This is a genomic window from Acinetobacter sp. LT1, from assembly GCF_059800965.1.
This window is the reverse complement of the sequence record NZ_JBBAXE010000001.1, coordinates 230,687-288,357: the sequence shown is the minus strand read 5'-3', so window position 1 is coordinate 288,357 and position 57,671 is coordinate 230,687. Positions and strand designations below refer to the sequence as shown.

Below are 57,671 nucleotides of genomic sequence, written 5' to 3'. Positions count from 1 at the left end.
TTCGAGACAGTTAAAACAAGATGATCAAGATGGCTGATTTTCATGTGTTACTCACTATTATTTGGTGGGGTTAATAGTCAGACAGAGATTCGCTTTCTAAATGAAATGCACTGTTTTCTTTAGGCGTTTGAGCTACCTGATCATAATCAAGTTGCTGGAATGGACCAGTCTTTAAGCCTGAAATCGTAATTGCCATTTCTTTTCGAAAATAAGGGATTTGATACATCCACGGAAAAACTAGATCTCTTAAACCTCCAGCCCACCAATGATCAGATTGATAAAGTGGTGTTAATAAGCGACTAAGAAATTGATAAAACTGGGTGGATGAACGGCGAAGCTGGTGGTAGTGCTGCCAGAGCAGGGACCAATCAATACTCTGGTTCTTTTGAGCATGTTGTAATGATTGAGAGAAAGCCCAAGCATCCAATAATGCCATATTTGCACCTTGACCTAACTGTGGACTCATCGCATGAGCTGCATCTCCAATTACTCCAACTCGACCCTGACCAAATTGAGTCAGGACCACATCGCGGTAGTTTGCAGATAGCCATTTAGGCTGAGTTTGACTGTTATACAAAATTTCTTTCAGCCATTCTGCAACTTTGGGCCAACGTTCTGAGACTTGCTTTAACCAAGCTTGTTTAGCCTGCTCATCTTGTAAAAAGCTTTGTAGTTGTGGTGTAGGTAGACTCCAAAAAACACTTGAAAGGCGCTGTTGAGGTTCAGTTGGAATCGCTCCTGTAGGAAGAATTCCCATCATAATTTTCGAGCGATCATAAAATTGATGCAGAATTTCAGAATCGAGAACTTGGCACTCAGGTACGATACTCCATGCCGCACCCCAAGGATAAGCTTTGTCAACCTTTACCCATGCTTTAGGGCGTAACTGGCTACGTGCACCGTTGGCAATGAGTAGGCTATCAAAGCAAGCATCAAACTTTTGGTTTTGATGACTGCCGAATATCCGAACTTCATCATTATGTTCTTCAAAACTTTCAACAGAATGGTTCATATGCCAAGTGATCTGGCTTGAATACTCGCTAAGCTTTTGAGTGAGTACATGACACAAAGTGGCTCGGTGTATACCTAGACCATAGAGGTTTGCTGATGCTTCGTGATAATGACTATTAACTAAAAGGCGCTTGTCCGGAAGTTGTCCTTCTAGGCCTGTTACTCTTGCGCCTAATGTTAAGGCTTTTTCGAGCACACCTAAGTGTTCAAATACAGCTAAGCCCGCAGGTTGTAGTAATAAACCGGCCCCTACCGGAGATAACTCATCAACTTGTTCAAAAATAGTAACGTTATTGCCTTGGCGGGCAAGCAAAATAGCAGTGGCTAAACCTGCTGTACCTGCACCGATAATGGCAAAATGAGGTGTTTTCATTGTTTGTTCTTTTGAAGCATTTATAGCTTCAATTTAGCAATGAACGAATAGCTGATCTATAAATTTTTTGAAAATTAAATTTTTTCCATAAAAAAATCCCTTGCATTGGCAAGGGATTTTGAACTTATTTCAATATACGCCAAAGCGCTAATAAGCTACTCAGCACAATTAGAATAATCGAAACAAACCAAGGGCTAATAATTGCAATAGTCAGCAAAATCAGCATAGTACTGCCGAACATCCAACTACGGCGTTGCTGATGTTCCATTTGCAAACGAAGTTGCTGAATTTCGCGTAACTGGCGGTCTTGCCAAGCTGACTGATTTTTTAAACCATTTAAGCTATCAATAATTAAGCTTGGGAAATCTTGAGCGCCTAAAAGCAGGTCAGGTAATTGCTGGCCGAGTTCTTTTACATTTTTGACTGGGTTCATGTTGGATTTGACCCATTCCGTCAAAATTGGTTTTGCCAATTTCCAGATGTCGAGTTGCGGGTAAAGGTCAGTCCCTAGGCCTTCTACATGCACTAAAGTTTTGAGTAGCAGCATGAGCTGTGGCGGAATCTCAAGATGGAAGCGACGAGCAATGTCCATCACTTGAATTAAGATACCCGCAAAATCAAGCTGGTCCATTGGTTTAGATACCATTGGCCCAACAGTACGGCGCATTTCACGTGCTAAAGCATCTTGGTCTGTACCCGGTGGAATCCAGCCAGCTTGATGCACAATTTGAATGAGCTGCATAAAGTTGCTGTTCATGACAGCAAGCAACATACGGGCAACTGTCATCTGGTCGTGCTTAGAAAGCTCACCCATAATCGCACAGTCCAGCGCAATAAAGCGTGGATTGCTTGGATTAATGGTTTCTACAAAGACGTTACCAGGGTGCATGTCTGCATGGAAAAAGTTATCGCGGAATACTTGCGTAAAGAAAATAGTTAACCCTTTTTCTGCAAGTTGTGCGCGATCCATGCCTAAACGGTCAAAGGTTACCGTGTCTGAAATAGGCACGCCTGTAATGCGCTCAGCCACCATGACATCTTTGGTGTCCATGTAGACTTCTGGCACATACATCATGGTTGAGCCAGTAAAGTAATGGCGCATACGACGGGTGTTATCAGCCTCAATACTCAAGTCCAGTTCATTTAAAATGATCTGGCGGTAGTCTTGAATAATTTCGGTGAGATGCAACGCACGAGCAGCTTCAAGGCGGCTTTCTAACGTATTTCCTAGCCATGCCAGAATTTCAAAATCTTGTAAAATTTGATTGCGAATATCAGGGCGAGTCACTTTAACAACGACTTCGCGACCATCATGCAATGCAGCAGTATGCACTTGGGCAATTGATGCAGCAGCTAATGGCTGGTCATCAAAGCGAGCAAACAGTGTATTAATGTCAGCTTTTAAAGAATCTTGAATACGTTGTTTGGCAACATCTCCATCAAAAGGTTTTACTTGATCTTGAAGTAAAACCAGTTGAGCGAGTACCTCAGGTGGAATTAGGTCACGGCGAGTAGACAGTAATTGACCAAGCTTGATTGCAAGTGGTCCCATATCTTCTAATGCTTCTTTGAGCTTTAAAGGATTTTTACGTTCACGACTCGACCATGCAGCTGGATGCATTTTAATAATATTTAATGCATGCTGAGCTTTAACTGGTAATTCATCCGCAGGGAACAACGTATCGAGTCTATAGTGCGCTGCAATACGCCAAAGTTCGAGTAAACGTGAAACGTGCGGAATCATATACAGTCTTACCTAGTCTTGAGAGGGTTGTAGTTGTGCATTGAGTTGCTGCAATCTTGCTTCAAGACGGTCAATGTCTTGATTAAGCTTGCGAGTTGCTTGAGTTAAGTCGTCCATTTCCCAACGAGGGGCAAATAGACCGCTATCTTCTTTTAATGCGTCTTCTGCGAAAAATAGATGACTTTGCACCGAGCGTTTTAAATGTTTTGGTGCAAGTTGAATCTTGCCAATTTCATGAGCGAGTTGAGGACCGACCCATCTTGATAAATGCGCAGCTAAATCAGGTTCAGCTTGCTGCATAATCTTTTGAATATCCTGTAGGAGGTGGTAATCACCTTGCAATGGGATATTGCCAATCTGGTCTGGATCGCTGATCAATAATTTAATCAGTTCAACGACATCTTTAACATGCAAAGTTGCGGTTGCTTCAGAAATTTTTAATTGGGCATCAAAAGGACGCTGTTCAAAAATAGAAGGCTTTTCACTATGACCTGTTACGGTAGGTTCAAGACGTACTTTTTCTTGGTCAAAGAACACATCGACAGAAAGCTGCGGGCTATCAATCACAACACGCAACATTTTGCCCTGTAACTGATTAAGCTGAATGCGAGTAACCGCATCCAGATCTATCAGATGATGAATGATACGTTCGACTGCACCGAGTGCCAGAATCGACCACATATCGTTACCCCTTACAGTTTGAAGCCACGGTGAACAGCAACGATACCTGCAGTAAGGTTGTGATAGTCACAGTTCTGGAAGCCAGCATTTTCCATCATACCTTTTAAAGTACGTTGGTCTGGGTGCATACGGATTGATTCAGCCAAATACTTATAGCTTTCTGAGTCATTCGCAACCAATTTACCCATGATCGGTAAAGCGGTGAATGAATAGAGGTCATAAAGTTTCGAGAATGGCTCAAATACAGGTTTAGAAAATTCAAGAATCAGTAAACGGCCGCCTGGTTTTAACACACGGAACATAGATGCAAGTGCTGCGTCTTTATCTGTCACGTTACGTAAACCAAAGCTAATGGTTACAAGGTCAAAGCTGTTGTCTGCAAAAGGCTCTAAAGTTTCTGCATTGGCAAGAACGAAGTCAACATTGGTACAGCCTGCATCAATTAGACGGTCACGGCCAACATTGAGCATAGATTCGTTAATGTCTGAAAGTACAACATGACCTTGCGGACCAACTTCACGGCTAAATACTTTTGCTAAGTCGCCTGTACCGCCAGCAATGTCTAACACGTGTTGACCACGGCGAACACCAGACATGTTAATTGCAAAACGCTTCCACAAACGGTGAATACCAAATGACATCAAGTCATTCATCAAGTCATATTTGCTTGCAACTGAATGGAAAACTTCTGCAACTTTTTGTGCTTTATCTTCAGTTCTAACAGTTGAGTAACCAAAGTGTGTGGTTTCACCAACGTTGCCAGTATTACCAGCACCACGAGGTAAATTGTATTTAGGTACAGAACCATTCACAGGTGTGTCTGTTAAGGTTTGCTGTAAAGTTTGTTGTTGCCCTTGAGGAGTACCTTGAGGTAAAGGTGAGCTTAGGAATGGGCTAACTTTGTCTGAACTTTGTGCCTGCTCAGTTGGAGATGTTGGCTTTTGGTTTTCGTTAGACATATTGTCTCTCCTAGACTCAAACTCAAGTGAAACGGAATAAGTTCTGCATGATGACAGATTTTGTCTATTTTTACAGGCATCATCATGCAAATATAATGAATAAAATCTCAACTTCGTGAGGTTGAGTTTTTCTATGTGCCGACCTTATCACACTCTAAACGGATTCGGATGCCCTGAATGTACATTTTCAATAATCTGGCGTTCTTTTTCAGTAAAAGTCTTGATAAAGGTCTCGGCTGATTTTAACGGTTTCATCGCACTAAAACCATCTTGAATGAAATCATACATCAATTCGAAGTGATATTTTTGGGCAATACCTTTACACATTTTAAAAGCAGTAAACATCATAAATGAGCGCATGTATTTATCGAGTGCTGCACCTAAATCGTCAAGAAGAGCAAGTTGTTGATAACGAGCTTCGGCCTGATCCAGCTTGATTAAGGTTAAACGCATAATCTCATCAGTGAGTACGGTATCTGCCGGATAGTCCTCAAGAAGTTGCATTGCTACTTGCTCATCAAGTTGAGTTGCAAGTACAGCTAAACTTACCGATTTAGTGCCTGTTTTAATTGCATTTTCAGGTAAGACTTTTTCGGCTTTATGCGCATATTTCAATAGGCGTTCAATTTGAGCTGCTAAAGCATCAAACTCTGGACCGCCATATAAACGATTTAAAAAATACTCTGACATGAGCTTGTGCGCTGGCAAATTAAAAAAGTCGTGATGCGTATCTTTCATCCGCTCTTTTAGCCATGTTTGTACATCTTGCAAACGTTGGACAAGCACAGGATTATCGTGATAATTAAATGTTTTATATTGTTGTAAAAGATCATCAAAAGCAGCGAGTTTAGACATTTAAGGCTCTAATATTGGGCTATTTGCAAAAAATCATAAAAGGCATTGTAACCTTGTACTATGGCGAGTAGATGTAAAAAAAATGATTCATGCGTCAATTTTTAAACAGAATTTTGTCGCAATGACATAATTTGTATAGCAATTCATCATTTAACCGCATAAGTTAAAGATCATCGAAATTAAACAATAAAAGATTAGAGCCGTGGACTATGAGTGAACAACAACCAAAATTTGAGATTCGTGATGAAGAACAGCTTTCAGTCGATTTGATTGAAGCACAATATGCGTTAAAAGAAAGTCGGGGCAAACCCAACGCTAAAAGCACACTGATATTAATGAGTGGTATTGAACTGGCTGGAAAAGGCGAGGCCGTTAAGCAGCTTCGTGAGTGGCTAGATCCACGATATTTACGAGTCAAAGCAGACGCGCCACGTGTGCTGACAGACACAGAAGCATTTTGGCAATCTTACTCGGAGTTTATTCCGACTGAAGGTCAAATCGTGGTGATGTTTGGCAATTGGTATAGTGATTTGCTCGTCACCGCAACGCATGTTTCCGAGCCTTTAGATGATTCTCGCTTTGATGAATATGTTGAAAATATGCGGGCATTTGAACAAGATTTAAAAAATAACTATGTCGATGTGGTTAAAGTCTGGTTCGATCTATCATGGAAATCGCTGCAAAAACGTTTAGATAAAATAGATCCGTCAGAGCAACACTGGCATAAGCTGCATGGTCTAGACTGGCGTAATAAAAAACAATATGACACTTTGCAAAAGTTACGCCGTCGTTTTACCGATGATTGGTACATTATTGATGGCGAAGATGAAAAGCAGCGTGATCAATTTTTTGCTCAATACCTTTTACAACACATGCGTCAACTTCCAGAGCATGAAACTGAAGTTAAAGGAAAATGGCAGCAAGCTAAAATTCCAGAGAGTTTATTAAAACCTTCTAATGAACCACTTGAAAAAGCTGAATATAAAAAAGAGCTGGATAAGCTGAGTAAGAAAATTGCCGATGTCATGCGTTTTGATAAACGTAATGTCGTGATTGCTTTTGAAGGCATGGATGCAGCCGGTAAAGGTGGGGCCATTAAGCGAATCGTTAAAAACTTAGACCCACGTGAATATGATATTCATTGTATTGGTGCACCTGAACGCTTTGAAGCACGACATCCTTACTTATGGCGCTTTTGGAACCGCATTAATGAAGCTGAAAAAATCACGATTTTTGATCGGACTTGGTATGGGCGTGTGCTTGTTGAACGTGTCGAAGGTTTTGCTTCACCTTTAGAATGGCAGCGTGCCTATGATGAAATAAACCGCTTTGAAAAAGATTTATTTGATAGTCAAACGATTGTAGTAAAAATTTGGCTAGCGATTAGTAAAGATGAGCAAGAGCAGCGTTTTAAGGCCAGAGAAGAAACACCGCATAAACGTTTTAAAATTACCGCAGAAGATTGGCGTAATCGTGATAAGTGGGATGATTATTTAAAGGCAGCAGCCGATATGTTTGAGCGAACCAGTACTGAATATGCACCTTGGTATATCGTTGCAACTGATGATAAATATACGGCACGTCTGGAAGTATTGAAGGCCATTTTAAAACAGCTGAGAGCAGACTAAGCTCTCAGCTACAAGGCAAACATTAATTTACAATAGTGCCACGGCTTTTTTGCTGAATACGTTTTGCAAGGTTATAACTGTCATTCAGATGAGTTTCTGCTATTTTTTTCATCATGAAATAGCCTAAACTTGCTGCTACAATTTGTCCGCCTAGCGGTATAAATTTAGTCACCTGTTTTGTTACGATTTTGCCTAAAAAGCCGTTAAATGTTTTTTTAACGGTAGTACGTGCGACTACAAAACCTGAAAATTCAAAACCGCGTTTACGTAACTCATCCCAATGAATAGTTTTAGTTTTTGGGTCGTAAACGCTCACGTGCTCAGGTGCTAAACCAAAACGGGAATTGATATCTGGAATCAGGTGCGACAAAATTCCCAAATCTACCGCCACGTCAAAAAAAGGAATCGGTACAATTGCCGCTCCGGCTGAGACGTAAGCTCTTTTTTTGATGAGATCATGGCACTCATCGCGAATTTGTTCCAGATTTAGGCTAGGATCAATATAGTCAGGAATCTTGTCAATTTTCATAATGTCTACCTGTATAAGTTCTTGATGGCGTCATTCAAACCAAGTGTAAGTGACACCTTGAGTTAAATTATGCTGTGTTTAAACCAACGTGACATAGTCAGATTCAGTTGTATAGTAATGAATGTTTATGATTTTGTGCATAAATTATGCAAGCAGGAAATGAAATAAATGGGGATCCATGTTATTCAAAGTCAACGTATTGATGTGTTGTTGCAAGGTGTATTGGCGTCTACATCTCAAGCTTCAACGCATCCATTACAGGTTTTGAAAACCCAACATTTTATTGTTCCAAGTCCTGCGGTCGAGCAGTGGCTGATACAAAAACTTGCAGAACAGCAAGGCATGAGTGCCAATTACCAGTTTCACCAACGGGTACGAGGTTTCCAATGGTTTGCCTATCAGCAAGTTTTAACTGCGCATAAAGAACAGGTTCGTAAAGCGAACATCCCGCGTTTGATTTTTAAATGGCGGGTGCATCAGGCTCTACACGAATTTATTCAACCTGACACGATGAGCATCGATACGTCGCATCCTTTACATTCTATTGTTCAGCGTATTTATGACAGTGCAGATCGACTCGAACAAGGCATAGATAAACAATTAAAAAAACAAAAAATGCTGTATTGGGTCGCTGAGCAGGTTGCCGATCTATTTAGCAACTATATGATTTATCGTGGACAGTGCCAGCGTGGTTGTGAAAATAGTTGTACCTGTCCGGAAAACTGGTTGTCTGCTTGGGGACAGGGCCGAGCACTCGATATTGAAAAATATATTGTGAAGAAAGATGAAGAAGTGACTGCTTTTGCATTACATCAAACTGAGGAGCTAGAGCGTTGGCAGCGTTGGTTGTGGCAGCAACATTTTCATGATGATTTTGTGCAAATGCAGCAAATTGACGCGTTGTTTTGGCAAGAGTTAGATCATCCAGACCGTGGTAAGCGTGCTATTTCAAGATTACCTAATCAAGTAGTGATTTTTACATTATTAGATTTGCCACCAAGCCAGTTACAGTTTTTGCGCCGTTTAGGCCAATATATTGATGTCTTGATTTTGCACTATAACCCTTCACAAGAATATTGGGCCGATAGTGTCGATCCACTCTGGAAACAGCGTTATGACTTAGGGGTAAAAGAGCGTTTTATTGCGAAAAATCCAAAGGCTACTGATGCTGAAATTAGCGATTTCTTTAATAAATTCACACTCAACTTTAATGCTGAAGCGCGTGAGTCTAGACATCCGCTTTTAACCAGATTGGGTAAACAAGCCCGCGACCACTTTTCTTTATTATCGAATTTATCTACGGGTGAAGAAGGTAAGTGGGTGGATGCTTTTGTAGATGATTTCCCTGAAAGTTTACTCGGTAAAGTTCAGTCAGATATTTTGCATTTGGTAGAACCGCAAGCTAAGCAATATGAGCTTGTTCCAGACGATGACTCGATTCAGATTCATGTTTGTCATTCGACTTTACGTCAGCTTGAAGTTCTAAAAGAGCAATTGATTGGCTGGTTGGCTAAACCACATGAGCAGCCGCGCCGACCAAACGATATTTTAGTTTTAGTTCCTAATTTGGCCGACATAGAACCTTTAATTCGAAGTGTATTTCCCGCTACTGCCACTGAGCAAGGTGTACATTTGCCAGTGAAAATTGCAGGTGTTGCATCACTTGATGCACTTAATGCTTGGCGTGCCGTAATTGGGCGTATTCAACTGATGCAGGGCCGTTTTAGCTTTGATGATTTTGCTGATTGGTTAAGCTTGCATGCGACCCAGCAACGTTACGAACTTGAGTATGTTCAGGTCGAGCGAATTTTAAATTTACTTGCCGATGCAGGCTTTAAACGAGGGCTTGATGCAGAACATCTCAAGCGCAGTTTGTGTGACGGTGATGATGATTATCGATATAGCTTTAAATTTGCCTTAGAGCGATTGGCTCTTGGTATTGCCGTGCCTGTACATGCGACGTTTAATCAGGTATTGAGTTATGCCAAAGTTCAACCGGGTGATTTCGAGCTGATTGGTACACTCATTCAGATTTATCAAGATTTGAATGAGCGCCGTGATTGGCTGACTCTGCATGAACAAGGAAAAGTCTATACCGTTGAATATTGGCTTCAGGTACTAGGCAAAGATATTGTTGAATTTGAGCAGGTTGGTGTTGCTGCTTTAAAAGCTGTGCGGGAAATTGTTAAAAAACAAGAACGGATGTTGACACTCGCAAGTTATTACGCCGAGACAGAAACCGGAACTTTGCGCAAAATTACTTTGCCTCTGCCTTATATTATTGAAGAAATTCAACGGACATTAGAAAGCCAAAGTGCACAAGCTGAACCGACAGGGCAAATTACCTTTGCCCAAATTGGACACATTCGACCGTTACCTTATCGTTTAATGGTCATGCTAAATCTTGATGCAGGGCAATTTCCAAACCGTGATACACACGTTCCATTTGATTTGATGGATGCACTGCGCCAACAGTTAGGTGATCGCTCTCGACTTGAAGATGATCAAGGTGCTTTTTTAGATGCTTTATTATTAGCCCAAGAAAATTTATGGCTGTTTTATAACGGCTTTGATGTGAACGATGGCGAGGTGCGCGAACCTTCCAGTATTCTTCAAGAGTTTCGTGAACATCTTGCGTTGATCGTGAAAGCTGAAGATGGTGTATCTGAAAGTGTCGTTATTGAAGGAATTGAGATTCCATCACAGTTAAAACAACTCTATCACTTACATGATTTACAGCCCTTTGACCCGAAAGGTTTTACTGTAGAGAAGCGTGTTATTCGCTACCAAGATCACTGGTTTAAGGTCGCTTCACAAATTCAGCAAGTTTCAGGAAGCCGTCAACCTTGGGCGAACACAACCTATCCGCTACAAGCGCCTGACATGCTGGTTTTAGAAAGTCAGCAGTGGATACAGGATGTGACGTTCCCTGCACGATTATATTTGAAAACTTTAGGGGTAGAAAACTTAGGAAGCGTCGGAGTACTCGACCAAAATGAACCTTTATTATTAGATGGTTTAGGGCGCTATGCGATTCGACATTTTTTACAACAATCTGAACAGCAAGCACAACCTGAAGTATTAATTGATCAGTTGCCTGTCGGTAAAGTCAAATATAGCGCATGGCAACAAGGTGTTTTTGAGCAAGAATGTTTACTTGAACGCCTTCACCATTATGCACCAGCAGTGACACAAACAACTCAGCGTATTTGGCGAATTGCTAAACAGCTTCATATGAATATTACGGTTCCGAAGTCTGAAACTCGGGACTGGGTGAGTATGGAACCTTCAAGCGCTCGCGCAAAAAGACGTGCTAAAGTCTGGTTAGAATATCTGCTCTGGTTAGCTTATTTGAATGAGGGTAGTGCAGGAGCTGAAAAGCGCCGTATTGTGGTTTTTAGCGATCAAACTGTGATTTGTAGTGGGATTAGTTCTGAGCAAGCTCGGCAATATTTACAACCATGGTTTAAAATCTGGCGCCATGCACAGCAACAACCATTGGTTTTACCAGCAGCCTTATTATTAAAGCCATTAGAAAAAGCTAAAGCATATCAGTGGGAAACAACAAATCAGACAGAAAAAGCAAAACTGGATGAGAAGAGCTATGCTGAGCTGCTAAAATACTGGAATGAAACAGGGTCATTTACCACGATGGATATGACTCAAAATGAAGCTTGTAAGTTGCATCAAGACTGGAGCTTTATTTTGCAAGAACAAGATGCGCAAGCTTTGCTTCAACATGCTTGTGATGAGTTTGCGTATGATTTGTATCATCCGGTTTTTCAATTTCAACATTCGGAGTAAGGCATGAACTCAAGAGTACAGGTGTCTTATCAACCTATTATTGATATTGAATTTAGTGGTTTACACTTAATTGAAGCTTCGGCTGGTACAGGAAAAACCTATACCTTATCCAGTTTGATGGTCCGTATCTTTCTTGAAAAATACTTGCCTAGACAAGTGATTGCGACCACGTTTACCCGTGCTGCTGCTGCCGAGTTAAAAAGCCGTATTCGTGCACGTTTGGTTGAAACGTACCGTTATTTAGATGCCAAGCGTAGTTTTACAGAACAAGAATTACTTACGCAGGCAGAGCAAGAACCTGATTTATTACTCCAGCATATTCTAAAGCATTTTGCGACGCGTATTGCCTATGCGTGTGAACGTTTGAAATTGGTTATAGATCAATTAGACGAGTTATTTGTCGGGACACTCGATAGCTTTAGTCAAAAACTATTACGTGAGTTTGCTTTTGAGAGCGGCAAAATTGAACGCGCTCAAATTACGGATGATGCTAAAACTTATAGTCGGCAACTGATCCATGATGTACTGCGTGAATGGATACAGTCTCAACCTCAGACTGTGATTGATGCGTTGTATTTGGCAGGTGAGCTTAAGAGTGTCGACAGTTTTGTCAAACTCGTTGAAGACTCACTGAATTTTAGTTCGGCTCATTTTAAGCTTCCCGAAAAACCAACCATTCAATTTGAACAGCTTGCTCAGCTCAAACAATTAGCGACAGAAATTGATATCAGCCTTTTAGAAGCATATTACTTGCTTGATGGCGAGCACTATAAACATGTGAGCGGAACAGTATTTAGAAATGGGGCATTTAATAAACTATTTAGTGAATGTTTACCGCAGCTACTACAAGTTCTAAAGCAAAGCGACATTATTTTAGTTTTTGACTGGTCATTAGCCGCACAAAGAGAACTTATTTTTAAGTTTTTAGGTCAACTTGCCGATCAAAAAGTTTTCAAAAAATGTCCTGCTGAAATTTCAGATGGTTTCTATCAACATCCTTGTATTCAACAGATTCAACAGCTATTTGGTGTGCTGAAAAACTACGCTGAGCAGTTCGACCAGCTTCATATTTTTTTAAAAGCCTATTTATGTGTAGAGGTGAAAAAACGTTTACCTCAGGTTTTGCAAAATAAAGGTGAAACTACTTTTTCTCAGCAAATTCGTACACTTTCAGAAGCTTTAAAAGGTGAGCAGGGGCAACGTTTTGCTGTATTTGTTCAGGCACGTTATCCCTTAATTTTGGTCGATGAATTTCAAGACACTAACCAAGATCAAGATGATATGCTCGCCAGTATTTGGCGCCATCCAGAGCGCTACCAAAAAGGTTGTATGATTATGGTGGGTGACCGTAAACAGGCGATTTATGGTTTCCGTGGTGGGGATATGCTCACCTTTTTAAATGCCTATAAAGATATTCAAGCCAAACATGGTCGTGAATATAAGTTAATTCATAACCATCGTTCTGTTGCTGATCTGGTTGATGTGGTCGACGCCTTATTTCAACGACAAATTGATTTTGGTGAAGAAGTTCAATATGACCCAATTCGAGCAGGCACTCGGCCTCATCCTGTACTGATTGAGCAGAATAATCATAATCCTCACCCTTTACGCTGGTTAATGCTCAAAGATAAAGAAACAGAGGCTCAGCAAGTTGCATGGAAGATTCGAGATCTACTTAACCAGTCACATGCTGGACAACTATATTTTCAAAAAGATACTCAGACTCAAACCTTAAACGAAGATGATATTGCGGTATTGTCTCGTAATCATGATGGGCTGGATAAAGTTCAATTTGAGCTAGAACGTTTAGGAATTAGGGTTAATAGGCCATCAAAACGAAGTGTTTTCGATTGCTCGATTGCTCAAGACGTGGGGGCTTTGCTGACCGCCATACTTCATCCTTACGATGAAGCAAAAGTGAAGCGAGCTTTGATTAGCCGTCTATTTGCCATGGATTTAAAACAACTCTTGCAACTTGAGCAGACAGCCGAAGGGTTAAGCCAGTTTATGACTGGTTTTGACACGATTAGAGAGTTGTGGTCCACTCAAGGCTTTTTAGTGGCATGGCAACAATGCCTCATCCAGTTTGATATATGGCAAAATTTGGTTGCAGCTCAAAGTAAAGATAATGAACGGGTTGTGGTGAACTTGCGTCATTTAACTGAAATTCTGAGTCAGCACAGTGAGAAATACTCAGGCGCGCAAAACCTTTACCACTGGTATCTCAAACAGTTGAGTTCTCCTCTGGATCGTGATTGGGAGTTAGAGCGTAAATTGTCGAGTGAAGCTGGTGTTCAGCTCATGACAATTCACCAGTCAAAAGGACTGGAATTTAAGATTGTTTTCTTATTAGGTGCAGACAAGCCCTTTCGAGAAAATAATAAAACTCTGAATTTTTCGACCCAAGATGTAGTCCAACCAGACTCAAGTCAGACCTTAACTCAACGTGTCGTTGCGATTGCTGATAAGACTTATTTGAATGAAATAGAACTTAAGCAACACGAAGAACGAGCGCTTGCTGAACAGAATCGCCTTTGGTATGTCGCTTTAACGCGAGCAAGCCACCGCGTCTACGCTGTTCTACAAGATCTTGATGGCAAGTCAGTATCAGGACTCGCATTTTGGAAAAATAGAGCTGAGCCTTTTCAACACCGTTGCTGTACGGATGAAATGGTTTTGGAACAGATTCCACAAGCAATTCATTTAACCAAGCAAACCAGTGTTATTGAAATACAAGCAAAACGGTTTCCTGAACAACGTTTTTATTCGAGAGGGAAAACCAGTTTCAGTTACTTGGCACAGCATTTAAAACATAAGGCTGGCACAGATTTATTGGCTAGCCAGAGCAATGATGCTGTATTGGCAGAAGATGAGTTGGACTTAATCAACACTGCAGAAGCAAGCAGTGCTCAGCCGATTGACTGGATAAAGAGTAACTTTCCGCGAGGAACGCTTGCTGGTAATTTCTTACATGAAATCTTTGAGCATATTGATTTTCAATGTTCAGATGACTGGGTTATAGAAATACGTCGTCGTTTTAAAAATGACTATAGCAGCCTTTGGCAAGATTTACTCAGTAAATATAACGAGAGCTTCCCAGAGCAAGAGGACGCCGAGAACCTGCTTTACCAGTCAGTTGCAGACTGGTTGAAAGATATTTTGCGGACACCGCTTTATCAAGGCTTTCGATTAAATCAGCTCCAACAAGATCAGTATTTATCAGAGTTTCCTTTTTATTTAGCTCTTTCAGATCGGGTTTTAGCAATGACACGTATTCAGCAGCTTTTTGCTGAGTATGGTTTGCATATGCCAGAACTGCTTGAAGCTCGTTCAGCGCGTTACCTTAATGGTTCTATCGATTTGGTTTATTTTGATGGGCAGCGTTACCACATTGCCGATTATAAAAGTAATTATTTAGGTGATGATCTTGCAGATTATCGTAGCGATAGCATTGCCCAAAGCATGTCTTTGGCAAGTTATTGGCTACAGGCAGGTTTATATCTCGTTGCATTACATCGCTATTTGCAAGTCAAAATGCAGGATTACCAAATTGAGCAACACTTAGGTGGGGCAACTTATCTTTATTTACGTGGCATGAATGGTGAAGCTGAGCAGGGCTATTATTACTGGCAGCCTAGCATTGAGTTTATTCTGCGTCTTGATGCCATTTTGGGGTATTTTGCTGAGGATAAAATAGCATGAAAAATGCTGATAAAATGCGTAATTTTAAGATTAACAAATACTTGACATGTGGATAAGCCTGTCTATAACCATGTGGACAAGCGTGTGGAAAACTAGGTGGATAAGTGTGTGGACAATCTAAACAGCCCTGAACAAGCCGATTTAAGCTGGTTAACAACGTGGAGTAACTTCTTAAATCAGGCTCCATTTACTGAACAATCGCAAGTGTCAGAAGCTACTTCTTACTTGCAGCAGCTTATTGAAGCGAGCTTACAAGGCGATAGTTGTATTGATATCAGTTCAGAGCAAATTGCAGCACTTGGTCAGCTTGCTATATCTGCCGATCAAGCAACCTCAAAAGTTGCGCCGTGCGTCTACGATGAGCAGGGGTTGGCATTATACCGATATTGGCACCTAGAGCAACGACTTGCAGAACAAATTTGTCGATTAAAGCAACAATTAATTCAACCTGTCTCTTGTGATGACTATTTAGACCTGCTTACCGATCTTCATCAACAGGCAGCTTTACAAATGGTTGCTCGGCAGAGCCTGAGTATTATTACCGGTGGGCCGGGTACAGGTAAGACTTATACGCTGGCACGTATTATTGCTGTGCTGAGTCAAGCAATTCCGCATATTCGTGTGGCGATGGCTGCTCCAACTGGTAAGGCAGCACAGCGAATGCAAGAGGCTTTACAGAACTCATTTAACGATCCTAAATTGCTTGAGTCCGGATTAGTGAGTGAAGAGCTCAGAAATCAGGGAACACAAACGATTCACCGTTTGTTGGGGATGGGACATAGCCAGACACCACGGTTTAATCAAAAACAGCCTTTGCCTTATGACGTGATTGTCGTCGATGAAGCTTCCATGCTGGATTTAAATCTGGCTACTCTTTTATTTGAAGCTGTGCCTGAGTCTTGTCGAATTATTTTATTAGGAGATGCAAATCAGCTTGCTTCTGTCGATGTCGGCGCGGTTCTTGCAGATTTGCAGCAAATACAGGCGTTGGCTGATAACCGAGTACAATTACAAACCAGTCGTCGTTTTGCTGAAGGTGCATTGATTGGGCAGGTGGCACGTTTTATTCAAATGCAAACCAGTCAGATTAATCATGAGCAGGTTTTGCAACAGTTTGAAATCGACATTGTTCAGGTTTCAGAATTACGTTCAATTCCTTTAGAAGTTGATATGCCCGATGTGGTTCAGCTTGAGTATTTGCCAGAAGGGAATCACGCAGAAGTCGAAATTTACTATCAGAAGCTCATGCTCGGTTTCCAAGGGTATGTAAAAAGCCTAAAAAATTATTTAAAAGAAGAACGCTCGATTGAACAGATCCAAAATGTAGTAAAAGCATTTGATGACTACCGGATTTTAACCGCAGTTCGTCATGGTCCGTTTGGATTGCAGCAGTTAAATCAATATGCGCAGCGTTGGATACAGCAACAACTTTCAATAGTGACTCTTGGTGGATGGTACGTGGGTCGTCCTGTAATGATGACTTATAACGATTATCAGCTCGGTATTTCAAATGGTGATATTGGTTTGTGTTTTGAGCACAGAACTCAGCCACAGCAGTTTGAAGTATATTTTCCAAGTTTGAACAAATGGGTTGCTGCAAATCGATTACCAAAAAGTATTCAAAGTGCATTTGCCTTAACAATTCATAAATCGCAAGGGTCTGAATTTACCCATACTGCTGTCGTTTTAGATCAGGCTGCCAAGAACTTATTAAGCCAAGAACTTATTTACACTGCGATTACACGAGCTAAGAAAGTAGTCAGTCTTTTAGTGCATCAAGAGGCTTTATTACAAGCATTTACAGTTCGTACTACACGAAAAAGCGGTTTAGTTCAAAAAGTTAATCGGTTAGTTCGTTAAGACAAACTTAATATTTTTACCCTTGTAAGAAAAAGCTTACATAGATTCGAGATATTTGCTGCTAGAGTACACCCCGTGTTTTTGAGATTATAAACGCACAACGAGCTTGGCACGGAATGTCGGGCAAAATCGCACAATAATAATAACTTAAGTCGAGAGACTGCGAACTTACAATGAAGTAGGTGTATAAAGAGGAAACTTACAGCCGCTAAGCCTTGTAGTTTTGGGAGAGACTACAGGGCTTTTTTATATTCTACTTTTCACTATGTTTAAAAAAGCATTACAACATTTCGTTTTTAGCACTATCTTCACTCTGTTTTTGTCTAAAGATTTAAATCAATAATATCAATATATTTATCTATAATATGATTTCAAAACAGGCATTTTTCCTGTGAATTGTTAAGTTATATGTTATACAGAACTGTACGTTAAAGGTTAAAAATGGCTATTTACCAAATATTATACAGACCTGTACGTTTTCACTTACATGATGATAAGAAAAATACTACTTTTCTTCATAATTGTATATGTCACAATACATCACATAAGGAAATAGAAACGAAAACATCGGAAGTGAGTTAAAACAACAAGAAGGATGTGACTAGCATCTCACCAACGACAATAAAAACAGTAATAACACGATAAACAAAAACTACAGCGCAAAAAACCCAAGCAGAAATGCTTGGGTTTTTTATTTGTTTCTACACTAAGTCAGTTTCATGAGAATCACTACCAAATAACGAACGGCGTTGATCTCTCGGTATACGTGGACATTGGGTTGAGATTTGATAGAGTACTTTAGCTAAAGCAGGTAGGTGAGTACCCACTACAGATTTACCAGTTGTTAATAAGGAAACACTGATATCTCTTTCAGGGTCAGCCCAGCATAAGATATTAGAAAACCCTAAATGGCCAAATGCTTGTCCTGTCATTGGACCAAAAAGGCCGACAGGGTTGCTGCCTAACATTGGTCCTAAAGCATAGCGCATTGGAATTAGCAAAGTACGGTCAATGTTAACGCCTGTAGTTGGTAGTGTTGCTCTGAAAATAGTTTTTTCACTGAAGATTTGCTGACCGCCGTAGCTTCCACCACTTAAAAGCATTTCAAAGAAGCGGCCAGCTTGTTCTGCACTGGTATAGATGTTTCCAGCTGGGCAAATGGTGTCCATAAAACGACTATCGTTAGTTACATCAACTGCAAGTTGTAAACCGCCACCTAATACATGATTCAGATAGTGATCGGTACCAAGGCGTGGGTGCAGACCTGTTGCACAGTTTAAGGCGACTTCTGAACGGTATTCTGGTTTTAAGCCATAATTGAAATAAGGCATCCCCATTGGTTTTTCGATAGTTTGATGTACAAACTCACGTAAATCCTGCCCAGTCACCCGTTCAATAACTTCTCCTAAAATATAACCTGCCGTAACAGCATGATAGGCAAGGTGATTACCAGCAGGAGACACAGGTCGGGCAGCATATAAACGTTTTAAAATTTCGTCTTTATCAAATAATAAATCTGGTGTGACATCGCCATCAATATAAGGAATGCCGCCACGATGTGCTAATAAATGAAAGATCGTTGCACGACGCTTACCATTTACCCCATATTCAGGAACATAATAGCTCACGGGATCAAGCAAGTTGATTTCGCCTTTTTCATCTAATAGATGAATCAACATGGCTGTAATCATCTTTGATGCTGAAAATAGGCAAACAGGTGTGTCAGGTGTTGCAATCAGGGCATTTTCTTGAAGGCCTGCTGGAGAGTTCCCTTGAGCATATCCAATGCTTCGATTGAGTAAAATTTTACCTTGTCTGCGTAAGCAAAAGGTAATGAGTGGATAGTTTCCGGTTTTATATAGTGCTTCTATACTTTTCCAGATTTTTTGAATCTGGTGATCACTCATTCCACCCTGTTCAGCAGCAACTTCATCTTTTTGCCGAATGACTTGCTCAATATTGTCCGGTACTGGACAAGTGTTGGTTGAAAAAATTTTCACACGTCCCTCGCGCTTCTTTCTTTTTATTCGAGGCTAGTGTGCAGGGTTAAGGTCTTCATGTCAGTGTCTAAAATGACAAGTTACTGAAAACTATTTTGCAATCCACCTATAGATACCTTAAAATAGGCGACTTGCTGTAGTGATGCACGGCAGTCAGTTGCCTCAACTGATTCATATCGTTTACTTTTTTAAGCATCTCGGAGAAATCGAATGGCTTTAACTAATGCAGACCGCGCAGAGATCATTGCTAAATTTGCTCGCGCTGAAAATGACACTGGTTCACCAGAAGTACAAGTAGCTTTATTGACTGCTCAAATCAATGATTTACAAGGTCACTTCAAAGCTCACAAACACGACCACCACAGCCGTCGTGGTTTGATCCGTATGGTTAACCAACGTCGTAAATTGCTCGACTACTTAAATGGTAAAGACCACGGTCGTTACACTGCTTTGATCGGTGCTTTAGGTTTACGTCGTTAATTCGATTTTCACTTTGTTTTCGCTATTTCGCATGTCGCAATGCTTTATCGCTGAAAAGAGAGTTTCACTTAATGTTAGGTTAAGTGATTTTTAGAAGGGGCGCTTGTGCGCTCCTTCTTTGCGTTTAACTTATTTTAAATAATTGATCTAGTGTGATGGCTTCTAAGCTTTGTCATTTATCTACCAATCGGTGTAGTCTGAATGCCAAACCTTAGGGGTCTCACTAGAATAAAATTAGGAAAATACAATACATGTCAATGTTTAATATCGTTCGTAAAGAATTCCAATTCGGTCAACATCAAGTCGTTTTAGAAACGGGTCGCGTTGCACGTCAAGCAAACACAGTTTTAATCACTATGGGTGGCGTAACTGTTTTAGTTGCAGTTGTTGCTCAACCTAAAGCAAAAGCGGGTCAAGACTTCTTCCCGTTAACAGTGAACTATCAAGAAAAACAATATGCAGCTGGTCGTATCCCTGGTGGTTACGGTAAGCGTGAAGGTCGTGCTTCTGAAGCTGAAACTTTAATTTCACGTCTTATTGACCGTCCAATTCGTCCGTTGTTCCCAGAAGGTTACTTCAATGAGATCCAAGTAACAGCAACTGTTGTTTCTTCTGACAAAACTATGGATGCTGACATTGCAGCAATGCTTGGTACATCAGCAGCATTGTCTATTGCTGGTACTCCTTTCCGTGGTCCAATTGGTGGTGCACGTGTTGGTTTAATCAACGGTGAATATGTTCTTAACCCGAACTTCGAACAGTTGAAAGAAAGTGACCTTGACCTTGTGGTTGCAGGTACAGAATCTGCTGTATTGATGGTTGAATCTGAAGCGAAAGAACTTTCAGAAGACCAAATGCTGGGTGCTGTTCTTTTCGGTCATGACGAAATGCAAATTGCAATTCAAGCGATTAAAGAATTTGCTGCCGCTGCTGGTGCTGTTGAGTCAACTTGGGTTGCTCCAACTAAAAACGAAGCTCTTCTTGAGCAATTAAAAGCAGCTTTCGAAGCTAAAATTTCTGAAGCATATACAATTGCGGTTAAACAAGATCGTTACGCAGCACTTGATGCACTTTATGCAGAAGCTGTAGCTCAGTTCGTTCCAGAAAATGACGAAACTGGTATTGCTGATGAAGTAAACGAATTATTCGAAGACCTTAAATACCGTACAGTACGTGACAACATCTTGTCAGGTAAGCCACGTATTGATGGTCGTGATACTAAAACTGTTCGTGCTATCGACGTTCAAGTTGGCGTATTAGATCGTGCACACGGTTCTGCCTTATTTACACGTGGTGAAACTCAAGCGTTAGTAACAACAACTTTGGGTAATACTCGTGATGCGTTAATGGTTGATACCCTTGCTGGTACTAAAACTGACAACTTCATGTTGCACTATAACTTCCCTGCATACTCTGTAGGTGAAACAGGCCGTGAATCTGGTCCTAAGCGTCGTGAAATTGGTCACGGTCGTTTAGCACGTCGTGGTGTTCAAGCAGTTCTTCCTGCTGCTGACCGCTTCCCGTATGTAATTCGTATTGTATCTGACATTACTGAATCTAACGGTTCATCTTCAATGGCTTCTGTATGTGGTGCTTCATTATCACTTATGGATGCAGGTGTTCCGCTTAAAGCACCAGTTGCGGGTATCGCAATGGGCTTAGTGAAAGAAGGCGAGCGTTTCGCAGTACTTTCTGACATCTTGGGTGATGAAGATCACTTAGGTGATATGGACTTTAAAGTAGCAGGTTCTGCAAACGGTATTACTGCGCTTCAAATGGACATCAAGATTGAAGGTATTACTGAAGAAATCATGGAAGTTGCATTAAACCAAGCATTTGCTGGTCGTATGCACATCCTAAACGAAATGAATAAAGTCATTTCACGTGCTCGTGCTGAAATCAGTGCTCATGCACCGACGTTTGAAGTGATTAACATTAACCCAGACAAGATCCGTGATGTTATTGGTAAAGGCGGCGCAACTATCCGTCAAATTACTGAAGAAACTAAAGCTGCAATTGATATCGAAGACAACGGTACAGTTCGCGTATTTGGTGAAACTAAAGCTGCTGCTAAAGCTGCAATTGCTAAGATTCAAGCAATTACTGCTGAAGTTGAACCAGGTAAGATCTATGACGGTAAAGTAATCCGTATCGTAGAATTCGGTGCGTTTGTAAATATCATGCCAGGTACTGATGGTCTTCTTCATATTTCGCAAATTTCAAATGAACGTATTGCGAACGTAACTGATGTTCTTAAAGAAGGTCAGGAAGTGAAAGTACAAGTTGCTGATGTTGATAATCGTGGTCGTATCAAATTGACTATGAAAGACATTGAACAAGCATAATTGTTCTAGTGACATGAAAAAGTCCGCTTGATGCGGACTTTTTTATGGCATGATGCAAGTAATACAAAAACAGATCATTGTGGTATGCAGGTTTATTACTTTTATCGCCATCAAGCTGACGGTTATGTCTTTTTAAGCCGTGAACAGCATAATGAACACATTCTGGAGTTTTTCTGGATTGATAGTGTCAGAGCTGATGTGGTGAACCATAACGAAGAATGGCAACAAAAGATTCAGCAGCTTTCAGGTGTGGTTATTAATGAATTTCATATGCGAGATATTGCGAATATTGAGCACCCTTGTGCATTTGATACGCTTGAAGAATATGACCTGCTTATTTTTAGAAAGCTCGTTACACCTGATGATGAAATTAAAAATGGGGAATCCCATGAGAGTGTATTTGGCCTAGCAACCACGCCGATTAGCTTTATTTTTACTCCTAAAGTTCTGATTAGTGTTCGTGAGCAGGGCAATAAGTCGATTGAAAACTATATTCAACGTCTCGAAAATATTTTATGTAAAACTTTGGAAGAACAAAACAAAACCCGTAAGCTGCCTAATTCACCTGTAGATTTATGTTTACGACTGCTTAATAGTATGGTGGATGGCTACCTTGATATCCGTTCACCTTTGACTAGAAGGGTCGAGCATTGGCAACAGCAATTGCTGCAAGGTAATCGCCGTTTTAAACAATGGCATCAGCTGTTTCATGAAAACATGGCCTTTCAGCAGGTTGAAAATTTATGCGAAGAGCAAATCGAAACCTTACAAGAGTTTCGAGATGAAATTGTAGAAAACTATCATCATGTTATTGGTGAGAAGACACATAATTCTCAAGATCTTCTGTTAGTTCGTTTGAATGATTTAATGAGTCATGTCGAACGTATTCAAAAACATACTTTACGTTTACGTAGCGCTATTCAGTCAGCGATTGATTTGCACTTCTCAGCAATTGCAAACCAGACCAATGAGAATATGCGTATTCTTGCCATTATTACTGCCGTATTTGCACCGCTTACTCTTTTAACGGGTATTTATGGAATGAACTTTGAGTTTATTCCAGGGCTTAAGTCACCAGTAGGTTTCTGGATTATGCTGGGTGTCATGCTGCTAAGTACGATTTTCTTGCTTTATTACTTCTATCGACAACATTTGGTAGGGCGCGGTGAAAAAAGTGTGATTGATTTATTGGCTCAACAACATCGTCAGGATCGGATGAATTTGTTCTGGTTTTTGGAATATGAACCGATTAAGCAGACTTTGAAGGAAGTGGAAAAGATTACTCGGTTGAAATAATTCTTCAATTTTTATTGAATTTTTTCCAAATTTGCTTGAGCTAAGCGTCATCCACAACCTGCCCATAATTTAAAAATTATTGTTTTTGCAAAGTAATATTTTAAATGAAAGTAGTGAACAGGTTTTGTGGATGACAATGGTTTTGGTTACTTTTGCCAAAACAAAAGTAACGTAATTAACTGATGAAATAGATAGGGAGTGCCAGTAGGACTCCGTCGTGACTATCTAATCTAATGAAAATGCTTCAACTGTTTTCTAAGTTGTTGCACTTCATCAATCAAATCTAACATCACAGCAACTGCCGCCAAACTTGCGTCAAAGTCACGTTGTAGACGATACGCTTTACGTGCACGTGCGACATCTTCGCCCATAAACTGGTGTGCTTCAGGTGTGTTCTCGACTGATAAAATATCATATTCAATGAGCTGAAGAATCCAGTCAGGACTTTGGCCGCAAGCTTGGGCAAATTGTTGTAAATCAAATGTAGATTGTTCATCAACGACCTCTGCACTAAAGGTATGGCCGTCATATACAATTTCTCGATAGTGAATGGTTGTCATGATCTTGCTCCCTAATGAGATGAACGAGGTTCGAATGAAGCAAAGGCTTCTGCCAATTGCTGATACGCTTCTTTTTCTTTTTCAGAATTTGCAGGGGGGAATACAATATTTAAAATTAAATACAGATGCCCTGGCGTTTTATTTGGTATCCCTTTGTCTTTTAAACGTAGCTGTTGTCCTGGTTTTGCATTTTTAGGTAAATTAACATTTAAAGGCCCTGCTGGTGTTTTTACTTCAATACCTTGGCCTAATGCTGCTTCCCATGGAGCTACATCTACAGTCAGATATACGTCACTGCCTTCGACATGAACACGGTCTGTATCTTTATACTGGATTTCAATATAAAGATCGCCGTTCGCACCACCATTAATCCCACTTTGGCCTTGTCCACTTAAGCGGATCTGCTGACCTTCTTTCATACCTTTTGGTATTTTTACCTGCAAAGTTTTGCGTTGAACTTCAGGCTCACCATAAGCATTCATGGTTGGAATTTGCAGAGTAATTTGCTGGGTTGAACCATGATAGGCAATATCAAGATCAACCTCTATGCTGGCATGTTGATCTTCACCGCGATAACTACGTTGTTGTCTTTGATATTGTTGTTGGCCACCGCCAAAGCCTGCACCAAAGCGACCAAATAAATCTTCAAAACCGCTAAAGTCTGCTTGTTCACCGCCTGTAAAACCTTGACGATAAAACTGTGCTCCATCAAAGCCCCCTTGCGCAGCACCTTGACCAAAGTTATTAAAACCTTGAGGATGATCTAACATTTGGTCATATTCGGCTTTTTTATCTGCGTTGCTTAATGTGTCATAGGCAACATTAATGGCCTGCATTTTTTCTTCTGCATCTTTTTCTTTGCTGATGTCGGGATGATATTTACGGGCTAATTTTCGATAAGCTTTTTTAATTTCATCAGCAGAGGCTTTGCGTGTAACCCCTAATTCTTCATAATAATTTTTTGCCATAATGTTTTATCACGATGGTGTTGTTTATTTCATTATGAAACGATTTTTAGAGTTTTAAATAAGCTAGATTGTATAAGAGTTGTTCTATTACGAAATAAAGAGGTATAGAAAAATTAGACTATACCTCTAATGAATTAGATGAAACTCTGATATAAGCCGTACAGAGCAATAAGTAGAAGTAATAAACCGCAGAGGCCTAATATTTTTGGATATAAATGACTGTTAGAAAGGCGGCGGAAAAAGATATAAACCAAAGATAGTGTGAGGAAGTCTAAAACAATCCATGTCAGAGTAAGTAAGGTTAAACTTAAATTTAACTGAGGGGTAATAGAGACAAATTGCGGAAAGAAAGCCGAGAAAAAGATAATATCTTTTGGGTTTGAAATACCGACAAGAAAGCCTTTTTTAAAGCCACCATTTTGTGCTGAAACTGTTTGTATCGCTTCTGGGTGTGGTGCCTGAATCACTTCTTTGAGAATACTAAAACCCAAATAACCAATATATAGGCAGCCTAAAATACGAATGATATTGAGGTAACTATCATTAACACTCAGTACTCCTTTTAAAACCAGTACTGAAATAAAAATTAAAACAAGGGATGCTAGGTTTGTACCAAAAATGGTTTCTAGTGCTTTTTTATAACCCCCTTTAAGTCCAGCGCTTGCAACTAAAATCATGACAGGGCCAGGGGTCGCAATCATGATAACTACACTAAAAATAAAGAGAAAATAATCAAAATAATTCATGGTATTTAGGCATCTTATTTATTAGGCTATAAAGTAGCCTTATATTATCCTATTTCAATTAACATATTGAAAATTATCATCAAAAAATACAGGTAAATAAAAAGGCGGTATAACCGCCTTTTTATAAAGTTAAAATATTAACTTAAATGTTCGCCAAATAACGCTAAAGCTTCTTCAGCGGTAAAGGTATATTGCGTATTACAGAACTGACAGTCCATACGAATCGGGTTCTGATGTTCTAGGGTTTCATGAACAGCGTCTACACCAATTTGAATCAGGGCATTTGCACAGCGTTCTTTTGAACATGTACAGCCAAATTTTAATGCTTCAATTTCTGGTAAACGAACTTCTTCTTCGTTATATAAACGATATAAGATTTCATTTGCATCTAAATTGGTAAGCTCTTCAGCTTTTAATGTTTCAGTCAACATCGTCAAACGTGGCCATAAATCTTCATCGACCAAGTTTTGCTCTTCTTCATCATGACGTGGTAAGAGTTGAATCAGTAAACCACCAGAACGTTTATCTGTACTTGCCAACACAATACGAGTTGGAATTTGTGCAGATAAATCGTAATACTGCATTAAGCAACCCGCTAAAGTCACTTGATCAAGCGGCACGATCCCTTGATAACGTTCGCCAAATTCCGGTTCAATATTAATAAATAAAACTGGATTAACTAAAGCGCCAAGAACTGTGCTGCTGTCCGATGCTTCAACAAAGCGAGGGTCGGTTTCATAGTCCGCTAAAGCACGAACCTCTCCTAAATGGTTACATTCAGCCATCGCCCATTTGAAGGTGCCGCTAGCCTGGATTTGCAAGCTGATACGGCCTTTGATTTTTAGTGTACTTGCAAGTAATGCAGTCGCACTCAACATTTCACCTAGCAGAATTTTAACCGCAGGCATATAGTCACGTTGAGCTAAGATAGTTTGTAGGGCTTCTTCTAGATGAACTACTTCTCCACGTACTGGAAAGTTCTCTATATAAAAGCGTTGGCGTAAATCAGACATAATATTCTCCAGGGCCCTAAGCAGAGTATAACTATTTCGTTTTAATCAAGCTCAGGAAATGCAGCTAAGCCGCAAGCCGGACAGGGGCAGCTTTGTGCCCATTGTCCAATTATTTAGGCAATGTGAATAAGTCCTTAATATAGCCATTTTCTGAAATCTCAAGTTATTCTAGATGATCTCTTGTAATGTCGATGCGATTTGGTTGTAAATGACGCTTTAAATTAACATCATGTTTTGATGTAGCCTGTTGCTGCGCATCACTTTCAAACAAATGTTCAAGCTCGGCTAAGGCATTACGATGTGTTTCAAAAATCTTCTGTTCATCAGTATAAATACTTTGCTGCTGTATGAGCAATTTCTCATCATAATCCCGAAAGATTTCGATATTGTTATAGGCTTGTTCATCAGAGATCCCAAGTTCTCGCAAAGCGCGATAAGCCATTCCTAATGAAGATAAATACGTCTCACGCCAAATATATTCAACACCTAAATCTCTTAAAAGATGGACATGGTGGCGGTCACGAGCACGAGCCAACAGCTTTAAGTTTGGATAATTTAATCTAAGATGACGTGCAACATTCATGGAGTCTTCAACATCATCAATCGCTAAAATAAAGACTTTAGCTTTTTCAATACCGGCAGAGCGCAGTAAATCGGGCTGGGTCACATCGCCATAGTAGAGCTTACCTCCATATCGACGAACAAAGTCCACTTGATGAAGATTGTTATCGATTGCAGTAAAGCCTAAATGTTGTAGGCGTGCAATACGGGCAATGATTTGTCCAAATCGGCCAAAACCAGCAATGATAATCGGATTATCCTGCTGAGGAATTTCGTCATACTCAGGTGGACGTTCTTTATTAAACAGAGGAATGATCTGAGTTGCCATAATCCAGTAAATTACTGGAGTAAGTACCATCGACAACGTTACGATCAGCGTCACTGGCTCTAATAGAGCTTGAGTTAAAATCTTCTCACTTTTTGCAAGGCTCAAAATTACAAAAGCAAATTCTCCACCTTGTGCCAAGCACGTACCTAAAAGCAAACTATTGTTCCAGCTGTATTTTTTATAGCGGGCAATTGCAGTTAATATCAGTGTTTTAATGAGCAATAAGCCGACTGCGCCACCAATAATAAGCAAAGGCATATCAATCAGTAGTGATAGCTGTGTGGTCATACCCACGGTCATAAAGAATAAGCCAAGCAGTAGGCCTTTAAACGGTGCAATACTCGCTTCAACTTCGTGGCGAAATTCTGAATCTGCTAATAATACGCCTGTGAGGAAAGCACCTAATGTGGTGCTAATTCCTAAAGTATCCATAAGTAAGACAACAGCAAGAATAATAAATAATCCTACTGCTGTAATAAGTTCAGTCGCTCCACTTTTAGCAACAAAGCGGAAGAAGGGACGCATTACATAACGGCTAAACAGAAACAGGCCAGTAAAGGTTGCAATAATAGCTGCAAAATAAGCGACGCCGTGATGGGTTGATTCTGTTCCTGCCAAGAGTGGAATGATGGCAAGCAACGGAATAGCCGCTATATCTTGGAAAAGTAAAATGGAAAAAGACTGCTGACCATAAGTCGTATTGAGTTGCTGCTTTTCGGTCAGAAGCTGTAATACAAAAGCTGTAGAAGACAGTGCAAGGGCAAAACCAATGACAAAGCTGACAGAAAGCTGCTGTTGAAACAGTAATAGTACGATCAGCATAAGAATAGCCCCACTAATGAGGACTTGTAGACTTCCCATTACAAAAATAGAGTCACGCATTTCCCACAAACGTTGGGGGCGTAACTCTAAGCCGATTAAGAACATCAATAAAATGACACCGAATTCGGCAAGTTCCATAATTGCTTCAGGGTCATGTGCAATATTTAAAACACTAGGACCCAGAAGTATTCCTGTAAATAAATAACCTAAAACTGTTGCTATCCCTAGGCGCTTGCCAAGAGGGACTAAAATCAGAGAAGCTCCAAGAAAAATTGTTGCTTGCAGTAAGAATGACATTCATTGCCTCGAATGTATTAGTCTCTTTTAAGTGTAAAGCCAAAAAGGCTTCTTCACACCATGATATTCAAGCCATCTAATTAAATTCTTGCGGATCAACATCAATTGACAGCCTGAGTTGATGCTGACGCGGTGCATGAACCAATTGTGACCACCATTGTCTTAAGTAAAAATGGAGGCGAGCACGGTCGGCAGATAAAATCACCATGTGGGCGCGGTAGCGTCCCGCTTTACGCTCCATAGGGGCTGGAATTGGTCCCCAAATATCAACAATGTCACCTGCAATTTGGCGTAATTGTTCCGCCGCTTCATTTAAAAAATGTAAGGTATAGTCACGATCTTTGGACTCTGCACGTATCAGTACGGCATAACGATAAGGCGGCAGCAATGCGACTTTACGTTCCGCAAGCGTCTGTTTAGCAACTGCCCGATAATCTTTTTCGATGAGTGTGGTGAGTAATGGATGGTCAGGTCTTAATGTTTGTAAATAAACATGGCCTTTGTGTTCACCACGACCTGCACGACCAGCGACTTGTACAATTAACTGCGCAGTACGTTCTGGCGCGCGGATGTCGACACTAAGTAACCCCGCATCAATATCTAAAATGGCAACCAAAGTCACGTGTGGGAAATGATGACCTTTTGCCAGCATTTGAGTGCCAAGCAAAATTGTTGGTTTGTTTTGATGAATACGGTCATAAATTTTTTGCCAGCTACCGACACGACTGGTACTGTCACGGTCAACCCGAATCACATCATAGTCTGGAAATAGTTCTTGTAAGTGCTCTTCAACCTTGGCCGTTCCAGCACCTAAGGTTTTTAGGCTTTTTTGCTGGCATTCAGGGCAGTGATCGGGCAAGCGATGAACAGTACCGCAGTGGTGGCAGTGTAAATAAGAATAAGGCTGAGTGTGCAATGTAAAATGCGCATCACAATGTGGACAATTTGCTTGCCACCCACAGCTTTCACAAACCAGTACAGGTGCATAGCCACGACGGTTTAAAAAGATTAAAACCTGTTCTTTTCTAGCTAATGTATGTTTGATTTGTTCAATAAGGGGCTGGCTAATTCCATGCTGTTTTTTGACAATTTTAAGGTCAATCAAATGCATTTTAGGCAAAAGTGCATGTCCAGCACGTTTGTTGAGTTGCAGTGCGGTTAATTTGCCAGTTTCGACCAAATAATAACTATCGATGCTCGGTGTTGCTGAACCTAAAATAACAGGGCAGCTTTGTAAGTGACCTCGATAAAGAGCGACATCACGCGCATGGTAGCGGAAGCCTTCTTGTTGCTTATAAGACAGATCATGTTCTTCATCTAAGATGATGAGGCCCAAACGTGGCAGTGGCGTATAGATGGCAGAGCGCGTTCCTAAAATAATAGATGCTTTGCCAGTCTGGGCCTGTTGCCATGCCTGCAAGCGTTTAGAGTCATTTAAGCCCGAGTGTAATAGAGCAATATCACAGTTAAAACGTGATTTAAAACGAGAAATCGTTTGAGGGGTTAGACCAATTTCAGGGACTAACACCAGTACTTGCTTACCTTGCTTTAGCACTTCGTGCATGATGTGCAGATAAACTTCAGTTTTACCACTTCCTGTTAAACCATCTAATAAAAAGGCTTGGTATTGATGCTGTGCGTTTACGACGTGCTGGGTTGCTTTCTTTTGGTCTTCATTTAGCGTGAGCGGCATTTGTGCCAATTCAACAGGCGATGGGCTAAAGTCGTGTGGTTCAAGCGTACAGTCAACCAGTCCTTTCTTTTGAAGTGCTTTAAGCGTAGCCGTTTCTACACCACTTAAATTAAGAATGTTCTCTGTAGTTCCAGCAGGGTGTAACTTTAAAATTTGATACGCGTCTTGTTGCTTAACAGAGCGTTTAAGAAGTGCTTCAACATTATCACATGGTGTGATTTTCCAAAGATGGAATAAAACATCCATTGGTTTGCCCTGACGCAATAATGCGGGTAGGGCGGTTTGCATGACCTCGCCAATTGGAAATTGGTAATACTGAGCCGACCATGTCAATAAACTTAAAACTTGTTCATCTAAAATAGGCTCATCATCTAAAAGGTCAGAAATGGCTTTAAGCTGAAAGGTGCCTGTAAATGATTCACTTGGGTCAACTTTTTCAGTAATGATGCCAATCAGGTTTTGGCGCCCAAATGAAATAGCGACGCGTGAGCCTACGCGGGCCCGTTCATATTGTGCTTGGGTGAGTGTATAGTCAAAAGTATCGTACAGATGCACAGGTACGGCTACACGCACACGATAAACAACTGAATCAGGCTTTGGCGTTATGGTCATAGAGGCTCATTTCGTCAATTTTAAAAAACGGCATAGCGTCGTGAAGAGGACTTGGGTATTCTACACAGGCTATAGAACGAATATGAATGATTGCGTAGCATAGATGCAACAGCAGCGACTATTATTTTTGGAAAATTAGAACATTACCATGCCTGCATATCAATTTACTGCCATTGATGCTTCAGGGAAGCAGCAAAAAGGAGTGCTTGAGGGAGACTCAGCGCGCCAGATTCGCCAACAATTACGCGATAAAGCATGGACACCAATTAGCGTTGACCCTGTTGAACAAAAAGATAAACATCAGAGTCAGGGATTATTCCAAAAAAAGTTCAGTGCTTACGATTTGGCGCTCATGACCAGACAACTTTCGGTCTTGGTTGCTGCTGCTATTCCACTTGAAGAAGCTTTGCGCGCCGTGAGTAGGCAAAGTGAAAAAACACATGTGCAAAATCTTTTACTATCTGTGCGTTCTCGAGTCTTAGAAGGCCATTCACTCGCACAAGGTATGCAGCAATCTGGACGGTTTCCTGACCTTTATATTGCAACGGTCGCCGCTGGTGAACGCTCGGGACATTTAGATCTCATTTTAGATCAGCTTTCGGATTACACCGAAAACCGCTTTGCCATGCAAAAGAAAGTTCAGGGCGCCATGATTTATCCAATCATTTTAATGCTGATGTCTTTTGGTATTGTGATGGGCTTAATGACTTATGTTGTGCCAGAGATTGTAAAAACTTTTGATCAAAATAAAGATGCTTTACCGTGGATTACAGTCGCTTTAATGAAAGCCAGTGATTTTATTCGTCACGCTTGGGTGTTTATTATTCTTTTTGCAGTGGTGGGTGTTATTGCATTCGTACGGTTTTTAAAAACCACGGCTGGACATTATGCTTTTGATCGATTAACACTCAAATTGCCATTATTCGGTAAACTATCACGTGGTATTAATGCTGCACGCTTTGCTAGTACCTTATCTATTTTGACCCGTTCAGGTGTCCCTTTGGTTGATGCCTTAAAAATTGGTGCAGCAGTGACTAACAATTGGGTCATCCGAGATTCAATTGCTCAAGCGGCTGAGCGTGTTACCGAAGGTGGTAACCTAGGTACGCAACTGGAGCGCAGTGGTTATTTCCCCCCAATGATGGTACAAATGATTCGAAGTGGAGAGGCATCAGGCGAGCTTGACAGGATGTTAGAACGAGCATCGACCATGCAAGACCGTGAGGTGACGACATTTATTTCAACCTTACTGGCATTACTTGAACCGCTTATGCTGGTTTTAATGGCAAGCATTGTACTGGTTATTGTAATCGCGGTTATGCTGCCAATCGTAAATATGAACAATATGATTTAATAACTTTGATATTAGAGATAATGATGAAGATGGTCATGAAACAAAAAGAGCACGTTAAGGATGCTCAAAAAAACTCAAGCGTAGCTTTCGGACTTGCGGCACGTTCGAGCGGTGCTCGAATGAAACGTGCCTCAGGCTTTACCCTCATTGAAGTCATGGTCGTAATTGTAATTTTAGGTGTGTTAGCAGCTTTAATCGTACCAAATGTCATGGGACGTAGTGAAAAAGCCAAAATTGATACAACTCAAATTGCATTAAAGGGTGTAGCGGGTGCTTTAGATCAGTACAAGCTAGATAATGGCCATTTCCCAACCATGCAAGAAGGTGGGCTAGATGCTTTGGTTAACCAGCCAGCTACAGCGAAAAACTGGATGCCAGGTGGCTATGTAAAAGGTGGTTATCCTAAAGACAGCTGGAAAAATGATATTCAATATGTCATTCCTGGGGCAGATGGTCGAGCTTTTGACTTGTACTCATTTGGAGCGGATGGCAAAGAAGGCGGTGAAGGTAATGATGCAGATATTTATTACCAACCTTAATTAAAATGTAATGGAGATTATCAATTCAGTTAAACAGATAAAATGATAATACGAATTGATAATCTCTCTCAATCATAAAAATATAATAACTAACTGAAAAATATGAATTAAAGTTAATATTAATATTTGAGATTTATAATAAGAATTATTCCCATATTTAATAGTTACAAGAAAGTTAAAATGTAGAGAAAAATAAGCTATATATTTAAATGAAAGCTTTGCATAATAACTAAAAAGTACTTTATTCAATTAAAAGGAGAGATTAAATGAAAGCATTTCTCATATTAGATGAACTGACTCAGTTTCATTGGGTAATGCTCAAGTCTGTCCTATTGATTTTGGGTTTATTGCCGATTGCTGAAGTGTCATTAAAGTTATGGCTGAGTACAGAGGGAAGTAGCCAAATCATGATTGGTTTCTTCGCATTAAGTATTGTGAGTGCATGGTTAATGGTGAGCTTCTTTACTGCATTAAAAGCGAGCGTCTGGCAAGCTAAACAAATCTCTACTCAATATGAGCAATTCCTTTTTAAAGCTTACCGTTATGTACCCATGGTCTTTTTATCGAGTTTAGTTGCATATTTATCTTTGCAATTATCGATCGCTTTTTAATAAAATTTTAAAACTAAATTTTTAAATAAAACGTAGATTAAACATCTACGTTTTATTTTTTAACTGGACTTAAAAACAGGATGTTTCTTCATTTGTACATATTATATGCTTCAAATCAGCAATTTAAGAAAATGAGAAATATGAAATGGAACAAATCGATTGGAATGATTTTTTAAAAGTAGAGCTTCGCGTTGGTAAAATTATTCAAGCTGAGGTTTTTGAAAAAGCGCGTAAACCTGCCTATATTTTACATATAGATTTTGGTGAAGAATTGGGTGTGCGTAAATCAAGTGCGCAGATTACTAAGCTTTATCAGCCACAAGATTTGTTGGGTAAATTAGTCGTTGCTGTAGTGAATTTCCCTAAAAAACAAATAGGGCCTATTCAGTCAGAATGTTTGGTGACAGGGTTTCATAATGCAGATGGCGATGTTGCACTTTGTATCCCAGAGTTTGAAGTGCCTCTGGGTACAAAGTTATTGTAAATTAGCGACGAGATTTAAAAGAAACGTCAACTTTACGTGGACGATAAACCCAACCTAAAATCAGCAGTAAGACCGCGAATCCTAAAATTGGATAATCACCTAAACGGTTATAAAGAGTTTGGCCTTGCATGGCAGGTAGATCACCTCTCAAGACAAACTCTTTATCGATTGGTGCTTGTTCAGTGATATGACCATTTTGATCAATAAATGCTGTTACACCTGTGTTGGTTGCACGAATAAACCAGCGGCCATTTTCTTTCGCGCGCATCTGCACCATTTGTAAATGTTGCCAAGGCCCAGCAGTGCCCGTAAACCAAGCATCATTCGATACAGTCACCAAAAAGTCGCTGTCTTCTGCATTACGCCTTGTCAGGTTCGGGTAAGCCACTTCATAACAAATTGCAGCAGCAAGTGCATGCCCTTTAATTAAAAGTGGTTTTTGGTCACTCTCACCACGTGTAAAACCGCTCATGCTAATATCATTTTGCATGGCTGGTAATACCCAAGAGAGTAAACCTGAAAGAGGGATGTATTCACCAAATGGAACAAGACGCTGCTTTTTATAGAGTCCACTTGAATCACTGCCAGAAGCCATAATACTGTTGTAATACAGCGGGCTACCAACTTGATGTGATTTTGCAACATCCCAGTAGGGAATTCCGGTTACCCATGCAGTATGGTTCTTTTTCGCTTGTGCATCCATTGCATCCAAAAACGGTTCAATGTCGGTTTGGAAGAGCGGAATTGAAGACTCAGGCCATACAATCAGATCACGGCCCCATTCAGATTGCGTCAAGCCAGCATAAATTTCTAATGTTCTAACTTGATATTCGGTTAGCCATTTTAAATCTTGTGGAATGTTACCTTGAATGAGTGAAACGCTAAGTGGTTTAGCAGCTTTAGGTTTTACAAACTGTATATACGATGCTCCCCATGCACCCAAAACCAATAGGGCAGAAGGGATAACCCAAAAAATACGTTTACGAAGAACTTCGACTAAGGCACATGCTAATACAATGACGACGAAGGAAATTGCATAAATACCAAATAGCGGTGCATAACCATCGAGTAAGCGTTCAGTAAAAGCGTAACCTACAAACAACCATGGGAAACCTGTAAATACCCAAGTTTTTGCCCATTCGAAAACAATCCAGAGCGGGGCAAAAGTAAGTGGTGTTTCAGGGAAGAATCGTCGGTAAACCCATGTCTGAAATGCTGTAAATAAACCCATGACAAGGGCCATAACAGCGATCATACATACGCTTAGAAATGCATTGGTATCGCCATATACATGGATGGAAGTATAGAGCCAGAAAGCGCCTACAAACCATAAGCCAAAGCCATAGCTCCAACCAATAGCAAAGGCTTGTTTAGCTGAGCGCTTATGTAATGTTGCATAGAGCAGGGCTGGGGATAAAATTGCCAACCACCACCAATAATAAGGTGCCAGTGAAAAACTGAACACGGCACCTGAAAATAAAGCAATGAGTAAAGGAAAAATTAAAGGAAGCTGTTTTTGTTGTTGCGAAGAATCTAACAGCTTTTCAAAGTATGCTCTCATTGACGTACAGCTCGAATCAGATGAATAGTGCGGGCATCTGCTTCAACAATTGTAAATAACCAATTTCCAAGCTCAACAGTTTGACCTTGTAAATCACTTACTAGACCAATCTCTTGAAGCAATAAACCGCCGACAGTTTCTACTTCATCGTCAGAAAAATCAGCATCTAAAACAGTATTGAAATGTTCGATTGGTGTAAGTGCTTGCACCATCCACGCATTTGCTACCGTATGGTCATTGTCAGGAACAATGTACTGAGCATCTTCATCGACCGTGTCGTGCTCATCTTCAATTTCGCCAACGATCTCTTCAAGAATATCTTCGAGCGTAACAAGACCTGCTGTTGAACCATATTCATCAATCACAATCGCAATGTGAGTCTGAGTATGTTTTAACATGCGTAGTACTTGATCGGAACGTGCACTTTCAGGAACAAATAACGGTTGGCGCATAAGAACTCGAATATCGACTTTGGTATTCGGTTCAGTTAGAAACGGCAACAAATCTTTTGCGAGCAAAATCCCGACAACATTGTCTGGCTGATCGGCAGAGAAGACTGGAAAGCGTGAGTGAGCAGACTCAACCAGTACATCAAGAATATCTAGTAATTGATCATCTTCTTGTAAACTGATCATTGCTGTTCGTGGCGTCATGACTTCACGAATTTTTGTAGCTGGAAGGTCAAGAACGCCTTCAAGCATAGCAACAGTATCTGGTTCTAAAAAGCGGCGTGAATTTTGGACTAATTTTAATAATTCATCACGGGTTTCTGGCGCTGTACCTAACCATTTTCGTAAGCCTCGCATTCCCCACGACGGACTTGGTTCCTCTTGCATGATCTTTCCTAAAGACTCAATGTATCAAATGAATACACAGATCATACCGAAGAAAAGATGCTTATGCATCTATAAAACAAGCTAAAAGACAAAACGTATATTGTTATGTAAAAGCCAGTTACAGTTAACAGCTCAGTAATTTGTTTATGCTAAAATGTGAAAATTCTATTTGTTCGAGTTTGTTATGTCAGAGCAACCCATTTCACCTACTGTACAACTCAATACGCGTGGTTTACGTTGTCCGGAACCTGTCATGATGTTGCATCAAGCCATCCGCAAATCTAAGTCTGGGGATGTGGTTGAAGTCTTCGCAACTGATAATTCGACCTCGTGGGATATTCCTAAGTTTTGTATGCATTTAGGCCATGAGTTGTTGTTGCAAGAAGAACGCTTAGATGAAAATGGTCATAAAGAATTTCATTATTTAGTGAAGAAAGGTTAATAGGATAATAAGGCTTCTAATAAAGACGATTAGAAGCCATGAATAATTTAACTTTAATTTGAAATGATAACTTTTTACAAATAAGAATCGTTATATAATTTATAAAATTAAGTATATAAATGACGTATAAAAATGAATGATTATTTTGTGAAACGAAGCTTATTAATCTGTCTTTGGTTTTTCACTATTGCTGGTTTATTACATTTAGAGATCTCTTGGTTATCTGAAACTGTTGCTATCATTATTATATGTATTCTCATCGTTTTAGGTTCTGTTCTCCTCGGTTATAGAAATACATCTTTTGCTCCTGAACCAAAGATAAAGATGAGTTTGATCTTGCATACAAGATTTCTCGGGCTGATGTTAATTCTTGATTTATTATTTGGTAAATCGGTTTGGTACTACGATTTAGCGCGAAACTTTGGTTTTCTTGGCTTATTTTTATTAGGCACATTTATTTTCTATAAAAAGAATTTTAATTTAAACGTAGAAAAAATACCGCCTTTTCAATAAGCGGATACTAATAAAAAAGCCCCGAATAATCGGGGCTTTTTTATTACATATTAGGGTAGTTTGGACCACCGCCGCCTTCAGGCGTTACCCATGTGATGTTTTGAGATGGGTCTTTAATATCACAGGTCTTACAGTGAACACAGTTCGCTGCGTTAATCTGGAAGCGTTTAGAACCATCATCATTTTCCATGATTTCGTAAACACCAGCAGGGCAATAGCGCTGTGCAGGCTCATCCCATTTCGGTAAGTTCACATTCACTGGAATTGAAGGATCAGTAAGCTTCAAGTGAGCTGGCTGGTTTTCTTCATGTACAGTGTTTGAGATAAATACTGAAGACAAACGGTCAAATGTAAGTTTGCCATCTGGTTTTGGATAGTTTGGCTTAAAGCTTGTTGCATCAACAGTTTTCAATGCAGCAAAGTCTTGCTTCAAGTCATGTAAAGTGAATGGCACTTTAAAGACATTCTGGTCGATAAAGTTAAATGCACCACCCATCCATTGGCCAAATTTATGCATCGCTGGGCCAAAGTTACGAGAGTTATAAAGCTCTTCTTTTAACCAGCTGTTGTTAAATTTGTCAGTGTATGAAGTCAATTCTTTAACGAATAAATCTTCGCCTTCAGTAACACGTGCAATCGCAAGATCACCGCCTTTTTCTACACCCGCAGCAATCGCTTCAAATACAGCTTCACCACATAACATGCCTGATTTCATGGCAGTGTGTGAGCCTTTGATTTTTGCAAAGTTTAAGAAACCTGCATCATCACCAATCAAGCAACCGCCCGGGAAAGTTAATTTAGGAAGAGAGTTGAAACCGCCTTTCACTACCGCACGTGCGCCGTAAGAAATACGTTTACCACCTTCTAAATACTGTTTAATCAGTGGGTGAGTTTTCCAGCGCTGCATTTCCATAAATGGATACATGTGTGGATTTTCATAAGACAAGTCCACAATCATGCCCAAAGTAACTTGGTTGTTTTCAGCGTGGTATAACCACCAGCCACCTGAAGAAGCTGTTTCTGCTAAAGGCCAACCTGCACCGTGCATGACTAAGCCCGGTTTATGTTTTGCTGGGTCAATTTCCCAAAGCTCTTTAATCCCGATACCGTAGTGCTGAGGATCAGCATCTTTATCAAGATTGTATTTCGCAATTAGGCGTTTACCTAAGTGACCACGGCAACCTTCAGCGAAGAGGGTATATTTAGCGTGAAGCTCATAACCGGGAGTAAAGTTATGCGTTGGTTCGCCGTCTTTACCAATACCCATGTCACCAGTTTGAATACCTTTTACAGTACCATCTTCATGATAAAGCACTTCAGATGCAGCAAAGCCAGGGAAGATAGAAACTTCTAACTCTTCAGCTTTTTGACCTAACCAGCGAACCACATTACCTAAAGAGATCACATAGTTACCGTCGTTGTGCATGGTTTTAGGAACCATCCAATGAGGAACTTCTTTAGAAGTGGTGTCTGAAAGTAAGAAGAATGTTTTGTCTTCAGTTACAGGGACATTAAGAGGCGCGCCTTCATCTTTCCAGTTCGGGAAAAGTTCATTGATGGCACGTGGCTCAAGCACAGCACCAGACAAGATATGCGCACCTACTTCAGAGCCTTTTTCAACTACACAAACAGAAAGATCGGGTAAGTTTTTTTCAATCGCTAATTGACGGATCTTAATCGCAGCAGATAGACCTGCAGGTCCTGCACCTACGATGACAACGTCAAACTCCATCGATTCACGTTCGATGTGTTCCATGTAGGACTCCTCAATACTTAAAGGTGGCAACCGTCATATTCAGATAATTCGGTGCTGCCGTGAGTGTTTTAATCCATAGGCGCAAATATGCTATTGTGCCTTTTATCGTTTGGGCTAGTATAGTTTTAAACCATGATCTAGCCAATTGGCTGAGTCGTAACATTTTTTCGTCAGCAAGGCATAAACTATGGTAAATCAAAATAATTCACCATCGGATATGGGAAAAATACCGTTATCTGATGATAAAAACTTAATGAACATTGCACAATACTTAAAAGGTGTACAGCAAAGTCACAAAAGGTCAATTCCACCTTTAGAGCAGTGGCATCCAAAGCATTGCGGCAAAATGGATTTGACAGTGAAATCCAATGGAGAATGGTGGCACGAAGGTCAATTAATCAAGCGCCAAGCTCTATTAGATCTGTTTACCAAAGTCCTATGGAAAGAAGAAGGCAAATTCTACCTGAAAACCCCTGTAGAACAAATTGAAATCGAAGTTGAAGATGAACCTTTATTAGTCAATCAGGCAGATCAGGTCGAAATTTCAGGTGAGCAATTTTTACAACTGACCACCACTAACCAAGATGTAATTTTGGTTGATGCAGAACATCCTATTTTTATGCGTGAATATGCAGGAGAGTTGCGTCCTTATGTGCATGTCCGTTTTGGAATTAATGCGCTGATTCAACGTCAGGCTTTCTATCATTTGGTGAACTATGGAACACTAATTGAAAACGATAAAGGTGAAACCATTTTAGAGCTAAAAAGTGGTAATTTGCTCTTGCAATTAGGCACTTGAGGTTTAAGCTTTAGGGAGTGAAATTTTCTGACACTTCAGTACAGCTATGACCGCCATACAACCTTTATTTTCCGAGCTAGAACCTATGCCTAAAGCATCAGCAGATGCCCCAATTGGTATTTTTGATTCGGGAATTGGAGGGATGTCAGTTGCAGCAGAAATTGCTAAATATTTACCCAATGAGCGTATTGTGTATTATGCAGATACAGCCTACGTTCCTTATGGACCACGCTCGGATGAAGAAATCAGAGAACTCACGGCTCGAGCAGTCGATTGGCTATATCGTCAAGGCTGTAAAATTGCAGTCGTAGCTTGCAATACGGCTTCCGCATTTAGCCTTGATCATTTGCGTGAGCATTATGGTGAACACTTTCCAATTGTTGGATTGGTTCCAGCATTAAAACCTGCTGTATTACAGACTCGTTCTAAAGTGGTTGCTGTCTTGGCAACGCCTGCTACTTTTCGCGGCCAGCTTATTAAAGATGTAGTCGAGAAGTTTGCTGTTCCAGCTGGTGTTAAAGTGATGACTTTAACTAACCTTGAACTCGTTCCTTGTGTCGAGGCAGGTCAGCAAATGGGTGAGGCATGTTTAAAGGCATTAAAAGAAGTTTTACAGCCCGCCGCTGAGCAAGGTGCCGACTATTTAGTGCTCGGTTGCACGCATTATCCTTTCTTAAATCAAGCAATTCATCATCTTTTTGATAACCAATTCACACTGGTTGATTCTGGATTGGCAGTTGCCCGACAAACAGCCCGTATTTTAATAAAAAATGAGTTATTATGTGACCAAATAGGTCAGAATGTTGCACGTATTGAATGTTATGTCAGCGGTAATAATGCTGAGGCACTGCAACCTGTTTTACAACATTTGATTCCACAAGAGTTAACTTGGACACTTCATAATCTGAACTGATCTTTTAGCATCATTTAGAAACTAGTGTTTTTTAGATTTATTATTTTATTTGGGGCGGTTCATGATCTTGGCTGATATTAAGTCACGGACAGATCATGGGGCGAAAGGGTATTGTTATGCTCGATACACGCTATCAGATTTTTATTTCAACATCCGGCCGCGATATGCAGCCAGAGCGGATGGTTCTGTCTCAAACCTTGGTAGGGATGGGTTTCTTTGCTTGGGGATTAGAACAACGAACACCCCTAACCACTACGCTTGCACGTCGACAAATTGATGAATGTGATTATGTAATCCTACTTTTAGGCAGCCAGTATGGAGAGCAGTCGATTTCTGGTGTGAGTTATTTATCTTTAGAGTATGAATATGCGTTAAGTCAGGCTAAACCTATTATTGTGTTCATGCATGAGCAGCCCGAAAGTCGTGAAATACGTTTACAAGAAACACATCCACAGCTTAAAGATAAATTTCTCGCATTTAGAAAAAAGTTACTACTTGATGCGAATCATATTTTTTACTTTAAAACTCCCCGTGAACTAGAGCTGGCTGTCCGTTTAAATATGCCTTTAATGGTTGAACAGCATATAGGACAAGGTTGGGTTCCTGCTCATCAGGCTCATCACTTAGAAGATGAAATTAAGTTATTAAAAAGTAAAATTTTACAGTTAGAACAACAATTAGCAGAATCATCAGCTCAAGTAAACGAAGTTGCTCCCCAAGACGTTTTTGCATTTGAATATCAAATTCAAGCATTTCAGGATGGGAATTTTAAAGAGCTTAAACGACAACGACAAATGACTTGGTCGCAGTTGTTAAGCATATTGGCAAAGCAGTTTGAAACAGCGACACCAGAAGAGAATTTTGGGACATGTTTAAATGAATATTTGAATCAGGCTGGCCTAGAAGATGCTCGTCAGGAGTTACCTCGTGCTCATGCTGTCGCCTGCGCTCAGATTAACCATAAAGCATTGTTTCGGATAAAAAAGCAAATGCAGTCACAGGGCTGGATTGTTCCAACTCAGACTGAACAATCCTATAGCTTATGGAAAGTCACAGCTAAAGCTCAAAAGTTATTACTTAGCTATAAATGGAATCATCGGGGCATTCGATTAAAAGCTTAGAGCGATTCAATTTATATATGACAATAAAAGCTGTTACATTAGTGACATAAGATGAATTGAAAGGCATTTACACATGTCGTTTGAACAAAAACCGAAAGTCACAGTCATTTTAGCGAATTTAGGTACACCGGATGAGGCCACTGTTCCTGCGGTACGCCGTTTTCTAAAGCAGTTTTTATCTGATACACGCGTGATTGAAATACCGAAATTCATTTGGTGGATTATTTTAAATCTGTTTGTTTTACCTTTTCGCCCAAAAAGGGTAGCACATGCCTATGCTTCGGTATGGTCAAAAGATTCGCCCATGCGTGAAATTGTGTTTGAGCAAACTCAACGTATTCAGGCTTATTTGCAGCGAGAAAATAATCAGTTTGATTTAACCGTGATACCGGCGATGACCTATGGTAATCCAGGCATTGATGCAGTTTTAGAAAAACTGGCAGCTAACCCGCAAGAGCATGTCATTCTATTGCCTTTATTTCCTCAATATTCAGCCACTTCTACAGCACCGCTATACGATGCATTTGCCAAGTGGATTCCAGCCCAGCGAAACTTGCCAGGTCTAACAATTATCAAAGACTACTATCAGCATCCAATGTTTATTCAGGCATTGGCAGAAAGTGTTTTAGCTTATCAAGAGCAACATGGTAAGCCTGAAAAACTGTTGATGTCATTTCATGGTATTCCACAGCCTTATGCAGACAAAGGCGACCCGTATGCAGACCGTTGTCGCATCACAGCAAAGTTAGTCGCTGAAGCTTTGCATTTGAAAGATGATGAATGGGCGATTAGCTTTCAGTCACGTTTTGGAAAACAAGAGTGGGTTAAACCTTATACAGATCAGCTTTTACAAGATTGGGCGAAGCAAGGTGTTAAGTCAGTACAGGTATTAAGCCCAGCTTTTTCTGCTGATTGCTTGGAAACACTTGAAGAGTTAGCCATTCAAAATGCAGAGTTGTTTCAAGAGGCGGGTGGTGGTAGCTATGCTTATATTCCTGCTTTAAATAGCGATCAAGCTCATATTGATTTGCTTGCAGGGTTAGTTCAGGCTAATCTTGATGCCCTTACTTATACCTTAGCCCACCGTTAATTGCGTTTTAGCCAGAGGTTCTTATGCTGCAAGTCAAAATTGTTCCAGTTACTGCATTTGCCCAAAATTGTTCTCTTGTTTGGGACAGTGAAACCAAAGAAGCAGTTTTGATTGATGCGGGTGGTGACGCTTCGGTTTTGAAAAAAGAAGTAGAAGCCTTAGGTTTAAAAGTGAAAGCTCTTTGGCTCACTCATGGGCATTTAGACCATGCTGGAGCGGTGGGTGAACTTGCCAAAGAATGGAGCGTTCCAGTTATTGGTCCCCATAAAGAAGATCAGTTCTGGCTAGATATGATTCAGGAAGTTTCAGCACGTTATGGCTTTCCAATTCCACAGCCTGTTAAAGTCGATCAATGGCTTGAAGGCGGTGAAGTGCTAAAACTGGGTGAAGATGAGTTTGAGGTGCGTTTTGCGCCGGGTCATACACCCGGACATGTTATTTTCTATAATAAAAATCATGGCTTGCTTTGGACTGGTGATGTCTTGTTTAAAGGTTCGATTGGAAGAACAGATTTCCCGCGTGGTAATCACGATCAGTTGATTGAATCGATTAAACGTGAATGTTTTAGTCTGCCAGATGATACTCAATTTATTTCTGGACATGGTCCGATGAGTACCATTGGCTATGAGAAACAATTTAACCCTTTTGTTGCAGGTAAAGCGGGTTAATCCTCGTAATCATCTTCATTTTGACTACCCTTGTTATGCTGAGGCGCATCTTGGGTAGGCAGTCTATACTCATCATTTGCCCACGCACCTAAATCAATTAATTTACAGCGTTCAGAGCAAAATGGACGAAATTCGTTACCTTCCCAAACACTTGGTTCACCACAACGTGGGCAGGGAAATGTACGTGGCATAAAGCGATATCCTCAAAGTGAAGAGAAATAGATTAGGCAAAAGTCAGGTGACTTGTTAGACTTATGCCGATTTTTATTTAGTTTGATGTGATTATGCAGATTCGTCAATTTCAAGCACAACGTATGCAAGCGCCTCGCGATTTTACCCCAATTGAAAATACCCCGATTTGTGTAGAAATTGGAGCGGGCAAGGGTAAACATGCTTTGCTTTTTAGCGGGCAACAGCCGCAGCACACATTGTATGCAATTGAACGAACCCGAGAAAAATTCTTGGCAATGCAAAAACAGCATGGTCTGGAACCAAGAGATAATTTAATCCCTGTGCATGCAGATGCTTTGCCGTGGGTGGTACATGCCCTACATCCTGCTCAAGTTGAACATTTCTTTATTCTCTATCCAAACCCAGAACCCCATAATCCAGCACAGCGCTGGTTGAATATGCCATTTTTTGAGTTCTTAATCTCTCGTCTGCAAACAGGTGGAACCATTACTTTGGCAAGTAATATTCCTGAATATATTGAAGAAGCTGAACAACAATTAATTAATGTCTGGAAGCTGCCTTACCAAAAAGAAAAAATTGCTCAAACATCTGCACGTACTCATTTTGAAATTAAGTATTTAGAACGTGGAGAACTTTGCCAACAGCTTGTGATCACTAAACCTGAAGGTTACAGCACACGTTTTGATGAGTTTGCCCCATTACAAGGTCAAGTGCATGGCGAATAAGCGGGTTGCCATTATTGGTGCGGGTCCGGCTGGTTTAATGGCAGCTGAGGTGTTGAGCCAATATGCTTATGATATTGATGTATACGAGCAAAAACCTTCAGCTGCACGTAAGTTTCTGATGGCAGGGAAAACGGGGTTAAACATCTCGCATGCCGAACCTTTAGCGCAGTTTATTGAGCGCTATGACCATGCAGAATGGCTCAAACCGTGGGTTGAAAAGTGGGATGCAGTCTGGATTCAAAGCTGGATGAAAAATCTGGGAATTGAATCTTACGTTGGTACTTCAGGCCGTATTTTTCCTGTCGAAATGAAAGCGGCACCTTTACTGCGTGCTTGGCTAAAACGTTTGGCAGAACAGCAGGTTAAATTCTTTTATCGTCATCGTTGTATTAATTTGCAAGGCACAACGGTAACTTTAGAAAACCAAAATAATCAAAGCACTGAAACCTTTACCCAGCAATACGATGCAGTAGTATTGGCTTGTGGTGCTGTGTCTTGGTCACAATTAGGTAGTGATGGTGCTTGGCAGCAATGGATGGATCAATCCAATATTGAAGCTTTTCAAGCGAGTAATGCAGGAGTATTGCACGCTTGGTCAGTTTTTATGGAAAGCTGTTTTGGTGAACCTTTAAAACGTATCAATGCGTGGGTTGAACCCAGCCAAGTTACTCATGGTGATATTGTGATTACTCACTATGGGTTAGAAAGTGGTGTTATTTATAAACTTGGACGTGCTTTACGAGAGCAACAAAAACAAGGGCAAAGCTTAAATTTATTTTTAGATTTATTGCCTGATGTAGAACTTTCACAGTTAATTAAAAAATTGCAGGCTAGCAAAAAACAATCGCTCACCAATATCTGGCGTAAAGCAGGCTTAGACACAGCTAAAATTAACTTAATCAGAGAAGTGGTCGATAAAGCACTATGGAACCAACCAGAGGCTATGGCTCAGCAGATCAAAGCGCTTCAAATTAAGCTAGAGGGGTTTAGGCCTATTGAAGAGGCGATTAGTTGTGCTGGTGGTATTAAGCAAAAAGCATTAACTGAGAATTTGAGCCTTAAACAAATCTCAGGTGTGTTTTGTTGTGGTGAAATGCTGGATTGGGATGCTCCTACAGGTGGATATTTACTTACAGCATGCTTTGCTACAGGGCGAGCGGCTGGTGAAGGTGTGCATTCTTTTTTAGAAAAATAACAGGATAATTTGGTGCTATGTTTGATATGTGAAAAGTGTTATTTTTGAGCGATCAATAATAATAGGATTTACGAGAATATGTCTCAAGCATCACCAGTTTATCAAGGAAGTTGTTTATGTCAGGGTATTCGCTATGAAATTAAGGGCGATATCGGAGATATTATTCAATGTCACTGTCAACGCTGCCGAAAAGCCAATGGAACAGCATTTGCCACCAATGCTCCTATCAACAGTGCAGATTTTAAAATTACACAAGGTGAAAACCTTGTCAAAAAATTTGCTGTGAACGGTGTGTACCGCTGGTTTTGTAGCGAATGTGGTTCACCTTTGATTAGTTCTCGTGATGCGCAGCCTGAATTATATCGCTTAAGAATTGGCACACTTGATACACCATTAGACCAAAAACCGACTATGCATATTTTTGCTGCTTCTAAGGCAGAATGGGAAAGTATTTGTGACGATTTACCACAATTTGCTGAACGCCCATGATTTTAAAAAGTATGTTTAAATCAAATTCAAGATGATCTAATATACTTAAAACAGGGAGATGGCATTCCTCCCTTGAAAAACCGCCATATTGGCTAATGATGCCTACGTTACCCTCATGTATTTATATCGCTGGGTACGTAGGTTATTGCGTACTCTGCTTATTCTTGGAGTACGCTGTGTCATATTTCCCTTCATTATTTTTTGCTCTTTTAGCGTCTATCTAAAGGGGTGGTCCTATGTATTACTCTCTACTTTCAATTGCTTTAGGCTCAGTTCTAGGGGCGTGGTTGCGTTGGTTTTTAGGTTTAAAACTCAACCCGATTTACCCGCAGATTCCACTGGGTACTGTCACTGTTAATTTGGTCGGTGGTTTTATTATTGGTTTTGCAATTGCCTATTTTGCTCAAAGTGATTTAAGTCCGAACTATAAGCTTTTTGTGATTACTGGTTTTTGTGGTGCTTTAACCACATTTTCAACGTTCTCGATTGAAATCGTCACTTTATTACAAAGTGGTAAGTTAGGAATGGCGATGTTGGGGATCTCCATTCATTTAATTGGATCGTTAATTTTTACGTGTTTGGGGTTGGCGGCTTATCATTGGGTAGCGGGGCATTGAGTTTTTATATTTAAGAATTGACCATGATTTCAAGTTGTGAGAGCTCATCGAAGTTGAGTGTTGGGTAGAATTTTCACGACGGAGTCTTATCGTTGAGTTATCTAATGGAAGCAGCTAATTAAGTTACTTTGGTTGTGCCCAAAGTAACCAAAGGCATCTGTCATTCGCAGAACCTGTTCACTGAATCCATTTATCTTATGCTTTGCAAAAACGATCTTTTATTGACACCACGCAGGCTGCGAATGACGTTATCGCGTATCGAATGTAAGAGGCTAATAAAATAATTATGAAAAATAAGGCATTTACTATCGTGACAGACGGCATGGATGCCGTCGTTTCGCTGTGCTACATGGACTTAGCATCAGCGTAACAAAGGATTTTTGTTACTTTTCATCCTTGAAAAGTAAGCTTAGCCTATACAATCCATCATTTGGATATCACTTCCATTTAAGGCAATGCTCATAATAAAAATTAAGTCGTTTCTATTATTTATTTAAATCTATTACTTTTCAGTTAAAGCTTGACCTTCAAACTTCACACCATCCCAACCATTTTGCATAAACTGACGAATATTTTGATGATCAGTTCCTTCTGGTGTAGCCAATACAGATGCGTAGTGTTCTGCAAATAAACTTAAAGTTTGTGCTTGGTCTAACCCTTGTAACTTGGCAAAAGAGAAAACTTTTGCACTGCCTTGATTTTCAGTAGCAGCGTTTTGCTGTGCACCATTTTGAAAAGCTGTTGGAGTATGTTGGTAACGTGCTTCAATATGAGCTAAAACGTCTGAAAATTTTGCTGTGTCTGCTTGTAATTGGGCAAGTAACTCTTGTGCCATTATCTTAAACTTCCTAACAAATGAGGGCTTAAGCATAGCATCGAATAGGCGCTTTGGAAGCTTGGCAATTATAAAAATTGAGGGGTTATTGAAAAAAAACAGAAGAGTTTTTAGACAACTTGTGGATAAGTTTTCTTTTATACACAGTTTAGAAATGATGAAAAAATACACATAAAAAAAGAAGCCTAAGTGGAGGAGATAGTCTTAGGCTTCCAATGTTTTAAGTGTATTGGTCAAATCTTAACGCAAGATTAACTCTTACGATTAAAGCGAGCGAAACGTTTATTGAAGCTTGCTACACGGCCTTCGTTACTTGCTTGACGTACTTCACCTGTGTAGAAAGGGTGTGAGGCACTTGAAATATCAAGAGTGACATAAGGGTAGACTTTCCCTTGATATTCTTTGGTTTGTTTAGACTGAAGAGTACTACCAATTAAGAAGTACACGTCTGCATTGGTGTCATGAAATAACACTTGTTGATAAGCAGGATGAATATCTTTACGCATGAGAGATTGTCCTAAATTATTTTTGAATAAAGAAATGTTATAACATAACAATTAAAAAGTCAATGTACCCCATAAAGGGCTACATTGATCAGTAAATTAAGTTAGTTAGAAGGCGGTACAAGCTCTTCAAATAGATCGTTTAGATTGTCATGAACTTTTAAGTGAATCAGGTTCCAGTAATGCCCTGAAATGGTTCTGTTGACCATTAAAGTATCTGGTGATGGTTTAAAGACATCCCAATACTTCAAAGATTTTTTCACAAGTAACATGCCATCATGATGTGATGAGTTCTCTGCAAAATTATAAGTGGTGGTAAGCGGACGTAACAATACTTCAATCCAGAGTTTATATAGATCACTCGGGAATTTGCCTTTTTCAGCAAGTGAATGTAGTTCAAATAATTCTGTTTCGATCAAATCGATATTTTCATGGCGAGCTGCATTTACTAAGCGTTTAAAGTGCTGCACGATTTCATTTGAAAGCGTTTTAACACTGCCATAGTCATAAATAATGACACTGCCATCTTGGCGGAAAGCAAAGTTACCCGGATGAGGGTCACAGTGAAAACGTTTTAAAAAGAACATTTCCTGACCTAAAGCACGAATCAAGCGGCGTCCAATGGTATTTCGAATTTCGATAGGCCAAGCGCTGGCAGTTTCAATGCTGTCACCTTGTTCGAGACTCAAGGTTAAAATACGTCTTGAAGAGTAATCTTTATAAACAGTCGGGATGATAATTTTGTCATCTAATTGGCTATGAAATGTTTTGAAAACTTCAAGGTTTTGAGCCTCGATTTCATAGTTAAGCTCTGCTGACAGACTATCTTGAATCTCTGCAAAAAGCTGATCTTGTAGCTTTTTATCAATTTTAAGCACACCCATTAAACGAAGTGCCAAACGTACTTGTTTTAAGTCACTTTCACAGGCTTCATCAACACCCGGATATTGCACTTTAACAACAACTTGCTCGCCACTTGGCAAGACAGCTTTGTGAACTTGTCCAATTGAAGCAGCTGCAAAAGGTTCTTGATCAAAAGATTTAAAGGCAACATTCAGCGGCTTTCCAAGCTCACGTTCAACTTGTTGTTGAATAGCAGCAAAGGGCATAGGTGGAGCTTGGCGCTGTAACTTAGAAATTGCTTTAGCGACCTCGGGTGGGAAAATATCTTTATATTGTGATGCAATTTGGCCGACCTTCATGACGGCACCTTTCATTTCGCCTAAGGTGTCGGCAATTTGCAAACCAATATCCTGAAATAACTTGGTTTTTGAAGCCAGCTTTTGTTCTTCATCTGCGGTCAAGTTTCGAATCGAGTTAGAAACGGTTTTCGTTGCAATGCTCGCGGTCATTCCTGCAAGTTTCATAAATCGTTTGCCGGGTGAACTTGCATTCTTTGCCATATCTTCGATACCTCATTGACTACAACATAATATTGCCTAGTTTTGATCATAGGTGACAAAGCTTAAAAAGCCTATATGAAATTGTTTATCTCATGTAAGAAATTTTTCGAAAAACAAAATGTTATTTTTATAGTAAAAAATATGAAAAGCTTGTGAAAATCCATTTCATAAACAAAGCTTTAATATCTATAAAGTGCCTGTTTTTTTGGTGGTAATGTGAATGACAGGTTAAATAAAAATAGAGATAACAAAAGTTATGACAAGTTTAAGTTCGGCCCATGGGCGGTCTCAGGCGGTTCCTTTATCTGTGTTTGAGCAGTCAAAAGATGCGCATATTATTCGTTCTGATGAAGAGGCAATTGAGCTTGCCAAACAACTTGCTCAAGAGTTTGCACAAGAAGCATCTGAGCGAGACAAAGAGCGCCGTTTACCTCTAAACGAAATTCAACAGTTCTCACAAAGTGGCTTATGGGCTATTACGGTTCCCAAGCAATTTGGTGGTGCCCAAGTTAAATATCGAACCTTGGCTGAGGTCATCAAAACAATTGCGAGTGTTGACCCATCTCTTGCACAGCTTCCTCAAAATCACTTGGCTTTTATTGAACATTTACGCCTTGATGCAGGCCCAGAACAACAACAATTTTTCTTTAACTTAGTGTTGAGAGGGATTCGTTTTGGCAATGCCTTTTCAGAAAAACATAGCAAAACGGTGGCTGACCTCACTACCACATTACGAAAGACCGAGCACGGTTATGAAATTAATGGCAAGAAGTTTTTTGCAACAGGTGCATTGCTTGCGCATTGGGTTCCTATTGTCGCTGTAAATGAAGAGGGGCAACCTTATGCGGCGCTAGTTCCTCGGGAAACTTCAGGGGTGAATATTATTAATGACTGGTCTGGTTTCGGGCAAAGAACCACGGCCAGTGGAACCGTTGAACTTAATCAAGTTCCAGTACGTGAAGAATATCTAATTCCGATTTATCAGGCTTTTGAGCGTCCTACCCCAGCAGGTGCAATTTCACAATTTATTCAAGCTGCTGTTGATGCTGGTATTGCACGTGGCGCAATTGAAGAAACAATTCACTATGTCAAAAATCATAGTCGTGCATGGGTCGATTCAGGTTTGGAAAAAGCGAGTGATGATCCCTATACGATTGCAAACATTGGTGATTTAAAAATAAAACTTCGTGCGGCAGAAGCGGTATTAGATTTAGCAGGAGATGCGATTGATCAAGCGATTGCCGACACGACAGAAGAGCATGTAAACCAAGCCACATTACTGGTTGCTGAAGCAAAAGTACTCACTACAGAAGTTGCGATTTTAGCAGCGAATAAGCTTTTTGAGTTGTCTGGAACACGGTCAACCTTGTCTGAGCTTAATCTGGACCGCCATTGGCGTAATGCGCGTACTCATACCTTGCATGATCCAGTGCGTTGGAAATATCACATTGTCGGTAATTACTACCTCAATGGCATCCATCCACCTCGTCATGCATGGAGCTAAAGTGAAGAAAAAATAAGATTAGGAGAATAAAGATGACGATTACCCAAATTGAATTAGAAGAACTATCTGTAGGCGCCGATTATGAAAAGGTCGCAAGTAGATTTCGCCCTGTTTTTGAAAAAATTGCCCAAGGTGCAATTCAGCGAGAAAAAGAACGAATCTTGCCTTTTGAACCGATTCAGTGGTTAAAAGAACTCAAGTTAGGTGCGGTACGTGTTCCGGTTAAATATGGTGGAGATGGGGTGTCATTACCGCAACTTTTCCAGCTTTTAGCAGAGTTAGCACAAGCAGACTCGAATATTGTGCAAGCTTTGCGTGGACACTTCGCTTTTGTTGAAGACCGCTTAGTTGCCCATAAAGAGCACTCACAAGAGGTTTGGTTTCAGCGTTTTGTGCAAGGTGATTTAGTCGGGAATGCATGGACCGAAGTTGGAAATGTACAGATTGGTGATGTCGTTACACGAGTAACCAAAGATGCTTCGGGTAACTTGGTGGTGAATGGTGAAAAGTACTATTCAACAGGAAGTATTTTTGCTGACTGGATCGATTTATTTGCTTACGATGAAGTGAATGACCGTCATGTGATTGCTGCTATTTATCGCCATGAAACTGGGGTAAGTGTTATTGATGATTGGGATGGCTTTGGTCAAAAGACAACGGGCAGTGGTACTTTAAAAGTACATCAGGTTCATTTACCAGCTTCGCACCTTATTCCATTTGATCAGCGTTTTAAATATCAGACCGCTTTTTATCAGGTTGTCCACCTTGCAACCCTAACAGGGATTGCGCATGCCGCGGTCGAAACTTTTAGCCAAGAAATACGTGAGCGAAAACGTATTTTTAGTCATGGTAATGGCGACCTTGTCCGTCACGATCCACAAGTTTTACAGGTGGTGGGTAAAGCCTCTGCTCAAGCTTATGGAAGTCTAGCAATTACGATTAAAACAGCTGAAGCATTGCAGAAGGCTTATGAAAGTCACTTTAGTGAGTTAGAGGTAAAAGAACATCAGTTTAACGTAGATGCAGAGCTTGAGTCGGCGCAAGGACAGGTGGTGATTTCTAATTTGGTACTCGATTTAACCAGCCAATTATTTAATGCTTTAGGCGCGTCAGCAAGTAGTCAAGTGAAACAACTCGACCGTTTCTGGCGTAATGCACGAACGGTCTCTTCACATAATCCACTCATCTATAAAGAAAAGGTGATTGGAGATTGGGAAGTTAACCGTACAGATTTACCTTTTGTCTGGCAAATTGGAGCAAGCCCGCGGGCAAAGTCTGCATAAAATAAAAAGAGCCGATGAATAATCGGCTTTTTTATTAGGTTTTGCTTAAACGTTTGGTATTTAAATAAAGCCTTGAAAGTAATAAAACACAAGCAATGCTTAAACCAATAATCAAGCCTAGCCAAACACCAGCTACGCCCCAATGGGTATAACGTGCTAAATAGAGTCCGATAGGGAACGCAATCACCCAATACGCCATGAGTGTAATCCACATCGGTGCTTGAGTATCTTGCATACCTCTTAAACAGCCTGCGGCACTCACTTGCAATGCATCCATCAACTGATAACCCATTGCAAACCAGAGTAAATACATGGCAACAGGAACCACATCTATATCTTGAGTATAAACCGAGACAATTTGTTCACGGCCTAAGGTAATAAAAGACATGGTCAATAAGGCAAAAAATATTGCTGTGCTCAGACCAATTTTTTGTACTTGGTACATCGAAGCCCAGTTCTTTTCACCATAATAGGTTCCCACACGAATGGTCAGGGCAATCGCAAGTGAAAGCGGGATCATAAACAGCACAGAGGTAACTGAAATTGCAACTTGATGCGCTGCAATAAAGACTTCACCTAGTGGGCTAAGTACCAATGCACCTGTACTAAAAATACTGACTTCAAAGAACACGGCTAAACCGATTGGTAAGCCAAGCTGTAAAATTCTTTTAACCCAAGTCAGGTTAATTTTATCGAATCTGCTAAAAATAGACGTGTTACGGTAAGCCGAAGCTTTATAAATATAGCCAGCTAAAGTAATTAGCATGAGCCACTGTAAAATGGAGGTTGCAAAACCACAGCCTGCGCTACCTAATGCAGGTATTGGCCCTAATCCATGCATAAAAATCATATTAAGAGGAATCAAAACCACTAAGGCCAGTAAGCTAATGACCGTTACAGGACGTGGATGGCCTAAAGCCTCAGAATAACCGCGTAGGGCTGCGTACATGGTCACAGCTGGCATGCCTAAACCAATCGCATGTAAAAATAATCTTGCTTTAGGCTGTAAGCTTTCTGGTACGCCAAACACATGTAAGAAAAACGGCATAAGCTGCAAAATGAGCATAGCCATTACACCTAAAATGATGGCGACCCATAAGGATTGACGGACAATGACAGGAATTTGTTCTGTATTTCTTGCGCCCTTTGCTTCAGCGACCAAAGGTGTAGTTGCAATCATAATGCCACTGAACAGGAGCATGACTGGGATCCATAAGCCCACACCTACCGCAATTGCTGCTAAATCGGTTGCAGATAAATGCCCAGCCATAATAGTGTCAATTAACCCAAATCCCGCTTGAGCAAACTGGGTAATTAAAATCGGTAGCATTAAGTGGAAGAGTTGTTTTAATTCAGACCGAAAAGATGTGACATTCGACACAAAAGGTACTCTTTTTAAATATAAAAATGAAGCTAACGTTGCAAAGTGAGTAACACACCGACAAAGATGATCACGCCACCAAGAAACCGTTGCCATGTAACAGGTGTCTTTTCTGTACCTAACCAGCCAAAATGGTCAAGCAACATTGAAATGAGCAATTGCCCAAAAACGACTAGCCCTGTAAAGGTTAAAAAACCAAGTTTAGGTGCAGTATAAATGCTCATGCTAATTGCATAAACCCCAAGGAATCCTCCTGTCCAAAGAAGCCATGGAATATTTGTTATTTCACTTAAAGAGGGCTTTTCGGCACTTTGGAAAAAAACCATAACGGCTAAAACAATAGTACCTATGAAAAATGATAATAAAGCTGCCTGCAACGGTGAGTGTAGTTGCTCGCGCAGTTGAGCATTGATTGCAGTTTGAAAAGCCATGGCAACACCGATTCCCATAGCTAGAGGTAAGATCAGGAAAAGTTGACTAGAGAATTTCATCATTTTTATCAATATTTAAGTATGTTTAAAAACAGTCTAAAGCAATTAAGGTATGTTTTCATAAGCCCATTGATGCAGTCATGTTAAAATAGAAATATTGTGTAAATTGGACCTGCTCCTTGGCCGTATTAAACCCTGCTTCTGTTCCTTTATCTTTATATATCCATATGCCTTGGTGCGTGCGTAAGTGTCCATATTGTGACTTTAACTCGCATGCCGTACCAGATGGAGCGCTTTCGGCAGAACTCGAGCAAACCTATTTAAAAGCATTGGTGGCCGACTTTGAAACTCAAGTTGAGATGGCTCAGGGACGTTCAATTCATAGTGTATTTATTGGTGGTGGAACGCCTTCACTTATTTCTGCTAAAGGCTATGCGTGGCTGTTTGAACAGCTTAAGTCATTGCTCAAATTTGAAGATGGCTGTGAAATCACCCTAGAGGCAAATCCTGGAACACTAGAACATGACCCGTTTGCAGGCTATTTAGACGCAGGTATTAACCGTTTATCGATTGGTGTGCAGACTTTTAATACAGAGCACTTGCAAAAACTGGGGCGTATTCATTCAGCCAACAATGCTATGGATGCAATTGAGCAGGGACGACAAGCAGGCTTTAAGCGAGTTAATGTCGATTTAATGCATGGCCTACCTGAGCAAACGCTAGAGCAAGCACTTTATGATTTAAAGGTCGCTGTAGAGCATGGCGCGACACATATCAGTTGGTATCAACTTACTATTGAGCCAAATACCGTATTTTTCCGAACACAGCCTGTTTTACCTCAAGATGAAGTGCTAGAAGACATTCAAGAGCAGGGTGAGGCTTATTTAAGAGCAAATGGTTTTATAAACTATGAAGTATCGGCTTGGCGTAAAGAGCAGCCTTCAGCTCATAATTTAAATTATTGGGAATTTGGTGATTACCTTGCGATTGGTGCAGGGGCACATGGCAAAGTCACACAACCAGATGGTGTGTACCGTTTCCAAAAAACTCGCTTACCGAAAGACTATTTGGCTAAGGTTCCAGCCGAACATTTGCAAATGAAAAAGATTGAAGCAGAAGAGCTACCTTTTGAGTTCATGATGAATGCTTTACGTCTAAATGATGGCGTAAAAGCTGAGTTATATGAGCAGCGCACAGGTTTAAGCCTAGATCACTTAAATGAAGTACTCACTTCACTACGAGCTAGAAAGCTATTGGTGGATGATCATTGTCGTTTGGCTTGTACTGAGCAGGGGCATATTTTCTTAAATTCGGTACTAGAAGAGTTCTTGTAAAGAAACAAATTAAAAAGCCGCACATTGAGATGCGGCTTTTTTGATTTTAGCGAGTGGTATAACCGCCATTTGCAAAAATTGTTTGACCTGTAATCCACCAACCTTCGGTTACCAGAAAGCGAACTAAAGGTTCAATATCTTCAATTTTGGTGAGTCCACCTAAAGCTGAAGCTGATTTGTGGTAAGCCACTGCTTCGGCAGATTCCTGACCATAAAAGAAAGGTGTATCCATTGGGCCTGGTGCAACCGCAGTCACGGAAATCTGGCGATCACCAAATTCTTTTGATGCAGCACGTGTGTAATGCTCAACAGGTGCTTTTAAACCTTCATAGGTTGAATAGAGTCCAGTGTAGGCTGCAAGAAGAGAAGTCACGATTGAACAAATCTTGCCGCCGTCATTTAAATGACGACCTGCCGATTGAATAAAGAAATAGGCAATTTTTGAGTTGATATCGCTCATGCTATCAAACTCTTGTTCTGTGGTATCTAAAAAAGATTTCTTTAAAACCTTTCCAACTGTATTAATGGCAATATCAATTCCGCCAAAATGCTGCTTAGTGTCTAAGAATAGCTTTTCGATATTATCAATATCCGTTAGGTCTGCCTGAATTAAAACGGCATCTATACCGAATGCTCTTACATCTGCGAGCGTTTGTTCGGCATCTGCTTGAGTTTCAGCGCTATTGTAGTGAATTGCAATTTTTGCGCCTTGTTCTGCAAACCTGCGGCTAATCAGTCCACCTAAGTTTTTTGCGCCGCCTGTAATCAATACAACTTTATCTTTCAGAGTATGAGTTGCCATGATGGTTGTTCCTATGATGACTTGTTTTAATGTGTTTTTAGTCTAGATTGGCGGTAATTTTTGATCAATTATGCTAGTTTGGTTTAACTATTCAGAAAATACGAACAATTAAATGGATCGGTTGCAGCAATTTTTTATTTTTACAGAAGTCGCTAAACGACAAAGCTTTAGTGAAGTGGCGAATCAGCTTGATTTGCCTCGTTCGACAGTGACGAGCGCAATTCAACAGCTAGAAACTCACTATGGAGTACGCTTATTTCATCGTACTACGCGTAAAGTAAGCCTTACCCAAGATGGACAACGAATATTACCTGAGTGTCAAAATCTATTATTTGATTATGAACAGCTCGAACAGCTTATACAGGCACAAAAGCAGCATTACCGTGGCACGCTAAAAATTTCAATGCCCAGCCGAATCGTACACCAAGTGATTATTCCTGAACTTCCCGATTTTTATAAATGCTATCCAGATATCCATTTACAACTTCATAGCTCTGATGACATCACTGACTTAATCGAGAAAGGAATCGATTGTGTTGTTCGGGTGGGGCAGCTAGATAATAGTAGTTTAATTGCGAAGTTCGTTGGTAATTTGATTATGGTGAACTGTGCAAGTGCTGACTATTTAGAACAGTACGGTATTCCTGAACAATTAGAAGATCTATCTCAACACAAACTCATTAACTATGCGGGAGCAGTAGGAGAAAAACAGGGCGTATTTTTATATCAAGATGGAACTGTGATGATGGATAGTGCTTTAAGCGTAAATAATACGGAAGCCTATATTGCAGCGGCTATTGCAGGTTTGGGAATTATTCAACTTCCATACTACGATGTTCAGGATAAAATCGAGCAGGGAACCTTAGTTGAAGTACTAAGTGCCTATACTGCTCAATCACTTCCACTTAATATTTTATATCCGAATAGAAGTTATATTCCTAAACGTTTGGAAATCTTTATGGAATGGGCTAGGGATATTCTATATAAGAAGTGCATCGTCATCTTTTAGTCATAAAACTAAAATACATTAACAATAAAAAAAGCCTCTCGAACTGAGAGGCTTTTTAGAATTTGGTGGGTCGTCCGCGACTCGAACGCGGGACCAACGGATTAAAAGTCCGCTGCTCTACCAACTGAGCTAACGACCCAAATAGGTTCAAAACAGATAAGTGGTGGGTCGTCCGCGACTCGAACGCGGGACCAACGGATTAAAAGTCCGCTGCTCTACCAACTGAGCTAACGACCCTGAACAAACATTCAAATATCATTTGAATGTGAAGTGCAAGATAACTAAAAGTTTTCTAACACCACCTTTGTTTTGATGTCGCGTATTTTAGCAAGTTATTCAACTAACACAAGAGGAAATTTAAAAACATTTGCATGATTGCCTATAAAAAGCACGATTTCCTCTTGTTTAGCTAAA

50 protein-coding genes, 2 tRNA genes and 1 riboswitch (1 of these 53 cut by a window edge) are annotated in these 57,671 nt (G+C 40.3%); of the genes, 26 read left to right on the top strand and 26 right to left on the bottom strand.

Annotated elements, in window-relative coordinates; translation table 11 throughout:
• The 6 genes from WBW42_RS01325 to WBW42_RS01300 form a co-directional block, all read right to left on the bottom strand.
• Positions 1 to 44, bottom strand: partial view of a VOC family protein gene (locus WBW42_RS01325; RefSeq protein ID WP_032062863.1) — the start only. Its footprint begins 355 nt before the window's first position; 44 of the gene's 399 nt are visible here — the first part of the coding sequence; it begins with the start codon at positions 42 to 44; its stop codon lies beyond the left edge, outside the window.
• Positions 45 to 70: 26 nt separating this feature from the next.
• A complete protein-coding gene (locus WBW42_RS01320) occupies positions 71 to 1,384 on the bottom strand; it encodes an FAD-dependent oxidoreductase (protein WP_032070417.1) in 1,314 nt (437 codons plus the stop codon).
• 124 nt (positions 1,385 to 1,508) lie between these two features.
• Positions 1,509 to 3,128, bottom strand: coding sequence for an ABC1 kinase family protein (locus WBW42_RS01315; protein ID WP_032062866.1), 1,620 nt, complete (start codon positions 3,126 to 3,128; stop codon positions 1,509 to 1,511).
• 12 nt (positions 3,129 to 3,140) lie between these two features.
• On the bottom strand, positions 3,141 to 3,809 hold the full coding sequence (locus WBW42_RS01310; protein ID WP_032062867.1) for a ubiquinone biosynthesis accessory factor UbiJ: 669 nt from the start codon (positions 3,807 to 3,809) through the stop codon (positions 3,141 to 3,143).
• Between the two features lie 11 nt (positions 3,810 to 3,820).
• Positions 3,821 to 4,768 (bottom strand): bifunctional demethylmenaquinone methyltransferase/2-methoxy-6-polyprenyl-1,4-benzoquinol methylase UbiE, encoded by a 948-nt coding sequence (ubiE, locus tag WBW42_RS01305; protein WP_002114829.1) that lies wholly within the window; start codon positions 4,766 to 4,768, stop codon positions 3,821 to 3,823.
• 147 nt (positions 4,769 to 4,915) lie between these two features.
• Positions 4,916 to 5,623: a DUF8198 family protein gene (locus tag WBW42_RS01300; protein WP_032062869.1), complete on the bottom strand. Its 708-nt coding sequence runs from the start codon at positions 5,621 to 5,623 to the stop codon at positions 4,916 to 4,918.
• Between the two features lie 209 nt (positions 5,624 to 5,832).
• Between WBW42_RS01300 and pap the strand changes: the two genes are divergently transcribed.
• Positions 5,833 to 7,251 (top strand): polyphosphate:AMP phosphotransferase, encoded by a 1,419-nt coding sequence (pap, locus tag WBW42_RS01295; protein WP_032062870.1) that lies wholly within the window; start codon positions 5,833 to 5,835, stop codon positions 7,249 to 7,251.
• Between the two features lie 22 nt (positions 7,252 to 7,273).
• Here pap and WBW42_RS01290 read toward each other — a convergent pair whose 3' ends face one another.
• Positions 7,274 to 7,780, bottom strand: coding sequence for a hypothetical protein (locus WBW42_RS01290; RefSeq protein WP_016142355.1), 507 nt, complete (start codon positions 7,778 to 7,780; stop codon positions 7,274 to 7,276).
• Positions 7,781 to 7,948: 168 nt separating this feature from the next.
• Between WBW42_RS01290 and WBW42_RS01285 the strand changes: the two genes are divergently transcribed.
• The 3 genes from WBW42_RS01285 (at position 7,949) to recD (ending at position 17,146) form a co-directional block, all read left to right on the top strand.
• Positions 7,949 to 11,584, top strand: a complete 3,636-nt coding sequence (locus WBW42_RS01285; RefSeq protein ID WP_045126414.1) for an exodeoxyribonuclease V subunit gamma — start codon at positions 7,949 to 7,951, stop codon at positions 11,582 to 11,584.
• Positions 11,585 to 11,587: 3 nt separating this feature from the next.
• Positions 11,588 to 15,286: a UvrD-helicase domain-containing protein gene (locus WBW42_RS01280; RefSeq protein ID WP_032070415.1), complete on the top strand. Its 3,699-nt coding sequence runs from the start codon at positions 11,588 to 11,590 to the stop codon at positions 15,284 to 15,286.
• Positions 15,287 to 15,394: 108 nt separating this feature from the next.
• On the top strand, positions 15,395 to 17,146 hold the full coding sequence (recD, locus tag WBW42_RS01275) for an exodeoxyribonuclease V subunit alpha (RefSeq protein WP_032070414.1): 1,752 nt from the start codon (positions 15,395 to 15,397) through the stop codon (positions 17,144 to 17,146).
• A gap of 701 nt (positions 17,147 to 17,847) precedes the next feature.
• On the opposite strand, the gene WBW42_RS01270 is transcribed toward recD, so the two are convergent.
• Complete coding sequence (locus tag WBW42_RS01270) at positions 17,848 to 19,146, bottom strand: EstA family serine hydrolase (RefSeq protein ID WP_045126415.1); 1,299 nt, start codon at positions 19,144 to 19,146, stop codon at positions 17,848 to 17,850.
• A gap of 210 nt (positions 19,147 to 19,356) precedes the next feature.
• Between WBW42_RS01270 and rpsO the strand changes: the two genes are divergently transcribed.
• The 3 genes from rpsO to WBW42_RS01255 all read left to right on the top strand — a co-directional run bounded on the left by rpsO (position 19,357) and on the right by WBW42_RS01255 (position 23,267).
• Positions 19,357 to 19,626 carry a 30S ribosomal protein S15 gene (rpsO, locus tag WBW42_RS01265; RefSeq protein WP_002114951.1) on the top strand — a complete coding sequence of 90 codons (270 nt, stop codon included), beginning with the start codon at positions 19,357 to 19,359 and terminating at the stop codon, positions 19,624 to 19,626.
• Between the two features lie 257 nt (positions 19,627 to 19,883).
• A complete protein-coding gene (pnp, locus tag WBW42_RS01260) occupies positions 19,884 to 21,971 on the top strand; it encodes a polyribonucleotide nucleotidyltransferase (protein ID WP_170814194.1) in 2,088 nt (695 codons plus the stop codon).
• 84 nt (positions 21,972 to 22,055) lie between these two features.
• A complete protein-coding gene (locus tag WBW42_RS01255; RefSeq protein ID WP_002114783.1) occupies positions 22,056 to 23,267 on the top strand; it encodes a magnesium transporter CorA family protein in 1,212 nt (403 codons plus the stop codon).
• A 230-nt stretch (positions 23,268 to 23,497) separates the two neighbouring features.
• On the opposite strand, the gene WBW42_RS01250 is transcribed toward WBW42_RS01255, so the two are convergent.
• The 6 genes from WBW42_RS01250 to WBW42_RS01225 form a co-directional block, all read right to left on the bottom strand.
• Positions 23,498 to 23,827 (bottom strand): chaperone modulator CbpM, encoded by a 330-nt coding sequence (locus WBW42_RS01250; RefSeq protein ID WP_002114963.1) that lies wholly within the window; start codon positions 23,825 to 23,827, stop codon positions 23,498 to 23,500.
• A gap of 11 nt (positions 23,828 to 23,838) precedes the next feature.
• Positions 23,839 to 24,795, bottom strand: a complete 957-nt coding sequence (locus WBW42_RS01245) for a DnaJ C-terminal domain-containing protein (RefSeq protein ID WP_014208249.1) — start codon at positions 24,793 to 24,795, stop codon at positions 23,839 to 23,841.
• A gap of 134 nt (positions 24,796 to 24,929) precedes the next feature.
• Entirely contained in the window at positions 24,930 to 25,541 is a 612-nt protein-coding gene (locus tag WBW42_RS01240) for a LysE family translocator (protein WP_002115157.1), read from the bottom strand.
• A 137-nt stretch (positions 25,542 to 25,678) separates the two neighbouring features.
• Positions 25,679 to 26,554: an Hsp33 family molecular chaperone HslO gene (gene hslO, locus WBW42_RS01235; RefSeq protein ID WP_032056280.1), complete on the bottom strand. Its 876-nt coding sequence runs from the start codon at positions 26,552 to 26,554 to the stop codon at positions 25,679 to 25,681.
• A 163-nt stretch (positions 26,555 to 26,717) separates the two neighbouring features.
• Complete coding sequence (locus WBW42_RS01230; protein WP_032070412.1) at positions 26,718 to 28,562, bottom strand: monovalent cation:proton antiporter-2 (CPA2) family protein; 1,845 nt, start codon at positions 28,560 to 28,562, stop codon at positions 26,718 to 26,720.
• Positions 28,563 to 28,638: 76 nt separating this feature from the next.
• Positions 28,639 to 30,867, bottom strand: coding sequence for a primosomal protein N' (locus WBW42_RS01225; protein WP_032056278.1), 2,229 nt, complete (start codon positions 30,865 to 30,867; stop codon positions 28,639 to 28,641).
• Between the two features lie 148 nt (positions 30,868 to 31,015).
• On the opposite strand from WBW42_RS01225, the gene gspF reads away from it, so the two are divergent.
• The 4 genes from gspF (at position 31,016) to WBW42_RS01205 (ending at position 33,855) form a co-directional block, all read left to right on the top strand.
• Positions 31,016 to 32,221: a type II secretion system inner membrane protein GspF gene (gene gspF, locus WBW42_RS01220; protein ID WP_032056277.1), complete on the top strand. Its 1,206-nt coding sequence runs from the start codon at positions 31,016 to 31,018 to the stop codon at positions 32,219 to 32,221.
• A gap of 23 nt (positions 32,222 to 32,244) precedes the next feature.
• On the top strand, positions 32,245 to 32,760 hold the full coding sequence (gene gspG, locus WBW42_RS01215) for a type II secretion system major pseudopilin GspG (RefSeq protein WP_017402575.1): 516 nt from the start codon (positions 32,245 to 32,247) through the stop codon (positions 32,758 to 32,760).
• A gap of 266 nt (positions 32,761 to 33,026) precedes the next feature.
• Positions 33,027 to 33,371, top strand: coding sequence for a hypothetical protein (locus tag WBW42_RS01210; RefSeq protein WP_005804170.1), 345 nt, complete (start codon positions 33,027 to 33,029; stop codon positions 33,369 to 33,371).
• A 145-nt stretch (positions 33,372 to 33,516) separates the two neighbouring features.
• Positions 33,517 to 33,855, top strand: coding sequence for a tRNA-binding protein (locus WBW42_RS01205; RefSeq protein WP_032056276.1), 339 nt, complete (start codon positions 33,517 to 33,519; stop codon positions 33,853 to 33,855).
• Position 33,856: 1 nt separating this feature from the next.
• On the opposite strand, the gene lnt is transcribed toward WBW42_RS01205, so the two are convergent.
• Both lnt and WBW42_RS01195 read right to left on the bottom strand, forming a co-directional pair.
• Positions 33,857 to 35,416 carry an apolipoprotein N-acyltransferase gene (gene lnt, locus WBW42_RS01200; RefSeq protein WP_014208253.1) on the bottom strand — a complete coding sequence of 520 codons (1,560 nt, stop codon included), beginning with the start codon at positions 35,414 to 35,416 and terminating at the stop codon, positions 33,857 to 33,859.
• On the bottom strand, positions 35,413 to 36,252 hold the full coding sequence (locus WBW42_RS01195) for a CorC family transporter (protein WP_002114976.1): 840 nt from the start codon (positions 36,250 to 36,252) through the stop codon (positions 35,413 to 35,415). Before WBW42_RS01195 ends, lnt begins: the two co-directional genes overlap by 4 nt.
• 184 nt (positions 36,253 to 36,436) lie before the next feature.
• On the opposite strand from WBW42_RS01195, the gene tusA reads away from it, so the two are divergent.
• Positions 36,437 to 36,694, top strand: coding sequence for a sulfurtransferase TusA (gene tusA / locus WBW42_RS01190; protein ID WP_002053527.1), 258 nt, complete (start codon positions 36,437 to 36,439; stop codon positions 36,692 to 36,694).
• A 132-nt stretch (positions 36,695 to 36,826) separates the two neighbouring features.
• On the top strand, positions 36,827 to 37,207 hold the full coding sequence (locus WBW42_RS01185; RefSeq protein WP_032056275.1) for a hypothetical protein: 381 nt from the start codon (positions 36,827 to 36,829) through the stop codon (positions 37,205 to 37,207).
• Between the two features lie 43 nt (positions 37,208 to 37,250).
• Here WBW42_RS01185 and WBW42_RS01180 read toward each other — a convergent pair whose 3' ends face one another.
• Positions 37,251 to 38,963 carry an electron transfer flavoprotein-ubiquinone oxidoreductase gene (locus tag WBW42_RS01180; protein ID WP_005804177.1) on the bottom strand — a complete coding sequence of 571 codons (1,713 nt, stop codon included), beginning with the start codon at positions 38,961 to 38,963 and terminating at the stop codon, positions 37,251 to 37,253.
• Positions 38,964 to 39,150: 187 nt separating this feature from the next.
• Between WBW42_RS01180 and WBW42_RS01175 the strand changes: the two genes are divergently transcribed.
• The 5 genes from WBW42_RS01175 (at position 39,151) to WBW42_RS01155 (ending at position 43,554) form a co-directional block, all read left to right on the top strand.
• Positions 39,151 to 39,762 carry a DUF1285 domain-containing protein gene (locus WBW42_RS01175; protein WP_002114653.1) on the top strand — a complete coding sequence of 204 codons (612 nt, stop codon included), beginning with the start codon at positions 39,151 to 39,153 and terminating at the stop codon, positions 39,760 to 39,762.
• Positions 39,763 to 39,808: 46 nt separating this feature from the next.
• Positions 39,809 to 40,675 (top strand): glutamate racemase, encoded by an 867-nt coding sequence (gene murI / locus WBW42_RS01170; RefSeq protein ID WP_019768045.1) that lies wholly within the window; start codon positions 39,809 to 39,811, stop codon positions 40,673 to 40,675.
• A gap of 116 nt (positions 40,676 to 40,791) precedes the next feature.
• A complete protein-coding gene (locus tag WBW42_RS01165) occupies positions 40,792 to 41,796 on the top strand; it encodes a DUF4062 domain-containing protein (RefSeq protein ID WP_032056274.1) in 1,005 nt (334 codons plus the stop codon).
• A 73-nt stretch (positions 41,797 to 41,869) separates the two neighbouring features.
• Positions 41,870 to 42,886 (top strand): ferrochelatase, encoded by a 1,017-nt coding sequence (hemH, locus tag WBW42_RS01160; protein ID WP_032056273.1) that lies wholly within the window; start codon positions 41,870 to 41,872, stop codon positions 42,884 to 42,886.
• A gap of 23 nt (positions 42,887 to 42,909) precedes the next feature.
• A complete protein-coding gene (locus tag WBW42_RS01155; protein WP_017385667.1) occupies positions 42,910 to 43,554 on the top strand; it encodes an MBL fold metallo-hydrolase in 645 nt (214 codons plus the stop codon).
• On the opposite strand, the gene WBW42_RS01150 is transcribed toward WBW42_RS01155, so the two are convergent.
• Positions 43,551 to 43,745, bottom strand: coding sequence for a DNA gyrase inhibitor YacG (locus WBW42_RS01150; protein WP_002114956.1), 195 nt, complete (start codon positions 43,743 to 43,745; stop codon positions 43,551 to 43,553). The genes WBW42_RS01155 and WBW42_RS01150 overlap by 4 nt on opposite strands.
• Before the next feature lie 87 nt (positions 43,746 to 43,832).
• On the opposite strand from WBW42_RS01150, the gene WBW42_RS01145 reads away from it, so the two are divergent.
• The 4 genes from WBW42_RS01145 to crcB all read left to right on the top strand — a co-directional run bounded on the left by WBW42_RS01145 (position 43,833) and on the right by crcB (position 46,772).
• Positions 43,833 to 44,471, top strand: coding sequence for a class I SAM-dependent methyltransferase (locus WBW42_RS01145; protein WP_078224410.1), 639 nt, complete (start codon positions 43,833 to 43,835; stop codon positions 44,469 to 44,471).
• A complete protein-coding gene (locus tag WBW42_RS01140) occupies positions 44,461 to 45,666 on the top strand; it encodes a TIGR03862 family flavoprotein (RefSeq protein WP_032056272.1) in 1,206 nt (401 codons plus the stop codon). Before WBW42_RS01145 ends, WBW42_RS01140 begins: the two co-directional genes overlap by 11 nt.
• A 78-nt stretch (positions 45,667 to 45,744) precedes the next feature.
• Positions 45,745 to 46,155 (top strand): GFA family protein, encoded by a 411-nt coding sequence (locus WBW42_RS01135; protein ID WP_032056271.1) that lies wholly within the window; start codon positions 45,745 to 45,747, stop codon positions 46,153 to 46,155.
• Between the two features lie 45 nt (positions 46,156 to 46,200).
• Positions 46,201 to 46,267: riboswitch (Fluoride riboswitch) on the top strand.
• Positions 46,268 to 46,391: 124 nt separating this feature from the next.
• On the top strand, positions 46,392 to 46,772 hold the full coding sequence (crcB, locus tag WBW42_RS01130) for a fluoride efflux transporter CrcB (protein ID WP_032056270.1): 381 nt from the start codon (positions 46,392 to 46,394) through the stop codon (positions 46,770 to 46,772).
• A 502-nt stretch (positions 46,773 to 47,274) separates the two neighbouring features.
• On the opposite strand, the gene WBW42_RS01125 is transcribed toward crcB, so the two are convergent.
• The 3 genes from WBW42_RS01125 to WBW42_RS01115 all read right to left on the bottom strand — a co-directional run bounded on the left by WBW42_RS01125 (position 47,275) and on the right by WBW42_RS01115 (position 49,513).
• A complete protein-coding gene (locus tag WBW42_RS01125; RefSeq protein ID WP_032062893.1) occupies positions 47,275 to 47,607 on the bottom strand; it encodes a HopJ type III effector protein in 333 nt (110 codons plus the stop codon).
• Positions 47,608 to 47,858: 251 nt separating this feature from the next.
• Complete coding sequence (locus WBW42_RS01120; protein WP_002114896.1) at positions 47,859 to 48,113, bottom strand: type B 50S ribosomal protein L31; 255 nt, start codon at positions 48,111 to 48,113, stop codon at positions 47,859 to 47,861.
• A 101-nt stretch (positions 48,114 to 48,214) separates the two neighbouring features.
• Complete coding sequence (locus WBW42_RS01115; RefSeq protein WP_002115159.1) at positions 48,215 to 49,513, bottom strand: ABC1 kinase family protein; 1,299 nt, start codon at positions 49,511 to 49,513, stop codon at positions 48,215 to 48,217.
• 256 nt (positions 49,514 to 49,769) lie between these two features.
• Between WBW42_RS01115 and WBW42_RS01110 the strand changes: the two genes are divergently transcribed.
• Both WBW42_RS01110 and WBW42_RS01105 read left to right on the top strand, forming a co-directional pair.
• Positions 49,770 to 51,017, top strand: a complete 1,248-nt coding sequence (locus WBW42_RS01110; RefSeq protein WP_002114788.1) for an SfnB family sulfur acquisition oxidoreductase — start codon at positions 49,770 to 49,772, stop codon at positions 51,015 to 51,017.
• A 32-nt stretch (positions 51,018 to 51,049) separates the two neighbouring features.
• On the top strand, positions 51,050 to 52,300 hold the full coding sequence (locus WBW42_RS01105) for an acyl-CoA dehydrogenase family protein (protein ID WP_005301987.1): 1,251 nt from the start codon (positions 51,050 to 51,052) through the stop codon (positions 52,298 to 52,300).
• 34 nt (positions 52,301 to 52,334) lie between these two features.
• Here the strand turns inward: WBW42_RS01105 and abeM are convergent, their stop codons facing one another.
• Together abeM and WBW42_RS01095 are read right to left on the bottom strand one after the other, a co-directional pair.
• Entirely contained in the window at positions 52,335 to 53,681 is a 1,347-nt protein-coding gene (abeM, locus tag WBW42_RS01100; protein WP_284105147.1) for a multidrug efflux MATE transporter AbeM, read from the bottom strand.
• A gap of 32 nt (positions 53,682 to 53,713) precedes the next feature.
• Positions 53,714 to 54,175, bottom strand: coding sequence for a DMT family transporter (locus tag WBW42_RS01095; RefSeq protein ID WP_031946700.1), 462 nt, complete (start codon positions 54,173 to 54,175; stop codon positions 53,714 to 53,716).
• Positions 54,176 to 54,291: 116 nt separating this feature from the next.
• Here WBW42_RS01095 and hemW point away from each other — a divergent pair, with 116 nt between their 5' ends.
• Positions 54,292 to 55,446 (top strand): radical SAM family heme chaperone HemW, encoded by a 1,155-nt coding sequence (hemW, locus tag WBW42_RS01090; protein WP_032056267.1) that lies wholly within the window; start codon positions 54,292 to 54,294, stop codon positions 55,444 to 55,446.
• Between the two features lie 46 nt (positions 55,447 to 55,492).
• Here the strand turns inward: hemW and WBW42_RS01085 are convergent, their stop codons facing one another.
• Complete coding sequence (locus WBW42_RS01085) at positions 55,493 to 56,248, bottom strand: SDR family oxidoreductase (protein ID WP_032056266.1); 756 nt, start codon at positions 56,246 to 56,248, stop codon at positions 55,493 to 55,495.
• A gap of 112 nt (positions 56,249 to 56,360) precedes the next feature.
• Between WBW42_RS01085 and WBW42_RS01080 the strand changes: the two genes are divergently transcribed.
• Positions 56,361 to 57,257: a LysR family transcriptional regulator gene (locus tag WBW42_RS01080; protein ID WP_032056265.1), complete on the top strand. Its 897-nt coding sequence runs from the start codon at positions 56,361 to 56,363 to the stop codon at positions 57,255 to 57,257.
• Between the two features lie 63 nt (positions 57,258 to 57,320).
• On the opposite strand, the gene WBW42_RS01075 is transcribed toward WBW42_RS01080, so the two are convergent.
• Positions 57,321 to 57,396, bottom strand: a tRNA-Lys gene (locus WBW42_RS01075).
• Positions 57,397 to 57,418: 22 nt separating this feature from the next.
• A tRNA-Lys gene (locus WBW42_RS01070) sits at positions 57,419 to 57,494 on the bottom strand.
• Positions 57,495 to 57,671 lie beyond the last annotated feature (177 nt).

Bases quoted from the DNA above. Each gene is read 5' to 3' on its own strand.
- WBW42_RS01320 (WP_032070417.1), bottom strand. From the start codon at position 1,384: ATGAAAACACCTCATTTTGCCATTATCGGTGCAGGTACAGCAGGTTTA.
- WBW42_RS01315 (WP_032062866.1), bottom strand. From the start codon at position 3,128: ATGATTCCGCACGTTTCACGTTTACTCGAACTTTGGCGTATTGCAGCG.
- WBW42_RS01310 (WP_032062867.1), bottom strand. From the start codon at position 3,809: ATGTGGTCGATTCTGGCACTCGGTGCAGTCGAACGTATCATTCATCAT.
- ubiE (WP_002114829.1), bottom strand. From the start codon at position 4,768: ATGTCTAACGAAAACCAAAAGCCAACATCTCCAACTGAGCAGGCACAA.
- WBW42_RS01300 (WP_032062869.1), bottom strand. From the start codon at position 5,623: ATGTCTAAACTCGCTGCTTTTGATGATCTTTTACAACAATATAAAACA.
- pap (WP_032062870.1), top strand. From the start codon at position 5,833: ATGAGTGAACAACAACCAAAATTTGAGATTCGTGATGAAGAACAGCTT.
- WBW42_RS01290 (WP_016142355.1), bottom strand. From the start codon at position 7,780: ATGAAAATTGACAAGATTCCTGACTATATTGATCCTAGCCTAAATCTG.
- WBW42_RS01285 (WP_045126414.1), top strand. From the start codon at position 7,949: ATGGGGATCCATGTTATTCAAAGTCAACGTATTGATGTGTTGTTGCAA.
- WBW42_RS01280 (WP_032070415.1), top strand. From the start codon at position 11,588: ATGAACTCAAGAGTACAGGTGTCTTATCAACCTATTATTGATATTGAA.
- rpsO (WP_002114951.1), top strand. From the start codon at position 19,357: ATGGCTTTAACTAATGCAGACCGCGCAGAGATCATTGCTAAATTTGCT.
- pnp (WP_170814194.1), top strand. From the start codon at position 19,884: ATGTTTAATATCGTTCGTAAAGAATTCCAATTCGGTCAACATCAAGTC.
- WBW42_RS01255 (WP_002114783.1), top strand. From the start codon at position 22,056: ATGCAGGTTTATTACTTTTATCGCCATCAAGCTGACGGTTATGTCTTT.
- WBW42_RS01250 (WP_002114963.1), bottom strand. From the start codon at position 23,827: ATGACAACCATTCACTATCGAGAAATTGTATATGACGGCCATACCTTT.
- WBW42_RS01245 (WP_014208249.1), bottom strand. From the start codon at position 24,795: ATGGCAAAAAATTATTATGAAGAATTAGGGGTTACACGCAAAGCCTCT.
- WBW42_RS01240 (WP_002115157.1), bottom strand. From the start codon at position 25,541: ATGAATTATTTTGATTATTTTCTCTTTATTTTTAGTGTAGTTATCATG.
- hslO (WP_032056280.1), bottom strand. From the start codon at position 26,554: ATGTCTGATTTACGCCAACGCTTTTATATAGAGAACTTTCCAGTACGT.
- WBW42_RS01230 (WP_032070412.1), bottom strand. From the start codon at position 28,562: ATGTCATTCTTACTGCAAGCAACAATTTTTCTTGGAGCTTCTCTGATT.
- WBW42_RS01225 (WP_032056278.1), bottom strand. From the start codon at position 30,867: ATGACCATAACGCCAAAGCCTGATTCAGTTGTTTATCGTGTGCGTGTA.
- gspF (WP_032056277.1), top strand. From the start codon at position 31,016: ATGCCTGCATATCAATTTACTGCCATTGATGCTTCAGGGAAGCAGCAA.
- gspG (WP_017402575.1), top strand. From the start codon at position 32,245: ATGAAGATGGTCATGAAACAAAAAGAGCACGTTAAGGATGCTCAAAAA.
- WBW42_RS01210 (WP_005804170.1), top strand. From the start codon at position 33,027: ATGAAAGCATTTCTCATATTAGATGAACTGACTCAGTTTCATTGGGTA.
- WBW42_RS01205 (WP_032056276.1), top strand. From the start codon at position 33,517: ATGGAACAAATCGATTGGAATGATTTTTTAAAAGTAGAGCTTCGCGTT.
- lnt (WP_014208253.1), bottom strand. From the start codon at position 35,416: ATGAGAGCATACTTTGAAAAGCTGTTAGATTCTTCGCAACAACAAAAA.
- WBW42_RS01195 (WP_002114976.1), bottom strand. From the start codon at position 36,252: ATGCAAGAGGAACCAAGTCCGTCGTGGGGAATGCGAGGCTTACGAAAA.
- tusA (WP_002053527.1), top strand. From the start codon at position 36,437: ATGTCAGAGCAACCCATTTCACCTACTGTACAACTCAATACGCGTGGT.
- WBW42_RS01185 (WP_032056275.1), top strand. From the start codon at position 36,827: ATGAATGATTATTTTGTGAAACGAAGCTTATTAATCTGTCTTTGGTTT.
- WBW42_RS01180 (WP_005804177.1), bottom strand. From the start codon at position 38,963: ATGGAACACATCGAACGTGAATCGATGGAGTTTGACGTTGTCATCGTA.
- WBW42_RS01175 (WP_002114653.1), top strand. From the start codon at position 39,151: ATGGTAAATCAAAATAATTCACCATCGGATATGGGAAAAATACCGTTA.
- murI (WP_019768045.1), top strand. From the start codon at position 39,809: ATGACCGCCATACAACCTTTATTTTCCGAGCTAGAACCTATGCCTAAA.
- WBW42_RS01165 (WP_032056274.1), top strand. From the start codon at position 40,792: ATGCTCGATACACGCTATCAGATTTTTATTTCAACATCCGGCCGCGAT.
- hemH (WP_032056273.1), top strand. From the start codon at position 41,870: ATGTCGTTTGAACAAAAACCGAAAGTCACAGTCATTTTAGCGAATTTA.
- WBW42_RS01155 (WP_017385667.1), top strand. From the start codon at position 42,910: ATGCTGCAAGTCAAAATTGTTCCAGTTACTGCATTTGCCCAAAATTGT.
- WBW42_RS01150 (WP_002114956.1), bottom strand. From the start codon at position 43,745: ATGCCACGTACATTTCCCTGCCCACGTTGTGGTGAACCAAGTGTTTGG.
- WBW42_RS01140 (WP_032056272.1), top strand. From the start codon at position 44,461: ATGGCGAATAAGCGGGTTGCCATTATTGGTGCGGGTCCGGCTGGTTTA.
- WBW42_RS01135 (WP_032056271.1), top strand. From the start codon at position 45,745: ATGTCTCAAGCATCACCAGTTTATCAAGGAAGTTGTTTATGTCAGGGT.
- crcB (WP_032056270.1), top strand. From the start codon at position 46,392: ATGTATTACTCTCTACTTTCAATTGCTTTAGGCTCAGTTCTAGGGGCG.
- WBW42_RS01125 (WP_032062893.1), bottom strand. From the start codon at position 47,607: ATGGCACAAGAGTTACTTGCCCAATTACAAGCAGACACAGCAAAATTT.
- WBW42_RS01120 (WP_002114896.1), bottom strand. From the start codon at position 48,113: ATGCGTAAAGATATTCATCCTGCTTATCAACAAGTGTTATTTCATGAC.
- WBW42_RS01115 (WP_002115159.1), bottom strand. From the start codon at position 49,513: ATGGCAAAGAATGCAAGTTCACCCGGCAAACGATTTATGAAACTTGCA.
- WBW42_RS01110 (WP_002114788.1), top strand. From the start codon at position 49,770: ATGACAAGTTTAAGTTCGGCCCATGGGCGGTCTCAGGCGGTTCCTTTA.
- WBW42_RS01105 (WP_005301987.1), top strand. From the start codon at position 51,050: ATGACGATTACCCAAATTGAATTAGAAGAACTATCTGTAGGCGCCGAT.
- WBW42_RS01095 (WP_031946700.1), bottom strand. From the start codon at position 54,175: ATGATGAAATTCTCTAGTCAACTTTTCCTGATCTTACCTCTAGCTATG.
- WBW42_RS01085 (WP_032056266.1), bottom strand. From the start codon at position 56,248: ATGGCAACTCATACTCTGAAAGATAAAGTTGTATTGATTACAGGCGGC.
- WBW42_RS01080 (WP_032056265.1), top strand. From the start codon at position 56,361: ATGGATCGGTTGCAGCAATTTTTTATTTTTACAGAAGTCGCTAAACGA.